This window comes from Kribbella sp. NPDC050241 (genome assembly GCF_044459685.1).
GTDB lineage: Bacteria > Actinomycetota > Actinomycetes > Propionibacteriales > Kribbellaceae > Kribbella.
Map to the genome: position 1 here is coordinate 447,865 of NZ_JBITJE010000002.1, position 56,066 is coordinate 503,930.

The 56,066-nt window shown below is 68.4% G+C and carries 55 protein-coding genes (2 of these 55 only partly in view); 27 read left to right on the forward strand and 28 right to left on the reverse strand.

All coding sequences use genetic code 11. The annotated features are described in order from the left end of the window. The 3 genes from ACIBG5_RS10095 to ACIBG5_RS10105 all read right to left on the reverse strand — a co-directional run. Positions 1–856 carry the 5' portion of a zinc metalloprotease gene (locus ACIBG5_RS10095; RefSeq protein ID WP_396391186.1) on the reverse strand. The gene continues 89 nt to the left of window position 1, outside the view, so only the first 856 of its 945 coding nucleotides appear in the window; its start codon is at positions 854–856; the stop codon falls past the left edge of the window. A 106-nt stretch (positions 857–962) separates the two neighbouring features. After that, a complete protein-coding gene (locus ACIBG5_RS10100; protein WP_396391187.1) occupies positions 963–3,095 on the reverse strand; it encodes a bifunctional polysaccharide deacetylase/glycosyltransferase family 2 protein in 2,133 nt (710 codons plus the stop codon). After that, positions 3,092–3,568: a hypothetical protein gene (locus ACIBG5_RS10105; RefSeq protein WP_396391188.1), complete on the reverse strand. Its 477-nt coding sequence runs from the start codon at positions 3,566–3,568 to the stop codon at positions 3,092–3,094. Before ACIBG5_RS10105 ends, ACIBG5_RS10100 begins: the two co-directional genes overlap by 4 nt. Before the next feature lie 88 nt (positions 3,569–3,656). Here ACIBG5_RS10105 and glgX point away from each other — a divergent pair, with 88 nt between their 5' ends. The 5 genes from glgX to ACIBG5_RS10130 all read left to right on the forward strand — a co-directional run bounded on the left by glgX (position 3,657) and on the right by ACIBG5_RS10130 (position 11,485). Next, the gene (gene glgX, locus ACIBG5_RS10110) at positions 3,657–5,774 is read left to right on the forward strand and encodes a glycogen debranching protein GlgX (protein ID WP_396391189.1); all 2,118 of its coding nucleotides are present in this window, start codon (positions 3,657–3,659) and stop codon (positions 5,772–5,774) included. Then, positions 5,771–8,167 carry a malto-oligosyltrehalose synthase gene (treY, locus tag ACIBG5_RS10115; RefSeq protein WP_396391190.1) on the forward strand — a complete coding sequence of 799 codons (2,397 nt, stop codon included), beginning with the start codon at positions 5,771–5,773 and terminating at the stop codon, positions 8,165–8,167. Before glgX ends, treY begins: the two co-directional genes overlap by 4 nt. Then, positions 8,168–9,895, forward strand: coding sequence for a malto-oligosyltrehalose trehalohydrolase (gene treZ / locus ACIBG5_RS10120; RefSeq protein ID WP_396391191.1), 1,728 nt, complete (start codon positions 8,168–8,170; stop codon positions 9,893–9,895). 157 nt (positions 9,896–10,052) lie between these two features. Continuing rightward, positions 10,053–10,250, forward strand: coding sequence for a hypothetical protein (locus ACIBG5_RS10125; protein ID WP_131361650.1), 198 nt, complete (start codon positions 10,053–10,055; stop codon positions 10,248–10,250). A 416-nt stretch (positions 10,251–10,666) separates the two neighbouring features. Next, on the forward strand, positions 10,667–11,485 hold the full coding sequence (locus ACIBG5_RS10130) for an SAM-dependent methyltransferase (protein WP_396391192.1): 819 nt from the start codon (positions 10,667–10,669) through the stop codon (positions 11,483–11,485). A 90-nt stretch (positions 11,486–11,575) separates the two neighbouring features. On the opposite strand, the gene ACIBG5_RS10135 is transcribed toward ACIBG5_RS10130, so the two are convergent. Next, positions 11,576–14,170, reverse strand: a complete 2,595-nt coding sequence (locus ACIBG5_RS10135) for a GNAT family N-acetyltransferase (RefSeq protein WP_396391193.1) — start codon at positions 14,168–14,170, stop codon at positions 11,576–11,578. A gap of 89 nt (positions 14,171–14,259) precedes the next feature. On the opposite strand from ACIBG5_RS10135, the gene ACIBG5_RS10140 reads away from it, so the two are divergent. Together ACIBG5_RS10140 and ACIBG5_RS10145 are read left to right on the forward strand one after the other, a co-directional pair. Continuing rightward, complete coding sequence (locus ACIBG5_RS10140; RefSeq protein ID WP_396391194.1) at positions 14,260–14,973, forward strand: siderophore-interacting protein; 714 nt, start codon at positions 14,260–14,262, stop codon at positions 14,971–14,973. A 10-nt stretch (positions 14,974–14,983) separates the two neighbouring features. Beyond that, positions 14,984–15,430 (forward strand): GNAT family N-acetyltransferase, encoded by a 447-nt coding sequence (locus ACIBG5_RS10145; RefSeq protein ID WP_396391195.1) that lies wholly within the window; start codon positions 14,984–14,986, stop codon positions 15,428–15,430. Positions 15,431–15,515: 85 nt separating this feature from the next. Here ACIBG5_RS10145 and ACIBG5_RS10150 read toward each other — a convergent pair whose 3' ends face one another. From ACIBG5_RS10150 to ACIBG5_RS10170, 5 genes are read right to left on the reverse strand one after another with little or no spacing between them, the layout of a single operon-like run. Continuing rightward, the gene (locus ACIBG5_RS10150; protein WP_396391196.1) at positions 15,516–16,145 is read right to left on the reverse strand and encodes a TMEM175 family protein; all 630 of its coding nucleotides are present in this window, start codon (positions 16,143–16,145) and stop codon (positions 15,516–15,518) included. Positions 16,146–16,170: 25 nt separating this feature from the next. Continuing rightward, positions 16,171–17,670 carry an alpha-N-arabinofuranosidase gene (locus tag ACIBG5_RS10155; protein ID WP_396391197.1) on the reverse strand — a complete coding sequence of 500 codons (1,500 nt, stop codon included), beginning with the start codon at positions 17,668–17,670 and terminating at the stop codon, positions 16,171–16,173. 28 nt (positions 17,671–17,698) lie between these two features. Then, entirely contained in the window at positions 17,699–18,526 is an 828-nt protein-coding gene (locus ACIBG5_RS10160; protein WP_360442853.1) for a carbohydrate ABC transporter permease, read from the reverse strand. Then, positions 18,523–19,467, reverse strand: coding sequence for a sugar ABC transporter permease (locus ACIBG5_RS10165; protein WP_360442856.1), 945 nt, complete (start codon positions 19,465–19,467; stop codon positions 18,523–18,525). The genes ACIBG5_RS10160 and ACIBG5_RS10165 overlap by 4 nt, the downstream gene beginning before the upstream one ends. A 15-nt stretch (positions 19,468–19,482) precedes the next feature. Then, positions 19,483–20,769, reverse strand: a complete 1,287-nt coding sequence (locus ACIBG5_RS10170; RefSeq protein ID WP_396391198.1) for an extracellular solute-binding protein — start codon at positions 20,767–20,769, stop codon at positions 19,483–19,485. Between the two features lie 216 nt (positions 20,770–20,985). On the opposite strand from ACIBG5_RS10170, the gene ACIBG5_RS10175 reads away from it, so the two are divergent. After that, positions 20,986–21,645, forward strand: coding sequence for a hypothetical protein (locus tag ACIBG5_RS10175; protein WP_396391199.1), 660 nt, complete (start codon positions 20,986–20,988; stop codon positions 21,643–21,645). Then, complete coding sequence (locus tag ACIBG5_RS10180; RefSeq protein ID WP_396391201.1) at positions 21,645–22,277, forward strand: hypothetical protein; 633 nt, start codon at positions 21,645–21,647, stop codon at positions 22,275–22,277. Before ACIBG5_RS10175 ends, ACIBG5_RS10180 begins: the two co-directional genes overlap by 1 nt. Before the next feature lie 11 nt (positions 22,278–22,288). Here the strand turns inward: ACIBG5_RS10180 and ACIBG5_RS10185 are convergent, their stop codons facing one another. Both ACIBG5_RS10185 and ACIBG5_RS10190 read right to left on the reverse strand, forming a co-directional pair. Then, positions 22,289–22,624 carry a hypothetical protein gene (locus tag ACIBG5_RS10185; RefSeq protein ID WP_396391202.1) on the reverse strand — a complete coding sequence of 112 codons (336 nt, stop codon included), beginning with the start codon at positions 22,622–22,624 and terminating at the stop codon, positions 22,289–22,291. Between the two features lie 90 nt (positions 22,625–22,714). Then, the gene (locus ACIBG5_RS10190; protein WP_396391204.1) at positions 22,715–23,086 is read right to left on the reverse strand and encodes a DUF4258 domain-containing protein; all 372 of its coding nucleotides are present in this window, start codon (positions 23,084–23,086) and stop codon (positions 22,715–22,717) included. Positions 23,087–23,252: 166 nt separating this feature from the next. On the opposite strand from ACIBG5_RS10190, the gene ACIBG5_RS10195 reads away from it, so the two are divergent. Beyond that, positions 23,253–25,070 (forward strand): ROK family protein, encoded by a 1,818-nt coding sequence (locus ACIBG5_RS10195; protein WP_396391205.1) that lies wholly within the window; start codon positions 23,253–23,255, stop codon positions 25,068–25,070. A gap of 10 nt (positions 25,071–25,080) precedes the next feature. Here the strand turns inward: ACIBG5_RS10195 and ACIBG5_RS10200 are convergent, their stop codons facing one another. The 4 genes from ACIBG5_RS10200 to ACIBG5_RS10215 form a co-directional block, all read right to left on the reverse strand. Further along, positions 25,081–26,091 (reverse strand): LacI family DNA-binding transcriptional regulator, encoded by a 1,011-nt coding sequence (locus ACIBG5_RS10200; RefSeq protein WP_396391207.1) that lies wholly within the window; start codon positions 26,089–26,091, stop codon positions 25,081–25,083. Positions 26,092–26,153: 62 nt separating this feature from the next. Beyond that, complete coding sequence (locus tag ACIBG5_RS10205) at positions 26,154–26,354, reverse strand: hypothetical protein (RefSeq protein ID WP_396391208.1); 201 nt, start codon at positions 26,352–26,354, stop codon at positions 26,154–26,156. Between the two features lie 55 nt (positions 26,355–26,409). Beyond that, on the reverse strand, positions 26,410–26,616 hold the full coding sequence (locus ACIBG5_RS10210; protein WP_360442868.1) for a hypothetical protein: 207 nt from the start codon (positions 26,614–26,616) through the stop codon (positions 26,410–26,412). 64 nt (positions 26,617–26,680) lie between these two features. Then, complete coding sequence (locus ACIBG5_RS10215; protein WP_396391209.1) at positions 26,681–27,085, reverse strand: VOC family protein; 405 nt, start codon at positions 27,083–27,085, stop codon at positions 26,681–26,683. A gap of 61 nt (positions 27,086–27,146) precedes the next feature. Here ACIBG5_RS10215 and ACIBG5_RS10220 point away from each other — a divergent pair, with 61 nt between their 5' ends. Next, entirely contained in the window at positions 27,147–27,566 is a 420-nt protein-coding gene (locus ACIBG5_RS10220; RefSeq protein ID WP_396391210.1) for a MarR family winged helix-turn-helix transcriptional regulator, read from the forward strand. A 99-nt stretch (positions 27,567–27,665) separates the two neighbouring features. Here ACIBG5_RS10220 and ACIBG5_RS10225 read toward each other — a convergent pair whose 3' ends face one another. Beyond that, a complete protein-coding gene (locus tag ACIBG5_RS10225) occupies positions 27,666–28,709 on the reverse strand; it encodes an aldo/keto reductase (RefSeq protein ID WP_396391211.1) in 1,044 nt (347 codons plus the stop codon). A gap of 110 nt (positions 28,710–28,819) precedes the next feature. Between ACIBG5_RS10225 and ACIBG5_RS10230 the strand changes: the two genes are divergently transcribed. The 3 genes from ACIBG5_RS10230 to ACIBG5_RS10240 all read left to right on the forward strand — a co-directional run bounded on the left by ACIBG5_RS10230 (position 28,820) and on the right by ACIBG5_RS10240 (position 31,609). Continuing rightward, entirely contained in the window at positions 28,820–29,872 is a 1,053-nt protein-coding gene (locus tag ACIBG5_RS10230) for an aminotransferase class V-fold PLP-dependent enzyme (RefSeq protein WP_396391212.1), read from the forward strand. A gap of 34 nt (positions 29,873–29,906) precedes the next feature. Continuing rightward, entirely contained in the window at positions 29,907–30,329 is a 423-nt protein-coding gene (locus ACIBG5_RS10235) for a MerR family transcriptional regulator (protein WP_396391213.1), read from the forward strand. Positions 30,330–30,526: 197 nt separating this feature from the next. Then, positions 30,527–31,609: a TRAP transporter substrate-binding protein gene (locus ACIBG5_RS10240; RefSeq protein ID WP_396391214.1), complete on the forward strand. Its 1,083-nt coding sequence runs from the start codon at positions 30,527–30,529 to the stop codon at positions 31,607–31,609. A 6-nt stretch (positions 31,610–31,615) separates the two neighbouring features. On the opposite strand, the gene ACIBG5_RS10245 is transcribed toward ACIBG5_RS10240, so the two are convergent. Beyond that, the gene (locus tag ACIBG5_RS10245; protein WP_396391215.1) at positions 31,616–32,116 is read right to left on the reverse strand and encodes an SRPBCC family protein; all 501 of its coding nucleotides are present in this window, start codon (positions 32,114–32,116) and stop codon (positions 31,616–31,618) included. A gap of 125 nt (positions 32,117–32,241) precedes the next feature. Between ACIBG5_RS10245 and ACIBG5_RS10250 the strand changes: the two genes are divergently transcribed. From ACIBG5_RS10250 to fdhD, 6 genes are all read left to right on the forward strand, one after another. Then, positions 32,242–32,736 carry an NAD(P)H-dependent oxidoreductase subunit E gene (locus tag ACIBG5_RS10250; RefSeq protein ID WP_396391217.1) on the forward strand — a complete coding sequence of 165 codons (495 nt, stop codon included), beginning with the start codon at positions 32,242–32,244 and terminating at the stop codon, positions 32,734–32,736. Continuing rightward, on the forward strand, positions 32,733–34,271 hold the full coding sequence (locus ACIBG5_RS10255) for a formate dehydrogenase beta subunit (RefSeq protein ID WP_396391218.1): 1,539 nt from the start codon (positions 32,733–32,735) through the stop codon (positions 34,269–34,271). The genes ACIBG5_RS10250 and ACIBG5_RS10255 overlap by 4 nt, the downstream gene beginning before the upstream one ends. Positions 34,272–34,347: 76 nt before the next feature. Continuing rightward, a complete protein-coding gene (gene fdhF, locus ACIBG5_RS10260; RefSeq protein ID WP_396391219.1) occupies positions 34,348–37,170 on the forward strand; it encodes a formate dehydrogenase subunit alpha in 2,823 nt (940 codons plus the stop codon). Then, complete coding sequence (locus tag ACIBG5_RS10265) at positions 37,167–37,385, forward strand: formate dehydrogenase subunit delta (protein ID WP_396391220.1); 219 nt, start codon at positions 37,167–37,169, stop codon at positions 37,383–37,385. The genes fdhF and ACIBG5_RS10265 overlap by 4 nt, the downstream gene beginning before the upstream one ends. A gap of 116 nt (positions 37,386–37,501) precedes the next feature. Continuing rightward, a complete protein-coding gene (locus ACIBG5_RS10270; RefSeq protein ID WP_396391221.1) occupies positions 37,502–38,641 on the forward strand; it encodes a molybdopterin molybdotransferase MoeA in 1,140 nt (379 codons plus the stop codon). Next, positions 38,629–39,480: a formate dehydrogenase accessory sulfurtransferase FdhD gene (gene fdhD / locus ACIBG5_RS10275; RefSeq protein WP_360442900.1), complete on the forward strand. Its 852-nt coding sequence runs from the start codon at positions 38,629–38,631 to the stop codon at positions 39,478–39,480. The genes ACIBG5_RS10270 and fdhD overlap by 13 nt, the downstream gene beginning before the upstream one ends. Here fdhD and ACIBG5_RS10280 read toward each other — a convergent pair. Genes ACIBG5_RS10280 through alr form a run of 3 tightly spaced genes read right to left on the reverse strand, consistent with a single transcriptional unit; the run spans position 39,423 to position 42,180 of the window. Beyond that, positions 39,423–40,085 carry a M15 family metallopeptidase gene (locus tag ACIBG5_RS10280; protein ID WP_396391222.1) on the reverse strand — a complete coding sequence of 221 codons (663 nt, stop codon included), beginning with the start codon at positions 40,083–40,085 and terminating at the stop codon, positions 39,423–39,425. The two genes, fdhD and ACIBG5_RS10280, sit on opposite strands and share 58 nt — an antisense overlap. Then, the gene (locus tag ACIBG5_RS10285) at positions 40,082–41,047 is read right to left on the reverse strand and encodes a D-alanine--D-alanine ligase (protein ID WP_396391223.1); all 966 of its coding nucleotides are present in this window, start codon (positions 41,045–41,047) and stop codon (positions 40,082–40,084) included. The genes ACIBG5_RS10280 and ACIBG5_RS10285 overlap by 4 nt, the downstream gene beginning before the upstream one ends. After that, positions 41,044–42,180, reverse strand: a complete 1,137-nt coding sequence (alr, locus tag ACIBG5_RS10290) for an alanine racemase (protein ID WP_396391224.1) — start codon at positions 42,178–42,180, stop codon at positions 41,044–41,046. Before alr ends, ACIBG5_RS10285 begins: the two co-directional genes overlap by 4 nt. 131 nt (positions 42,181–42,311) lie before the next feature. On the opposite strand from alr, the gene ACIBG5_RS10295 reads away from it, so the two are divergent. After that, a complete protein-coding gene (locus ACIBG5_RS10295) occupies positions 42,312–42,854 on the forward strand; it encodes a CGNR zinc finger domain-containing protein (protein WP_396391225.1) in 543 nt (180 codons plus the stop codon). Here the strand turns inward: ACIBG5_RS10295 and ACIBG5_RS10300 are convergent. The 3 genes from ACIBG5_RS10300 to ACIBG5_RS10310 all read right to left on the reverse strand — a co-directional run bounded on the left by ACIBG5_RS10300 (position 42,798) and on the right by ACIBG5_RS10310 (position 45,464). Then, positions 42,798–43,475 carry a GNAT family N-acetyltransferase gene (locus ACIBG5_RS10300; RefSeq protein ID WP_396391226.1) on the reverse strand — a complete coding sequence of 226 codons (678 nt, stop codon included), beginning with the start codon at positions 43,473–43,475 and terminating at the stop codon, positions 42,798–42,800. The two genes, ACIBG5_RS10295 and ACIBG5_RS10300, sit on opposite strands and share 57 nt — an antisense overlap. A gap of 36 nt (positions 43,476–43,511) precedes the next feature. Then, positions 43,512–44,651: an ROK family protein gene (locus tag ACIBG5_RS10305; protein ID WP_396391227.1), complete on the reverse strand. Its 1,140-nt coding sequence runs from the start codon at positions 44,649–44,651 to the stop codon at positions 43,512–43,514. A 261-nt stretch (positions 44,652–44,912) separates the two neighbouring features. Next, the gene (locus tag ACIBG5_RS10310; protein WP_396391228.1) at positions 44,913–45,464 is read right to left on the reverse strand and encodes a TetR/AcrR family transcriptional regulator; all 552 of its coding nucleotides are present in this window, start codon (positions 45,462–45,464) and stop codon (positions 44,913–44,915) included. Positions 45,465–45,551: 87 nt separating this feature from the next. Here ACIBG5_RS10310 and ACIBG5_RS10315 point away from each other — a divergent pair, with 87 nt between their 5' ends. Then, on the forward strand, positions 45,552–46,382 hold the full coding sequence (locus tag ACIBG5_RS10315; protein ID WP_396391229.1) for an oxidoreductase: 831 nt from the start codon (positions 45,552–45,554) through the stop codon (positions 46,380–46,382). A gap of 2 nt (positions 46,383–46,384) precedes the next feature. Here ACIBG5_RS10315 and ACIBG5_RS10320 read toward each other — a convergent pair whose 3' ends face one another. Continuing rightward, entirely contained in the window at positions 46,385–47,089 is a 705-nt protein-coding gene (locus ACIBG5_RS10320; protein WP_396391230.1) for a GAF and ANTAR domain-containing protein, read from the reverse strand. Between the two features lie 152 nt (positions 47,090–47,241). On the opposite strand from ACIBG5_RS10320, the gene nhaA reads away from it, so the two are divergent. Both nhaA and ACIBG5_RS10330 read left to right on the forward strand, forming a co-directional pair. After that, positions 47,242–49,125 (forward strand): Na+/H+ antiporter NhaA, encoded by a 1,884-nt coding sequence (nhaA, locus tag ACIBG5_RS10325; RefSeq protein ID WP_396391231.1) that lies wholly within the window; start codon positions 47,242–47,244, stop codon positions 49,123–49,125. 94 nt (positions 49,126–49,219) lie between these two features. Then, positions 49,220–49,687, forward strand: coding sequence for a rhodanese-like domain-containing protein (locus ACIBG5_RS10330; protein ID WP_396391232.1), 468 nt, complete (start codon positions 49,220–49,222; stop codon positions 49,685–49,687). A 6-nt stretch (positions 49,688–49,693) separates the two neighbouring features. Here ACIBG5_RS10330 and ACIBG5_RS10335 read toward each other — a convergent pair whose 3' ends face one another. The 3 genes from ACIBG5_RS10335 to ACIBG5_RS10345 are packed head-to-tail and all read right to left on the reverse strand — an operon-like array spanning position 49,694 to position 51,870. Continuing rightward, the gene (locus tag ACIBG5_RS10335) at positions 49,694–50,194 is read right to left on the reverse strand and encodes a tetratricopeptide repeat protein (RefSeq protein ID WP_396391233.1); all 501 of its coding nucleotides are present in this window, start codon (positions 50,192–50,194) and stop codon (positions 49,694–49,696) included. Between the two features lie 28 nt (positions 50,195–50,222). Next, positions 50,223–50,567, reverse strand: coding sequence for a DUF1622 domain-containing protein (locus ACIBG5_RS10340; protein ID WP_396391234.1), 345 nt, complete (start codon positions 50,565–50,567; stop codon positions 50,223–50,225). Positions 50,568–50,583: 16 nt separating this feature from the next. Then, positions 50,584–51,870, reverse strand: coding sequence for an FAD-binding oxidoreductase (locus ACIBG5_RS10345; protein ID WP_396391235.1), 1,287 nt, complete (start codon positions 51,868–51,870; stop codon positions 50,584–50,586). A 74-nt stretch (positions 51,871–51,944) separates the two neighbouring features. On the opposite strand from ACIBG5_RS10345, the gene ACIBG5_RS10350 reads away from it, so the two are divergent. Together ACIBG5_RS10350 and ACIBG5_RS10355 are read left to right on the forward strand one after the other, a co-directional pair. Beyond that, positions 51,945–53,354 carry a PLP-dependent aminotransferase family protein gene (locus ACIBG5_RS10350; protein ID WP_396391236.1) on the forward strand — a complete coding sequence of 470 codons (1,410 nt, stop codon included), beginning with the start codon at positions 51,945–51,947 and terminating at the stop codon, positions 53,352–53,354. 52 nt (positions 53,355–53,406) lie between these two features. Continuing rightward, a complete protein-coding gene (locus ACIBG5_RS10355; RefSeq protein WP_396391237.1) occupies positions 53,407–54,156 on the forward strand; it encodes a GNAT family N-acetyltransferase in 750 nt (249 codons plus the stop codon). Here ACIBG5_RS10355 and ACIBG5_RS10360 read toward each other — a convergent pair. After that, on the reverse strand, positions 54,146–55,072 hold the full coding sequence (locus tag ACIBG5_RS10360) for an MBL fold metallo-hydrolase (protein ID WP_396391238.1): 927 nt from the start codon (positions 55,070–55,072) through the stop codon (positions 54,146–54,148). The two genes, ACIBG5_RS10355 and ACIBG5_RS10360, sit on opposite strands and share 11 nt — an antisense overlap. Before the next feature lie 117 nt (positions 55,073–55,189). Between ACIBG5_RS10360 and ACIBG5_RS10365 the strand changes: the two genes are divergently transcribed. Next, positions 55,190–56,066 carry the 5' portion of a LysR family transcriptional regulator gene (locus ACIBG5_RS10365; protein ID WP_396391239.1) on the forward strand. 5 nt of this gene lie beyond the right edge of the window, so the window shows 877 of its 882 coding nt (coding positions 1–877); it begins with the start codon at positions 55,190–55,192; its stop codon lies beyond the right edge, outside the window.

The window sequence follows — 56,066 nt, forward strand, 5'->3', positions numbered from 1 at the left end:
TGTAGTTGTGGATCGGGTCCAGACCGGGCAGCGAGCAGGAGTCCCGGCCGGTCGGGCAGCCGTTGGTGGGGCTGCTCTGGGCCGGGGTGTCCGCGACCTCGTCGTTCGTCGTCGTACAGCCGCCCTGGAAGGTGTGGTAGAGCCCGAACCAGTGGCCGGCCTCGTGCGTCGCCGTCTCGCCCAGGTTGTAGTTCGTCTCCGAGCCGCCGGGCAGCGAGGTGTACTGCACCCGGATGCCGTCGATCCCGGGCTGGCGTGCGTAGTCCCACGGGAAGGTCGCGATGCCGAGGTAGGCGAAGTCGACCAGCCAGATGTTCAGGGCGTTCGCGCCGCCCTTGCGGGTCTGCTTGCGGTAACTGCTGCTCTGCTTGTCCTGGTGCCACTGGGTGTTGTTGTAGCGGAACGTCCCGGCCAGCGTGAACGTGAAGCCGGTGTTGGCCGCCTGTGACGACTCCTGACCGCCGAACGTCTTGTTCAGGACGGCGATCTGCTGCGAGATCTGGGTGTCGGTCACGTCACCGTTGCCGGCTGCGTCGCGCATCACATTCACGTAGACCGGTACGGTCGCCGCCGCCAGGGCGCCCTTGGGTACGCCGATCCCACGGGCGGCCTTGGCCTTCAGAATCTGCGCGGTCCTGGCCTCGATCGCCTTCTGTTCGGCGGCGGAGATGTCGCGGGTGTCCGGGCCGTGGCCGCCCTTGGCAGCGGCATTCCCGGGCGGCACGAAACAGTCGGACGCCGGTGCATGATCCACCGGAGGTCTGGCCGACGCCTGGCCGCTGAGCGGGCTGAGAAGGAGCGCGGATCCGGCCAGCAGGACGGCGGCGGCGCGGGGACTGGGGATGAAAGATCGCATGGCGCGTTCCTCCGAGGTCGGGCCACTGGGCGGGCGGCCGGTTGCCCGGCATCCTCCGCAACAAAGTCCCTGCTCCGGAAGCGATCGCGGTCGATTCTCCGGCGGTCTAGGGAAAACCTTCGGTGCTCGCGGGGGAGCGCAGGCTTCCGTAGCGTTCCATCCTTTGCCAGCGCAGCCGGGAACCAGCCAGTGCGGTGAAGACGGACTGGATGACCACGAGGTACATCAGTTGCCGGTAGACGAACTGTTGCAACGGCAGCGTCCACAGCGGTCCGGCTCGTTCGCCGTCCAGGTGGAACGCATAGCGGCCCATCGCGAACTGCAGCGCGAGGAACCCCAGCCAGACGAGCCCGACGCGGAGCGGGTCGAGGAACACCAGGCCGTAGATCGCGAAGACGTCGACCACCGGCGCGAGCAGCGGCAGGAGAACCTGGAAGAGCATCAGGTAGGTCAGACCGCGGCGGCCGAGCTTGCCGGCCTGACCGCGCTGGACCCACGCGCCCCGGTGCTTCCACATCGCCTGCAGCGTGCCGTAGCACCAGCGGTATCGCTGCCGCCACAGCGCACCGAGCGACGCAGGGGCCTCGGTCCACGCGACCGCACGCTCCTCGTACACCACTCGCCAGCCGTCGCGGCACAACGCCATCGTGAGGTCGGTGTCTTCGGCGAGTGTCACCTCGCTCAGCCCGCCAATGCGTTCCAGCGCCGTACGCCGGAATCCGCCGACCGCACCCGGGACGGTCGGCATGCACTCGGCCAGGTCGAACAACCGGCGGTCCAGGTTGAACCCCACCACGTACTCGATGTGCTGCCAGCGACCGAGCAGGCCGCGCCGGTTGCCGACCTTCGCGTTGCCCGACACAGCACCGACCGAAGGATCGGCGAACGGCTGCACCAGCATCCGCACGGCGTCGCGTTCGAACACCGTGTCGCCGTCGACCATCACGATCAGGTCGAAGTGCGCGGCCTGCAGGCCGGTGTTGAGTGCCACCGGCTTGCCCGCGTTCCGTTGCCGGATCACCCGCACCCCGGGGATGCCCATCGCCTCGACGATGTCCGCCGTACCGTCGGTCGAGCCGTCGTCCACGACGATCACCTCGATCGGGTGGTCCGAGGCGACCAGCGACCGGATCGCGGCCCCGATGCCCGCGCTCTCGTTGTACGCCGGGATGATCACGCTGACCGGTTCGGTGACCGGCTCGCCCCACGACCAGTCCCGCATCCGGGCATGCCGCCGGGCCGCCCACACCGTGGTGATCGCGCGGAGCACGCTCAGCGCGCCGGCGGCGTACAGGAACCAGGTGAGCAGGGACTGCACGCCGTCGCTCACCCGCATCGCCCAGATCGCGGCGAGCCCGCGGCCGCGCTCCAGCAGGCCGGCGTCGTGCGTCGGCTGCGGGAGGCCGACCGCATCGCTCACGGTGGCGAACTTGAAGCCACGGGCCTTCAGCGTCGGGATGAGTTTGGTGAGCGCCGCGACGGTCTCACTGCGGTCACCACCGGCGTCGTGCATCAGGAGCACCTGGCCCGCGGTGCCGCGCGGCGTCGAGTTCGCGATCACCTTGGCGGTTCCCGGCCGGCGCCAGTCCTCGCTGTCCTGGGTGGTCAGGACGGTCAGGTAGCCGGCCTGCCGGGTCTCCTGGATCGCGGTCCAGTCCGCATCGGTGAGCGCGTCCGGCTCGGACGAGTACGGCGGACGCAGCAGAGGCGTACTGAGGCCGGTAGCGCCGGCCAGGACCAGCTGGCTCTGGCGCAGCTCGAGTGACCGGCGCCAGCCGGGCGCCGTGCTCAGGTTCGCGTGGGTGAACGTGTGCATCCCGATCTGGTGGCCCTCGGCGACTATCCGGCGGGCCAGCGCCGGGTGGGCCGCGACCTCGGTGCCGACGACGAAGAAGGTCGCTTTCACGTGCTGCGCCTTCAGCACGTCGAGGACCTTGGGGGTCCAGACCGGATCCGGCCCGTCGTCGAAGGTCAGTGCGATGGTCCGCTTGGCCGGCCGGACCGAGCGGACTTCTCCTGGCTGGGCGTCGATCACCGGACCCCCACCGGCGATCGCCCGTGGTACGGCGCCGGCCGGGCCGCCCGAGGTGACTGCGCCGTCAGGTTCCGCCCCGAACAGGTGGTGGGTGTATCCGTTCAGGAGCAGCATGCTGGACAGGCAGACGAGCAGCATGCTCAGCACGATCCAGTGGGTCCGGAGCGGGACCTGCTTGGCGCGCCGCGCGACCGCGCGGCTCACGGCTTGGCGGGTGACTTCGTGCGACCAGGTGCTGCGGTCGGCTTGTTGCTGTGGGTCGTGGTCGACTTACCGGGTGGCGTGGTGGGGGAGCCGGAGAGGTGAGTCGTCGGTACGACTGTCGGCGTGGTGGTCGGGATGACAGTCGGCGTCGTCGTTGGGCTCGTGGTGGATGACGGCGTACCGCTCGATCGCACCGGCGTGCCGGTCGGGTTGCCTGAGGTCGGCTTCGCCGACGGATCGATCGTTCGAACGGCTTCTGGGACCGGGGTCAGCTGCGGCTTCGGTCGTGTGACGGCCTCTGGCAGCGGGATCAGTGGGGTGTCCGGACGTGGCCCGCCGAACAGGCTGCTGGCCGTCAGGACGAGGTAGGCGGCCGCGGGCACGGCCAGCACCACCCCGGCACGACGCAGGGTTCGGCGACGGCGCCCGGTCGAGTCCAGAAAGACCGGGCCTCGGGAGGAGGGCGACTTCACAAGCCGGGGAGCATACTAGCTACCCATCGGTCAGGCGAGATCCGCAGGGCAATGTGCCGCCGGCGCCCGAGGTGGCTACTGTCGTCAGGTGCAGAAATGGCCTGGTCGTCCTTACCCTCTCGGTGCCACGTACGACGGTGCCGGGACCAACTTCGCGGTGTTCTCGGAGGTAGCGGAGCGAGTAGACCTGGCCCTGGTCGCCGACGACGGGACCGAGCAACTGGTCCAGCTGACCGAGGTGGACGGGTTCGTCTGGCACGCGTTCCTGCCGGCGGTCCAGCCGGGGCAGCGGTACGGGTTCCGGGTGCACGGCCCGTACAACCCGGCCGAGGGGGACCGGTGCAACCCGTCCAAGCTGCTGCTGGATCCGTACGCGAAGGCCATCGACGGGCAGATCGACGGTGACGAGTCGCTGTTCAGCTACCGGTTCGGCAACCCGGACGAGCTGAACACGATGGACAACCGCGAGCACACGATGCTGTCGGTGGTGACGAACCCGTTCTTCGACTGGGGCAACGACCGGCCACCCGGGCATGCCTACCACCAGACGGTCATCTACGAGGCGCACGTGAAGGGTCTGACCAAGACCCACCCGGCGCTGCCGGAGGACATCCGCGGCACGTACGCCGGGATCGGGCACCCGGCGATCGTCGAGCACCTCAAGGACCTCGGGGTGTCGGCGATCGAGCTGATGCCGATCCACCAGTTCGCCCAGGACGGCCACCTGCAGGAGCTCGGCCTGTCGAACTACTGGGGTTACAACACCATCGGCTTCTTCGCGCCGCACAACGACTACGCGGCCGGCGGCACCCGCGGTCAGCAGGTGACCGAGTTCAAGACGATGGTGAAGGCCCTGCACGAGGCGGACATCGAGGTCATCCTCGACGTGGTCTACAACCACACCGCGGAGGGCAACGAGTTCGGTCCCACCCTGTCGTTCAAGGGCATCGACAACGCGGCGTACTACCGGTTGGTGGACGCCGACAAGCGGCACTACTACGACACCACCGGCACCGGGAACAGCCTGCTGATGCGGCACCCGCACGTGCTGCAGCTGATCATGGACTCGCTGCGCTACTGGGTCACCGAGATGCACGTCGACGGCTTCCGCTTCGACCTGGCGGCCACGCTGGCCCGCCAGTTCCATGAGGTCGACCGGCTGTCGGCGTTCTTCGACCTGGTCCAGCAGGACCCGGTGGTGAGTCAGGTGAAGCTGATCGCCGAGCCGTGGGACGTCGGCGACGGCGGCTACCAGGTGGGCAACTTCCCGCCGCTGTGGACGGAGTGGAACGGGAAGTTCCGCGACACCGTGCGGGACTTCTGGCGCGGCGAGAAGTACACGCTGGCCGAGTTCGCCTCCCGGCTGACCGGCTCGTCGGATCTGTACCAGGACGACAGCCGCCGGCCGCTGGCGAGCATCAACTTCATCACCGCGCACGACGGCTTCACGCTGCGCGACCTGGTCTCCTACAACGACAAGCACAACGAGGCGAACGGCGAGGGCGGCAAGGACGGCGAGAGCCACAACCGCTCGTGGAACTGCGGCGTCGAGGGCGAGACCGAGGATGCCGACGTACTCGAGCTGCGGGGCAGGCAGCAACGCAACTTCCTCACCACGCTGCTGATCTCGCAGGGCGTGCCGATGATCGCCCATGGCGATGAGCTGGGCCGGACGCAGGGCGGCAACAACAACGTCTACTGCCAGGACAACGAGATCGCCTGGGTCGATTGGGAGCTCGCCGATCCGCAGAAGGATCTGCTGGAGTTCACCAGCCTCCTGGTCAAGCTGCGCAACAACCACCCGGTCCTGCGCCGCCGCCGTTTCTTCCACGGCGACACCGGTGTCGACGGACTCGGCGACCTGGTCTGGTTCACCCCGATGGGCACCGAGATGCAGAACGGCGACTGGCAGCGCGACGACGCCCGCGCGATCGCGGTGTTCCTCAACGGCGACGCGATCTCCGAGCCGGACCAGCGCGGTGAGCCGGTGGTGGACGACTCGTTCCTGGTCCTGCTGAACAGCGACTACGAACCGCAGGACTTCCTGCTCCCACCCAAGGAGTACGGCGAGAACTGGACGGTGGTCGTGGACACGACGACCGCGCAGGGCAGCGCGAGCGACGAGCCGCATGCCGCCGGCAGCACAGCGCGACTGGAGGCACGCAGCACGCTCGTCCTGACCCGCCCGAGGCAGGCTGCGGCATGACAGGGGTCCCGCAGGCCACCTACCGCTTGCAGCTGCACGCCGGTTTCGGGTTCGACGACGCCGCCACGGTGGTCCCGTACCTGGACAGCCTCGGGATCTCCCACGCTTACCTGTCCCCGATCCTTCAGGCCGCGCCCGGCTCCACCCACGGGTACGACGTCGTCGACCACAGCCGGCTGTCCGACGCGGCGGGTGGCCGTCCCGCGTTCGACCGGCTGGCCGCACGGCTGCGCGACCATCGCATGGGCGCGGTGGCGGACGTCGTACCGAATCATGTGGCGGTGCCGACGCCTGCGCGGCTCAACAAGGCGTTGTGGTCGGTGCTGCGGGACGGGCCGGGGTCGCCGTACGCCGAGTGGTTCGACGTCGACTGGGGTTCGGGGAACCAGCCGTTGCTGATGGCTGTGCTGGGTCAGCGGATCGGCAGGGTGCTCGCGGACGGCGAGTTGTCGGTCGACGGCGACGTACTGCGGTACTACGAGCATGAGTACCCACTCCGGCCGGGCACCGAGGATCTGCCGATCGCGGAGCTGGTGACGGAGCAGTGGTATCGCCTGGCGCACTGGCGGGTGGCTGACGAGGAGCTGAACTACCGGCGGTTCTTCGACGTGGACACGCTGGCCGCCGTACGCGTGGAGACGCAGGAAGTCTTCGAAGCCACGCACGAGCTGCTGCTGGAGCTGCTGCGCGAGGGCGAGCTCAACGGCTTCCGCATCGACCATCCGGACGGTCTGGCCGACCCGCGCGGATACCTGCGCCGCCTGGCCGAGCGGACCGGTGGTGCGTGGGTCGTGGTGGAGAAGATCCTCGAAGGCGATGAGGAGCTGCCACGCGACTGGCCCTGCGCGGGTACCACCGGGTACGACGCTCTGCTCCGCGTCGGCGGTCTCTTCGTTGACCCCGCGGGTGCAGCGCCGCTGTCTGCCCTCCATTCCGAGCTGACCGGTGAGCCTGCCGACTTCGCACCCGTTGTGGAGCAGGCGAAGCGCGAGATCGTCCAGCACGGGCAGTACGCCGAAGTGCACCGCCTGGTGGAGTTGCTGGCCCGCATCTGCCAGGACGACGTTCGGCTGCGTGACCACACCCGTCGCGCGTTCCATGAAGTGGTCGTCGAACTGCTGGTCCACTTCGACATCTATCGGGCGTACGTCGTCCCAGGGGAGCCACCGTCACCGACGGCGGTGCAGGCGTTGGAGCGGGCGGCCGAGAAGGCGCGGGAGAATCTCGACGACGACCGGCGGGAGACACTGGATGTCGTCCTGCATCTGCTGCTGGGTCGAGAGACGAGCCGGATCGACGAGCATGCGCGGCATGAGCTGATCGTCCGGTTCCAGCAGACCTGCGGCCCGGTGATGGCGAAGGGTGTCGAGGACACCGCGTTCTACCGGTGGTTCCGGCTGACGTCGCTGAACGAGGTCGGTGGGGATCCGGAGCACTTCGGCGTGACGCCGGAGGAGTTCCACGCGTTCGCGGCCAGGCTGAACCAGCACTGGCCCAAGACCATGACCACGCTGTCCACCCACGACACCAAGCGGTCCGAGGACGTACGTGCGCGCCTTGGTGTGCTGTCCGAGCAGCCTGCTGCCTGGTCGGAGGCGGTGCGCGAGTGGCGTCGGCTGTCGGAGGATCACCGGAGCCCGCTGCTCGACGGCAGCACGGAGTACCTGTTCTGGCAGACACTCTTCGGCACCTGGGACGACGGACCGCTGCCCGAGGATCGCGTGCAGGCCTATCTGCTCAAGGCGATCCGCGAAGCGAAGCGCCAGACAACCTGGACTTCACCGGACGAGGAGTACGAGCAGGCCGTCGCCGCCTTCGCCACCGCGATCCTGGCCGACTCCGCAGTACTGGACTCGGTACGACGCTTCGCCGCCAAGCAATCCGGATTCGTCCGGGCGGCGACGCTCGGCCAGAAGCTGGTGCAGTTGACGATGCCCGGCGTACCGGATGTGTACCAAGGCACTGAGTTGGTCGACCTGTCCTTGGTGGACCCGGACAACCGGCGGCCGGTGGACTACGAGGACCGGATCGCCCGGTTGCTGCAGCTGGACGAGGGTGGCAAGCCGGACGACCTGTCGGACGAGAAGCTGCTGGTCACCTCGCGAGCACTCCGCATCCGCCGGCAGTACCCGGAGGCATTCGCGGGCAGCTACACCCCGCTGCCGACGTCCAACGGTCACGCCGTTGCCTTTGCGAGGGGAGACGCGGTGATCACCGTGGCGACCCGGCTCCCGGTCGCTCTGCAGCGCGTGGGTGGTTGGGGCGACAGCACAGTGGTGCTGCCGAGTGGCCGATGGAAGAACGTGTTGACCGGCCGCGAGGTGGGTAGTGGAGCAGCCCGGATTCACGAGTTGCTGGAGGACCTCCCGGTGGCCCTGCTCGTAAGGAGCTGAATGCACACCTTCCGTGTCTGGGCGCCGAACGCGTCGTCGGTCGACCTGGTGTTGCGCGACGGCGTACTGCCACTGCGTTGGCCGGCGGACGGCTGGTGGACGCGGGACGTGGTCGAGGCATATCACGGCACCGACTACGCGTTCTCCGTCGACGGCAGCGAGCCGCTGGCAGATCCGCGGAGCCCGTGGCAACCGGACGGTGTGCACGGCTTCAGCCGAGTCTTCGACGAGGACCGCTTCCGCTGGACCGACGGTGACTGGACCGGCCGAGGCGTGCGCGGCTCAGTGTTCTACGAGCTGCACATCGGCACCTTCACTCTGGAAGGCACGCTGGACGCGGCCGCCGACCATCTGGACTACCTGGTGGCGCTTGGCGTCGAGATGGTCTCGCTGATGCCGGTCGCCGCCTTCCCCGGCCGCCACGGCTGGGGGTACGACGGTGTGGACCTCTACGCCGTCCACGAGCCGTACGGCGGTCCGGAAGCGCTGCAGCGGTTCGTCAACCGGTGTCACGAAGTCGGTCTGGCCGTCTGCCTCGACGTCGTCTACAACCACCTCGGTCCGAGCGGGAACCGCCTGGACATGTTCGGCCCGTACTTCACCGATCGACACGCGACGCCGTGGGGCCGGTCGGTCAACCTGGACGACACCGGGAGCACCGAGGTACGGCGGTGGATCTGCGACAACGCTCTGCGGTGGTTCCGGTCGTTCCACTTCGACGCTGTGCGGCTGGACGCCGTACATGCGCTGACTGACGAGAGTCCGACGCACCTGCTGGCGCAGCTGTCGACGGAGACCGCGGTGCTGTCGCGGGAGCTCGGACGGCCACTCGGGCTGGTGGCGGAGTCGGACCTGAACGACCCGCGGATGGTGGAGCCGGTAGCCGAGGGCGGTCTGGGGATGACCGCGCAGTGGAGCGACGACTTTCACCATGCACTGCACACGCTGCTGACCGGCGAACGAGCCGGGTACTACGTGGACTTCGGTGAGCCGGGTGTGTTCGCGAAGACGCTCACCCAGGTGTTCCTGCACGACGGGTCGTACTCGACGTTCCGTGGCAAGGACTGGGGCCGGCCGGTCGACCCGGCCAAGCATCGCGGCAGTGAATTCCTCGCGTACACGTCGAATCACGACCAGGTCGGCAACCGTGCGCTGGGCGACCGGCCGGCGCTGACCCCCGGCCAGCTCGCGATCGGCGCTGCTCTGGTGATCACGTCGCCGTACACGCCGATGCTGTTCATGGGCGAGGAGTGGGGCGCGTCGACGCCGTGGCGCTACTTCACCGACCACGACGAGCCGGAGCTGGCCGAGGCTGTGCGCAGCGGTCGGCGGCGGGAGTTCGCTGCGCACGGGTGGAACGCCGACGAGGTCCCGGACCCACAGGATCCGGCGACGTGGCGTAGTTCGGTCCTCGACTGGACCGAGGTCGACGAGCCGCCGCACCGCGAGCTGCTGGCCTGGTACCGGGACCTGCTGGCCCTTCGCGCCCGAACGCCGGAGTTGCGCGACGACCGGCTCGCGTCCGTCGGCATCGAGTCCGGCGCCGACGGGGATTGGATCGTGGTCACCCGCGGCCGGTTGCGTGTCGTGGTGAATCTGACCGCGGTCGAGTCCGTGGTCCCGGTCGACGGTGTCCCGACGTACCAGCTGATGGCTTTCCTACCGGCCGAACCGGTCGGCGAGGGTGTCCGGTTGGCGGGTCACGGCGTCGCGATCGTCACGGTCTGAGACTTTCGAACGCTCCTATTTCCGGCGCAATCCAACACAACCCGGCGTTCGAGCCTGTTCGTCGATGGTGATTTCCGGGATCGCTTGCCTCCGGCGCGCTGGAGGCGGACTGTGTAACCGCCAGGGGTGTAGCCGGGGGGTTGACGGGAGGATCTGGATGACAGTCGGAGGCGTCGACACTTACTACGACTACGAAGAGAAGCAGTGGAAGAGCCGGCGGCTGGGAGGCGGACCGATCCGCCGCGGCCCGGTGTGCCCGGCCCCACGAACCGCTGACCATGCGGTGCACGAATCTCCCCGCGAGCGGCATCCGGCCGGTCGCGACCACGAGAAGACCACGACCGCCCTCGCCTGAGAGACCGGACTGACACACCGGTGACAGGGCCCGCCAGATCAGGTCACCGACAGCAGCCGGCAGTCACCACAGCGGCCGTCGTGCCGGAACCCGACGGCCGCTGCGGGCTGACCGAGCTCCCCGCCGGACCAGAGGGCGTGATCGACCGCCCGCGCGATCGGCTCAGTCCTGGCTCGGTGCCCGGCTGGTCGAGGGGATGCGCAAGGCGCAGTCCCAGCGGCTGCGTGCACTGGGCCGGATGCCGTCCACGGACGAGCTGCGTTCGCTGCTGCCGGACGACGTCCTGGTCGCGGCCGAACGCTGAAAAGGTTCGGTAGGACAAGGTTCGGAAAGGACTGGCCGGGGGCGAGAGCGAGGTGGTTCCGGCGTCGCATAGAGTGACTGGGGTCACTACCGGATCGGAAGGACCCGCCGCGATGGCCGATGCAGGCAAGCAGGGGAAGCGCTCGTACGCGGAGTTCGATGTGACCAAGCCGAGCATCGCCCGCACCTACGACTACCTGCTCGGCGGCAAGGACAACTTCGCCGTCGACCGCGCCTTCGGGGACCGGTTCATCAACGAGTTGCCCGGTTCGGCGGTGATCGCCCACGACAACCGCGGGGCGCTGGTCCGGGCGGTCCAGCAGATCATCACCCACACGCCGGTCCGGCAGTTCATCGACCTGGGCAGCGGCCTGCCGACCGCGGACAACGTCCACCAGGTCGCGCAGCGGTACGTGCCCGAGGCGAAGGTCGTGTACGTCGACAACGACCCGATCGTCCTCGCCCACGGCCGCGCCCTCCTGGCCGAGAACGAGCACACCACCGTGATCCAGGCCGACCTGCGCGAGCCGAAGGCGATCTACGAGCACCCGGACACCACCGCGCTGATCGACTTCGCCAAGCCGGTCGGGATCATCTTCAGCGCCACACTGCACCACGTGAACGACGACGAGGACCCGGCCGGTCTGGTCCGGTTCTGGTACGACCGGATCCCGTCCGGCAGCCATGTCTTCATCAGCCACTTCCGCAGCGAGAACGACCCGCGCAGCCAGGAGCTGGAAGAGGTCCTGCAGGGCTCACTCGGCCGCGGCCGCTGGCGCACCGACGAGCAGATCCTCGCGCTGTACGGCGACGGGTTCACCGTCCTCGAGCCCGGCCTGGTCCCGGCGGTCAGGTGGCGCAACCGCGAGCCCGTCGAAGAGCTCACCGACTACCAGCCGCTGATCGCCGCCGTGCTCGCGGTCAAGGACTGATCAGCCCGACTTCCACACGAAGATCGAACAATCGCGCCGCGCCGGCAGCCCGGCGGCGGAAGCCCCGGCGCCGTGACCTGAAGCTGCCGTTCAGCTCAGGAAGCGTTCCGCCGTGAGGAAGCCGAGTTGCGCGGTCTTCGTGGTGCCGTCCGGCAGCGTGATCTTGACCTCTGGGCCGATGGTGAATCCGGACCGGTACAAGCGGTCGACCGCCCGTTCGTTGCGCGTATCAGGCTCGGCGACGAGCCGCGGATGACCGAGGTGGACGAACACGAACCGGCCGAGCGCCCGCAACAGGTTCCCGGTGAACCCCGGCCGCGGATCACCCGGCGCAACCAGCAGATGCGCCCCGATGTCCCCGGCCTGGATCTCGTACGCCGCCCCGACCGGATCGGCCTGTGGATCGTACGTCTGCAGCAGCCCGATCGGCACGCCGTCCAACCGCACGACGTACACGTGATGCGTCGGCACCGAGTCCAGGAACTCGTACGTCGCCGCGACCTCGTCCCGGGACAACTCGCCCATGCCCCAGAAGGTCGCGCGGTCGGCCGTGACCCAGCCGTGGATGAGGTCGAGATCTCGCAACGGATCCGCCTCCACGATCCCGACCGTGCCGAAGCCCTCGATCTCGTGGGTGAAACTCCGGTCCTCCCGCTCGAGCCTGTCCCACTCGGTGACGATCGGCGCGAGCTCACCGCGCAACCACAACGGCAGCTGATCGTGATGATGCGGCTCGCCGAGTACGCCGGACGCACCCAGCGGCACCACCCATCGGCTGGCCGACCGATCCGCGAGATCCCAGGCATAGCGCGCAGCCGAGCCGCGTACGCACACATCGGTCAGGCCTGGCAGGGACGACGTCGACATCACACAGTGATGGTCGCCGGACAGCTCAAGGTCGAACGGCTCCTCGCCCGGCGCGAAGACCGGACCGCGCAACGCGTGCAACGGCGCCAGCTGGTGCGTCTCGCCCCACGGCGGCCGGCGCTTGCGTGCGGCAACTTCTTCCAGCGCCTCGCGCGCCAGCCAGGACACGTTGACGTCCGGGATCAGCTCGGTCGTGAGCAGGTTCTCCACCGCGTACGAAACATGCGTGAGCACGTCCATCCACGGCACGAACAGCTCGGGGACCTGCGCGTCCTCGAGTACGCCGAAGTGGTCGGCCAGCCGCGAGACGAGCGCCTTCCGGATCGCGGCGTACGACGAAGCGGTGCTGCTGGCCGCGTCCATCCGCCGGTCCCAGCCGAGCAGTTCGGTGCGCAAGGCAACGGCTTCCGGCGACAGCTCCTCAAGGCCGGCGAGCAGGGCCAAGAGGTCCGCGGCCGACCCGAGGTAGGTGTCCTTGTGGATCGATGGCATCTCCGCGACCGACCAGCTCGCCTGTGACGACACCAGTTCGCGGATCCGGCGAGACCGATGTGGCGCGGCGAACTCGACGCCGAGTGAGGCCGCGAGCTCCCGTGCGTTCGCCATCACGGCCGGCCCGTCGACGGTTGCCCGCGGCATCGGGTCGTGCCATCCGTCCCACTGGTGGCCGGCTTCCCACGCCGGCACGACGCGCAGCATGTTGTCGCCGTGACGTCGCGGGACCAGCCCGGCGGTGCGATGGAGCAGCCCACCCGCGGTGTCGGCCGAGAGGATCACGTTGACCGGCTCCACCCAGTCGCCGACGGCCGCGTCGATGTCCGCCACGGTGGTTGCCTGGAGCAACTTCGGAAGGACCTCGAAGCCGAGCCGCCCCGTCACTCGCGGCGGGTACCGAAGGCTGATAGTCCGGGTCGAGTCGTTGACGATCACCGGGCCACGCTCGGTCTCGATCACCTCGACCTCGATCGGATCCGCACCGGCCACCTCGACGACCTCGGTGTGGACCTGCGCCGGCTTCCAGCCGTCCGGGCCGAGCGCTTCCAGTCCCGGCCCGGCCGGCCGGAGCTGCTCGGCGTACAGGTCCTGGTAGTCGGCCATCGCGTTGGTGATCGCCCAGGCGACCTCCCCGGTGTGGCCGAAGTGCGCGACGCCAGGGATCCCGGGGACGGCGAGGCCCAGCACGTCGTACTCGGGGCAGGACAACCGGATCTGCTGGTAGACGCCCGGGCTCTCGATGTAGCGGTGCGGGTCGCCGGCGACGATCGCCTGGCCGCTGCTGGACAGCGACCCCGGGATCATCCAGCCGTTGCTGCCCGCCGTCCGCGGTCCCTCCGAGGTGAACAGGTCGAGCTTGTCGTCGCCGAGGGTCCGCGCCACGTGGGTGCGCCACAGCTTGCTCGGGAAACCGGCGAACAGGATGTGCACCGCGAGCCAGATGCCCAGCGGCGCCCACGGCTCCCACTCCTGCAGCGTGAGGCCGGTCTCGGCGAACTCGGGAGCACGGGCTGCTCCACCGGGCAGCGCGTGGTTGACGCCCTCGACGTACGCCGTGATCCACTCGCGGGTCTGCTCGTCGAGCGCCTCGAAGCAGCGCTGCGCGGTGTCGGCGAGCCGGGCCTGCCGCGCGAACACATCCCAGCCCGCCGCCTCGGCGCCCAGGAAAGCCGCGCTGGTGCCGAGGAACCGGCGGCGCTCGAGCTCGAGCTGCCAGGCACGGTCGGCCGCGGCGTTGGTGCCTTGCAGGTACACGAGAGCCAGCGGGTCTCCAGCCCGCAGATGCGGTACGCCGTACGCGTCCCGGAACACCCGAGCATTCACTCCTGGCCTCGTTTCAGTTAGGTTAGGCTGCGCTAACTTACAAGTCAGATTCTTCGGCCGCAATGGCATCGACTCTAGGGGAGGTTCTCGTGGGGCACGGCTGGGAAGGTGTGGTGCTCAAGCTGTTCCGCGGGAAGGACTTCGTCTTCACCGTGACGGGTGCCGAACAGGTCACCGAGCGCTACCGCCGGGTGCACTTCACCGACGGCGGTCTACTCGAAGCCATCGGGGTTCACCCGACGATGTGGGTGCGACTGTGGTTCGACAACGCGGGCAAGGCGCACCAGCGGGCCTACACGCTGGTCGACCCGGATGTCGGGGCCGGGACGTTCAGTCTGGAGTTCGCGTTGCATGACGGCTGTGCGAGCGACTGGTCCCGCAAGGCCCAGCCCGGCGACACGATCGAGGCGACCGTGCAGGGGACCGGGTTCGAGGTGCCGGACCCGCTGCCCGCGCGGATGCTGGTGATCGGGGACCCGGCGTCCCTGCCGGCCATCAACTCGCTGCTCGCGGTCGCGCCGAAGCTGCCGGCCACGATCTGGTTCGAGACCTCGCACGACGCCGACCACTCGCTCCCGTTCCGGATCGACCCCGAGCGGCACGAGCTCCGTGCGATCCCACGGCCGGAACTGGTCGCGAGCGTCAAGGCGGATCTTCCGAAGCTCCTCGGCGAGGCGTCCGGCGCGTACGTCTGGATCGCCTGTGACACCGCCACCACCCGCGCCCTCACGACGTACGTCCTGAAGGACCTCGCCGTACCGAAGCACCGGGTGAACGCATTGGGCTACTGGAAGGCCGCGTAGCCTGACGGGCGTGATCAGCCCTCTCGACCTCAGCGACCGCGCGCTTGCCGAACGGTTGCTGGCGATCCAGCACGCCGCGTACGCCATCGAGGCCGAGCTCATCGGCTTCGACGGCATCCCGCCACTGCAGGAGGACCTCGCCGGTCTGATGTCGTCCACCGAACACTGGCTCGGCCGGTTCGACGGTGACGTCCTGGTCGGCGCGGTGGCGTACGAGTTCCCGGACGACGACACGGTCGAGATCTCCCGCCTGATCGTCGATCCGGCGTACGCCCGCCGCGGTCACGGGCACGCCCTGCTCGACCACCTCGACCAGCAGGAGCCGCGGCCGGCCAGCCTGGTCTCGACCGGCAGCGCGAACACTCCGGCCGTCAACCTCTACAAGTCCCGCGGCTACCACGAGATCGCCCGGATCGAGGTCGCGCCCGGGGTCGAAGTCACTCAGTTCGAGCGGTAGAAACGGTCGAGCCACGATCCATCGCGACGCTGATCGGTGCGCACTCTTCCTGCTCGGGCGAGGCGTACCCCAGTGTGCCGACGGGTCAGGCCACGGCTGACGACCGGGTTCGCAGTTGCTCGAAGCCGTAGTACAGGGCAAGGACGAACTGGACGAGCAAGGTGAGCGGGGCCGAGATGAACGACAGTCCGATACAGGCCGCGTAGAACAACGTGCCGATCGAGTAGCGCAGGACCGACGCGCGCTGCTCGGACGGCGTGAGGTTGTGGTCGACCAGGTGAGACCGCAGCACGTGCCACCAGATCAGGCTGAACGCGATCGCCGCCAGTGTCAGGTTGGTGCTGTAGACCGCGGCCGCGACATGGGCATCGATCGTGTCGTCCCGCAGGTACTCCGCGAACAGGTTCGTCGGGAACGGCAGCAACGCGGTCCACAGCAACAGCAGCAGGTTCAGGAACATCAGTCCGCGATCCGCCCGCCGGATCTGCCGGAACATCGAGTGGTGGTTGACCCACATGATGCCGAGGACCGCGAAGCTGGTCAGGTACGCCGCGAACTGCGGCCACTCCCGCACCAACGCCGGCCAGAGCCGCTCGTCCGGTTCGAGCTCGGGAATGTGCAATTCGAGGACGAGCAGGGTGATCGCGATCGCGAACACGCCGTCGCTGAAGGCCTCGATCCGCGAGGTGTCCGAAAGGTCAGACTGGGTGGCCACGGTCACCCAGTCTGACACCGCGACCTCAGTCGGTCGACAACCTCAGGGCAACCCAGCTGATGGCCGGGAGGCTGACAGTCAGTCGGCCGTCCTGGAGACGGGAATCGGCTGGTTGGGGGGTGATGCGGTCGGGGTGCTCGGCGGAGTTGGTGGCCAGCGGATCGGCGTCGTGCACCATCACGGCTTCCTCGATCGTGGTGACGCCGGAGCGGCTGACGTCGACGGTGACGTCGACCGTGTCCTCGGACGAGCGGTTGACCAGGAAGACCGCCAGTTCGCCCTCGGAGTACGTCGCGACCGCGTCGACGGCCGGGACGTCGCCGTACTTGGCGGTGCTGACGGTCGGCGAGTCGGTCTCCAGCCGCAGCACCTGGCCGGCCGCGAGTCGTGAGGTGATCGCGAACGGGTGGAACGTCGGCTGCCGCCAGGCCGGGCCGTTCGGCTCCGTCATGATCGGCGCGATCACGTTCGCCAGCTGCGCCAGGCAGGCGACGGCGACCCGCTCGCTGTGCCGCAGCAGCGAGATCAGGAGGTTGCCGACGACAACGGCGTCGGTGACGTTGTACTCGTCCTCGATCCGGCGTGGGGCGACCTCCCACTGGTCGTGCGGTCCGTCGGTCCGCCGCGAGCGGTCTTTGTACCAGACGTTCCACTCGTCGAACGAGATGCCGATCTGCTTGCTGCTCTTGAGTTCCGCACCCACGTGGTCCGCGGTTGCCGTGACGGCGTCGATGAAGCGGTCCATGTTCACCGCGGAGGCCAGGAACGACGCCGTGTCGCCGTCGTCGTTGCCGTAGTACGCGTGGCAGGAGATGTGGTCGACGAAGTCGTACGTCTCCCGCAACACCTCACGCTCCCAGGTGCCGAAGGTCGGCATCTGCGACGACGACGAACCGCACGCGACCAGCTCCAGATCGGGCTCGATCATCCGCATCGTCCGTGCCGTCTCGGCCGCGAGCCGTCCGTACTCGGCCGGGGTCTTGTGCCCGATCTGCCACGGCCCGTCCAACTCGTTGCCGAGGCACCACAGTTTGACGCCGTACGGCGACGCGCCGTGTTGCTCCCGCAGATCGGACAGGGCGGTCCCACCTGGGTGGTTCGAGTACTCCTGCAGGTCGAGCGCCTCCTGTACGCCGCGGGTGCCGAGGTTCAGCGCCATCATCGGCTCCACCCCGGCCTTCGCGCACCAGCGGATGAACTCGTCCAGGCCGAACTCGTTCGTCTCGACGCTGTGCCAGGCCAGGTCGAGCCGCCGCGGCCGGCCCTCGCGCGGGCCGACGCCGTCCTCCCAGCGGTAGCCGGAGACGAAGTTGCCGCCGGGGTAGCGGACCACCGACACCCCGAGCTCCCGGGTCAGTTCGAGGACGTCCTTGCGGAAGCCGTCCTCGTCGGCGGTCGCGTGCCCGGGCTCGTAGATGCCGGTGTAGACACAGCGGCCCATGTGCTCGACAAACGTGCCGAAGGTCCGCCGGTTGACCGGGGCAACCGTGAACGCGGGGTCGATGATGATGTGGGCAGAGGTCACCAGGTGGCTCCTGTCGTGAGAGGTGAGGTCATCCCTTGATGCCGGCGTCGCCCACTCCACGCACCACATGGCGCTGGAACAGGGCGTAGACGATCAGCAAGGGAAGTCCGCCCAGCACGGCGGACGCCATGATCTGGGCGTAGCGCAGGCCGTAGGAGCCCTGCACGTTGGCGAGTCCGACCGGGATCGTCATCATCGACGGGTCGGTGGTCACGATGAACGGCCAGAGGAAGTTGTTCCAGGCCCCGATGAACGTGAAGATGCCGACGGCAACGAGAATCGGCCGCGACATCGGCACCATCACGCTCCAGACGATCCGCCACCGGGTCGCGCCGTCCACCCGGGCGGCGTCCTCGTAGTCGCGGGAGATGCCGTCGAAGAACTTCTTCAGCACGAACACCATCACCGGCGCGACCACCTGCGGCAACACGATGCCCCAGTAGGTGTCGACCAGACCGAGCCCGGTCATCTCCTGGAACAGCGGCACGATCAGCACCTGCGGCGGGACCAGGATGCCGGCGATGATCAGGCCGAACAGCACCCGCCGGCCGGGGAACCTGGTCCGGGAGAAGCCGAACGCCGCCAGTACCGAGACGACCAGGGTCAGCCCGGTGACCAGCACCGACACGACCGTGCTGTTGAAGAACCAGCGAATCAGGTCGCCCTGGTCGAGCACGCTGCTGTACGCCGCCATGGTCGGTGCGGCCGGCAACCACGTGATCGGTGACCGGGTCGTCTCCGGTTCCGGCTTGAGCGAGGTGTCGAGGGCCCAGAGCAACGGAACCAGCCAGAGCGCGGCCAGCAATACCGCACCGACGATGGTCGCGACCTTCGGGAAGGTCCACGTCGTCCTCATTGGTCGGCCTCCTTCCGGCCGGAGAACAGTCTGAACTGCAGCACCGCGACCACTACGATGACCGCGAAGAACATGTACGAGATCGCCGACGCGTAGCCGATCCGGTAGTTGGTGAAGCCGTTCTGGTAGATGTACTGGATGATCGGCCGGGTCGCGAAGTTCGGCCCGCCGTTGGTCATCAGGTAGATCTGGTCGAAGATCTTCAACGACGCCACCAGTTGCAGTACGACGATCAGCCCGGTGGTCCGGCTCAGCAGCGGGAGCGTGATCCGGAACAGCTGCTGCCGGCCGTTCGCGCCGTCGATCGCGGCCGCCTCGTACACCTGGGCCGGAATCCCTTGCAGGGCGGCGAGATAGAGCAGGAAGTTGAATCCGACCGTCCACCAGACGGTCGTGATCACCACGGCGAGCATGGCCCGGTTCTCGGTGTTCAGCCAGTCGATCTCGGCGAACCCGCCGGCCGTCAGCAGCCCGTTCACCAGGCCGAACCCGGGCTGGTAGATCCACACCCAGATCAGCGTCACGACTGTCGCCGGCAGGACGAACGGAGCGAAGTACGAGAACCGCAACAGCCAGCCCAGCAGGCCTTTGCGGTTGGCCAGCAGGGCCATCACCAGCGCGATGACGACCAGTGGTGGAGTACTCATCGCGGTGAAGACGAGGGTGTTCTTCAGCGACGACCAGACGGCCGGATCGCCGAACATCTCCCGCCAGTTCTGCAGCCCGAGGAACTCCTGCTTCACCCCGGCGAGACTGGTGTTGAAGAAGCTGTTCCACAGCCCGGAGATGATCGGCCAGATCATGAAGACGGCGAACAGCAGCAGGAACGGCGCGACGAAGAACAGCCCGCCCCAGCGTTCCTTCCAGGGCTGTCCCGTCGCCGGCTTCGCCGCGGTGCGCGGCGTGGTCGTGGTGACCTGAGGTTGTGTCTGTACGGCCATGAGCGTGACCTCCTGTCAGACCGGGGACGGGGTGTCGAGCAACTTCTGGGTGGCGGCCTTGAACTGCGCGAGCGCCGCCTTGGGGGTCGCCTGGCCGGAGAACACTCCGCTGAACGCGGCCCCGGCCTCGTTCTCCAGTTGCGCTCCCGAGCCGCTGAACCAGCCGTCCGGGTCGTAGAGCACGTCCGGCGCGACACCGCGGTACTCCGCCTGTGGCTTGAGGTCCAGGTACTTCTGGCTCTTCGCCACCGGCTGGTACGCCGGGATGTGGCCGCCGGCCGCCCAGTCCGCACTGTGCTTGAGGATCCAGGCGATGTACTCGATCGTCGCCTTGGTGTCGTCCTTGTTCCGGTTGGCCTGGTGCGGCAGCACGAACGTGTGCGAGTCCCCGGCGAAACTCGGTACGTCGTACACGACCGGGAACGGCGCCATACTGAACGGCGTCTTGGCGGTCTGGTACGTCGTCACTTCCCACTCACCGTTGAAGCTCAGGCCCGCGTCGCCGTTGGTGAACTGGGCGACCAGGGCGGCGTAGTTCGAGGACTTGGGAGTGAGTCCGTCAGTGGCGAGTTTCGCCATCAGTTCAAGAGCTTCCAGCGCCTTGGCGTCGTCCAGGACGAGCCGCGTGCCGTCGTCGCTGAAGAACTTGCCTTCCAGTTGGCCGTAGAGAGTCCACCAGATCCGCCACGGGTTCGTGGTCTCGACCGAGGCGGCGTACTTGCCGGTGGTCTCCTTGACCGCCTTGAGCAGGTCGAGGAACTCGGTGACGCCCTTGACCGGCTTGATCTTGCCGTCCGGGCCGAGGAGACCGGCCTTCTTGCAGACGTCGGTGTTGTAGTAGAGGACGAACGGGTGCTGGTCGAGCGGTACGGCGTACAACTTCCCGTCGACGATGCAGCGGTTCCACGTCGCCGGCAGGAAGTCGGACTCGCGGACGCCGGCCTCCTCGAGCAGGTCGACCGGGATCGGATCGAGCATGGTGGTCGGACTGAATCCCTTCAGCCGGGACAGGTGCAGGGTCGCGACCTCGGGCGCGCGGCCGCCGGCCGCGGACATCGCGAGCTTCGTGTAGAACGGCGGACCCCAGGCGAGCGTGTGCGCCTCGAAGTCGACGTCGGGGTGCTCGGCGACGTACTGCTGATGGATCTGCAGCAGGCGGGCGCCGTCACCGCCACCGAACAGATTCCATTCCCGGACCCGCGGCCGGGACCCGAGGCTGCCGCAACCGGTGAGCGCGAGGGCGCCGAGCATGCCACCTAGTACTGCTCTGCGCCGTGGACGAGAAGGGCGGTCGTCAAGCATGCGAGCCTACTTTACATCGGTGTACTACATCGGTGTAGAGATGATGCCCGGGTGCTCTCGGTGCGTCAACAGCTCACAGTCGGTGTCTTTCTGTCACGCCTCCCGGTGTGGCGGCGAACGGACTCGGGGCCGCCTTGTCGACGATTGTCGACGAGCGTAGACAAGCGTGGCCAACGTGGTTATGCTCGTGAAGCTGTCAGGAGTGGAGGAGACGCCGTGAAGACCATCAAGACCCGGGACCTGCGGGGATCAACGCTCGAGCAGCATGCGCGCGACGGCGACCTGGTCGGGCTCACGCGCGACCGCGCGCTGATCGCGGTGGTGATTCCGGCCGGACAAGCCTGGGTGGAGCATCTGGTCGACCGCAACTGGTCCCAGGTCGCGCAAGAGATCACCGAGGGCGAGACAGCGGTCGCCGACACGGGCCCGCTGCCGACGCTCGAGGATGTCGTCACAGGGGCGGGCGATGACGCGTACAGATCCGCGACCCGGGCCCGGCGCGCGAGCGACGAGCTGGCTGAGGAGGTCGGTCTGCCGACTGCCGCGATGCTGCGGCGGCTGGGCGCCCAGCTCGAGGCCGCCTCCCCCGACGGCCGGCAGATCACCAGATCGAGCACCATCCGGGTGGGGGACCTGTCAGCCCGCCGCATCGACGAAGCCGGCGTCGCCGGAGAGCTGCTCGTGCTGACCAACGACGGGTTGCAGGTCGGCATCGTCGTACCGGTCTCGCAGAAGTTCGTCGAGTTCCTGGTCACGCAGAACCTGTCCCGCATCATGTACGACGCGCAGCGCACCGAACTGCAGCGCGAGGGGTTCGCTCCGCTGGACGACGATTCGTCGGCAGCGCAGTCGTCCCCGTCGGTGAGGAGGCCCTGATGGCCGTGAAAGAGCAGGCCTCGACTGCGCCCGCGGCGACCTTCGCTGCGGCGACCGAGACGTTGCGCTCAACCGTCAAATGGTTGCTGGCGGCGTCGGCCGGTGTCGGCGGACTCCTGGTCGCCGGGCTGCAGCTCACCAGTCTGGGCTCGCTGAGTCTGACTGCCTGGCGATTGTGGGTGGCCGTCGGCGGTGTCCTTCTCGCCGTGGGTGGCGTCGCCTACCTGATCCTGCGCACGAGCCAGATCCTGACGAACGAGTGGATCACGCTCGCCCAGCTGAGCGTCGACGACTTCCAGGCGCAGCTCGACGGCCAGACCTCGGACCGCCCGGTGCTCCAGGAGATCGAGGTCTTCAAGCACGAGCTCTATGCCCACGTCGCCGAGGACGTGCAGCAGCTCTACCGGCGACTGATCCAGGCCAATGAGGTGGTCAGGACGGCCGGCGCCGGCGAGCTCGACCTCCGGGGTGCGGCCGAGCTGCGGGCGGCTGCGGAGAACGTCGTGCAGTACGCGAACTACTCCGAGACCCGCACCAGGTTCAAGGCCCTGGGGCAGCAGTTCGCCTACGCGGCGGCTGCCATCGTGGTCGGCGTCCTGCTGTTCGCGTACGCCGCCAACCCGGCGGGCTGATCGGCTCCCGGTCACCGCGGGTGGAAGCCGGACTCCGGTGCCAGCAGGCTCACGACCAGGTAGCCCGACCGGGCGACCTTCCTGTCCTGCTCGCGCCGCAGCCGGTCGAGCTCGTACGCCGTCAGCGGCCGGCAGACGGCCACGATTCCGCCGAGGTGGAGCGGAACGGCGAAGTAGCGCCTGCCCCCGTCCCACAAGGTGAACTCGTGGACGCTCTGGGCGTTCGGGCCGTCCAGCCGCAGGTCCTGGCACAGGCAGTCGGCCAGCGCCGTCCGCTCGGCCTGGCTCCCGAGTGCCAGCACGAACAACTTGGCCGCCGGACTGAGCACGACCTCGTAGCGGATCATGAGCTCTCGCCTACCTCCCGCTCGAACGGTGTAACCGGGTGCGGCCGCCGGGGTGGAACCCGGCGGCCGAGGTCGCCCGAGGGCGAACCGTCATTGCATCCCCCAGCGCCGGCCGGGGCCGGGCCACGAACGCCGCGCGCTGCGGTGGCGGGCCTGCGAGGGATCGCGGCGATAGCCCCGAAGTCCCTCGTTGCGGCCGCGCCAGCGGGGCGGGGTGACCCCGCGCGGAAGGACGGTGATCACCAGCGTCATGGCCCGGTCGAGCACCACGGCCACGCCGTTGCTGCCGAAGACGGTGATGCCCCTGGCATCGACGACCCGGGTGTTCTCGGCCTCGGTCACGGCGGCAACCACCTCAGCGTCGTCGATCTGGCGCTCGGCCATCCGGACGCATGCGTGCTTCGTGAACGTCAGCCCGGCGGCCATGGAGGCCGGCAGGCTCAGAGACGAAGAAGTATCCATAACTCAGAGGTTGCATCTACTGAGTTAACACGTCAAGAGGAATGCCCTCGCCACAAGACTTAAAGTCAAGCTTTATTCAGGGTCAAGCATTTACTTGGACACTTCCCCCAAGTAATAGTAGGATCTCTAACTATTACTTGTAGCCAGTGAAGAAGGTTGATGACCGATGGTGGTGACGTCCGAGCACGCCGGGTTCGAGAAGCACCTGGAAAAGGTGGTCCCCTCGGGCCCGAAGGCCTCCGAGAAGGTCAGCCAGCAGGTACTGGGCGCGGTGCTGCAGGAGCTCGCGATCGCGGCACCCCACGGCTGCCTGCGCAGTGAACTCCTCAACCGGGTCGGCCCGGGCGACGGATCGACGTACTCGGCCGCCACACTGTCGAAAGCCCTGGCTGCTCTGGAGAGGGCCCACCTGATCTCGAAACGCGCGGTGTATACCGGACCGAGCAGTGGCGGGCGGCCACCCGAGCGCTACACGCTCGGAAGCGAGCTGTGGGCCATGGTGGGCGTGCACATCTCGATCAGTCAGAACCGTCATCACACGGTCACGTGCACGATCCGCGATCTCAGTGCTCGACTGATCGACACGAAGGATCTGAGCCTCACCAAGGAACCGGAGTCGGCGCAGATCGCTCAGCAGATCGGCGACTTCGTCCAGCGCATGATCGCCAAGTGGCGGCACGGGCGGGCCGAGGCCAGGATCCTCGGTGTCGGAGTCGAGGTGCCGGGCCATGTCCACCGCGGGAAGGTCATGGATGCCCCGCACTCTGGATGGGAACATGCCGCACCCTTGGCGATCGACCTCGGCAAGGCACTCGGGGGGGAACTGACCGTTGTCCTCGACAACGACGTCAACCTCATCGCGCTCCGGGAGATGTACCGGCCGGATCGACGAACGCGTCCTCAGGACGGGGCGGTCGTGGCCGTCTTCGACGAAGGCGTCGGCGCCGGACTGGTCGTCGGCGGTCGTGTGCACCGGGGTCACAGCGGAGCTGCCGGAGAGCCAGGACACAATCCGGTGTTTATGGGCGCCGGCGATCCGCGGCTTCCGCGCAAGGCCTCCGCCCCGAAGCAGGCCGGGACGTATCCGGCGTTCCGGGATCCCTGTAACTGCGGGAAGCTGCACCACATCGACTGCTACGCGATCCCGGACCGCATCGCGGGTGAGTTGGGTCAGCCGCTGACCGAGTTCACCAGGCTCGCCGGCGAACCGGCGTACGACGGAAACAAGCTCACTGCCACCGGCAAGGCCTTCTGGACCGCAGGCGCCGCTCTTGGTCAGGGGATCGTCTCCCTGATTCACGCTCACAACCCAGGCTGGCTTCTGCTCCTGTTGCCGGCTGCGCTCGCCGAGGCCGAGCCGGGAGTGGCCGAGCTGAAGGACCAGACGGCGGCAGGCCTGTACCGACAGGCGATCGAAACCATCGTCAACGAGCAGGCGTTCTCGTCGACGGCCGACGACGCCCGCCGGGGAGGCAAGTATTTGGAGGTCCGGGCGACCGCGGGTGATCCGGCGGGCGGCGATCTGAAGGGACGGGGTCCGGAGAAGGCGGCCCGCAATGCTGCCGTGCGCGTTCTCGATGACTTCATCGCCCACGCGCTGAAGCAGGACAACTGTGTTCGTGAGCAGCCGGTCGAGGCCGCATCCGTTCGCGCAGTACCTGTGGGACTGGACGAACGGCAGCTGGCCAAGGAACGCCAGCTCGCTCTCACGAAGGAGCTTCGGGAGATCCTCAAGTACCACGACCCCGAGGGCCTGCTCGGCGCCGAACCTCTGGCCGACCAGTACTACACCGAGGAGTACGAGCTCTTGCGGCTGGTCAAGGACGAGCGCCTCGACAGCGATTCCGTCAGTGAGCTCTGGCGTCGCAGTTTCAGCCCGTCGAAGTTGCTGGTCGACGAGAGCAAACGCAGCGAGTTCACCAGAGAGCTCGTCACCCTGCAGGCCCGATGGAGCTCTGGCCGGATCGCTCCGGTGACGCGGTAGAGCGGTCGGCTCAGGTGGTGCCGAGGGTGGATTCGCGGGTGTGGAGCTTGTACGGGGCGACGATCTCCTCGTGTTCGGAGTTGTCGCCCTTCATGCGGCGGACGAGGAGGTCGACTGCGGTGCGGGCGATCTGGGCGCGGCCGGGGTCGACGGTGGTCAGGGTCGGCGTGCTGTATTGAGCCTCGTCGATGTTGTCGAAGCCGGCGACGGCGACGTCGTCCGGGATGCGCAGGCCGTGCTTGGTGAGGGTCCGGATCGCACCGAGGGCGAGGGTGTCGTTGAGGGCGAGGACGGCGTCGAACTTCCGGCCGGAGGCGAGCAGAGCCTGGGTTGCCTCGGCGCCGGTCGAGCGGTGCCACTTGCCCGCGTGGAAGGCGAGCTCCTCCGGCACCGGTACGCCGTGCTCGGTGAGCGCCTCGGCATACGCGTCGTACCGGATGGCGGCGGTGCCGACCTTCTCGCCGGGGTGGACGCCGAGGACGGCGATCCGGCGGCGGCCGAGTTGGAGCAGGTGGTCGACCGCGGCCTTGGTGCCGGCCACGTTGTCGATCATCACGTGGTCGACCGGGCTGTGGAAGATGCGTTCGCCGAGCAGGACCATCGGTGCGGACGTCGTCAGCTGCCCGATGTCTTCCTGCCCGAGGCCGAGCGGGCTGTACAGCAGACCGTCGACCAAGTGACCGCGCGGCCGCTTGATCACGGTCAGCTCGCGGTCGCGGTCTGCGCCGGTCTGCTCGATCATCACGGTCAGGCCGTGCAGCTCCGCGGCCTCGATCACCGCGTCCGCGAGCTCGCCGAAGTACGGCAGGCTGAGCTCGGGCACGGCCAGGCCGATGATGCCGGTCCGGCCGGACTTGAGGTTCCGGGCCGAGATGTTCATCTGGTAGCCGAGCGAATCGATCGCGGCGAGCACCTTGGTCCGGGTCTCCTCACGGATGTACGGGTACCCGTTCATCACGTTGGACACGGTCTTCGGTGACACCCCGGCCTGCCGGGCCACGTCACGCATCGTCACCGCCATGCCGTCACCCCCAACCACTGGTCATGGGCACACACGGTAATGCACGCGACCGCCCGGACCGCTCAGTCGTCAGTCGACGGCGGCACTTCGTGCGGTGGGCGCCGGGGCGGGTTCGGCTGCGGACCGGCCGAGGGACCGCCCGGGTGGTCCGGGATGTCCGGCTCGTGATTGGTCAGTTCGACACCCTCTTCGACCAGATCCTGGTCGATATTCGGGTCCATCTCGTGACCGGAATGCGGCACGCCGGGCCTGTCGAAACTCATGACACCCTCCCTGGGATCGTCCCCGTACCTCCACGGTACGTCGACGGGCCCCGGATCAGGTGCCGTACGGCGGGCGGTTCAGCGGGGTGAGCGTGATACCGGTCTGGAGCGCCTTGCTGAGGATCGCTCCCTCCGGCCGGCCGAGCCGGAGACCGATCACCGAGGGTGGCAGGTTCTCTGCGGCGAGTGCCTTGAGCTTGCTGAGTTCTTGTGCTGTCCAGGGTTCCGCGGCGTTGCGGATGGACTGCGGCAGGGGTGCCATCGACCTCACTCTTTCTTCCGATTACCAAACCCCGGTTCCCGATTTCCAACGATCGAAAAGTGCGTCAGTACGACTGGAGTTCGAGCAGGGTGCCGTCGGGGGCGCGGAGGTGGGCGGTGCGGAGGTTCGGGCCCCACCGCGGGCGGTCCTGGGGCGGTGTCAGAACCACGGCGCCGAGCTTCTCCAGAACCGCGGTCGCCGGGTCCACGGCGTCGACCTTCAGCACCAGCATCGACGCGTCCTGGGACTCCACGTCAGCCGGCAGGGCGGCGGTGCCGATCGTGCTCGCGATCATCGCCCGTCCGAACAGCACCAGACTGGTTTGGCCGTCCAGATCCCAGTTCGCGTACTGCGCCTCGGGGATCACCTTGACCGGCTGAACGCCGTACAGCTCGGCCAGTGCGGGCCGGTAGAAGTCGACGGCGGCCGGGAAGTCGCGGACCAGCAGCCGCGGGTAAAGCGCGTCCATGGGTGAGCATCTCCGATTAGTTGGGCACATCCAACAGTTGGTTCGAGCCTACAATAGCGCGATGGAGACGCTCAGTGGGACGACCACCTTCGTGCTGCACAAGGTGGCGGTGGCCGGCCGGCGCGCGATCGCCGACCGGCTGGCCGAGCGCCCCGGCCTCACGTTGTGGGAGTACGCCGCCCTGGCGGAGCTGGCCGAGCTCGGCCCGTCGGCGCAGAACGCGCTCGCTGCCGCACTCGGGATCGACACCGCCGACATGGTCCGCTTGATGGACACGTTGATCGAGAAGCGGATGGTCCAGCGAGAGCGCGACCCGGCCGACCGCCGCCGCTACCGGATCACCCTCACCGCCAAGGGGAGGACTGCACTCACCACCGCGCGGAAGGCGGTGCGTGAAGTGGAGCAGACGACGCTGCAGCCGCTCACCGCGGCCGAGCGCGCGACCCTGCACGCGCTGGTGACGAAGATCCGTACGCGCTGATGCCCGGACCGCCAGGCCATCACAATGTGCCCGGCGACACCGTGTCGCGCTGGGCACGCCTCCCGGGCCGCGGATTGTGATGGCCTGGCGGTCCGCACCTCACCTGTCCGCGGTCGGCCGGCGGCGCTGCGCGAGATCCGTCAGCGACCGGGGTTGCCAGGCGGCGTCGGCTTCGTAGAGGTCGGTGCCGGGTGGGACGATCTCGTCGATCTGGTCGAGGACGGCGTCGTCAAGGATGAGGTCGGCGGCCTTCAGCAGGCCTTCCAGTTGGTCCATCGTGCGCGGGCCGTTGATCACCGAGGTGACCGCCGGGTGCGTGGTGACGAACGACAGCGCCAGCTCCGGGAGCGTGACTCCGATGCCCTCGGCAACTTCCATCAGCCGCTCGACAGCGTCGTACTTCGCGGCGTTGGCGGGCAGTGACGGGTCGAAACGATGCGGTGCAAGGGCTGCGCGGCCAGTGGTGAGGTCGATCGGCTGGTCCTTGCGGATCTTGCCGGACAGGAAGCCCCACGCCAGCGGGCTGTAGGTGAGCACGCCCATACCCAGCCGTCGGCAGGTGGGCAGCACCGAGCGCTCGATCCCGCGGCTGATCATCGAGTACGGCGGTTGGTCGGTGCGGAAACGCCCGTACCCACGCCGCTCCGACACGTGGTACGCCTCCACCATCTCCTCGGCCGGGAACGCCGAGCACCCGAACGCGCGGATCTTCCCCTGAGAGACGAGATCACTCATCACCCACAGTGTTTCCTCGATGTCCGTGGTGTGATCCGGCCGGTGGACCTGGTACAGATCGATCCAGTCGGTATCGAGCCGGCGCAGGCTGTCCTCGACCGCACGCGTGATCCAGCGCCGCGAGTTCCCGCTCTGGTTGCGGCTCCCGTCGTGCAGCGGGAAGTGCACCTTGGTCGCCAGTACGACGTCGTCCCGGCGCCCCTTCAGGGCTTTGCCGACGATCTCCTCGGACTCGCCGGTGGAGTACATGTCCGCGGTGTCGACGAAGTTGATGCCCTGGTCGAGCGCGGTATGGATGATCCGGACACTGTCCTCGTGGTCGGGGTTGCCGACGGCACCGAACATCATGGTTCCGAGGCAGTGCACACTGACCTCGATCCCGGTCCCACCCAACGTGCGATAACGCATGAACGAACGCCTCCTGTGTCGTGACTCGATGTCCCGGAGGCTAGGAGCTAGACCGCTGTCTAGGTCAAGCCCCGCATAAGGTGGTCGGAGAGCCGAGCTGAGGAGTGCACGTGGGCGGTGTCGACGAGTTCGCGGGGTTGTGGGATCCGGAGCCGGGCTGGCTGAACACGGCCTCCTACGGATTGCCGCCGACGCCGGCCTGGGAGGCGTTGCAGGCCGTGCTGTCCGACTGGCGGGTCGGCGCCACGAGTTGGGAGCCCTGGGACGAGTCCACGACCCGTTCGCGGGAGTCGTTCGCGCGCCTGGTCGGAGCCGACGTACGGGATGTCTTCGTCGGCAGTACGGTCTCGGCGGCGCTGGCCCCGATCGCGGCCGCCCTTCCGGATGGCGCGAAGGTCCTCACCGACGACGTCGAGTTCACGTCGAACGTCTTCCCGTGGAAGGTGCACGAGGACCGTGGCATCGAGGTTGCCGGCGTACCAGGAGACCAGTTGGTCGCGGCGATCCGCCCAGGTGTCGACCTGGTCGCGGTCAGTGCGGTCCAGTCGTCGACCGGTGCCGTCCTCGACCTGCCCGCGGTGGTTGCCGCGAGCAAAGAGGTCGGTGCGCTCGTGGCGATCGACGCGAGCCAGGCGCTCGGCTGGCTGCCGCTGACCGTGGACGGCATCGACGTACTCGTCGCGCACACCTACAAGTGGCTGATGTCGCCGCGCGGTGCGACGCTTGGCTACCTCTCGCCGCGACTCCAGGAGCGGTGCCGCCCGGTGGCCGCCGGGTGGTACGCCGGTCAGGACGTGCACGGCTCGTACTACGGGACCCGGATGGAGCTCGCCGACGGCGCGCGCAGGTTCGACCAGTCGCCGGCCTGGTTCTGCTTCGTCGGTGCCGCACCGGCGCTCGAGTTGGTCGAGGAGATCGGCGTCGAGACGATCAACCGCCACAACGTCGACCTGGCGAACGAGTTCCGCGCCGGCCTCGGTCTGCCGCCGTCGAACAGCGCGATCGTCAGCACCAGAATGCCCGGAGCCGAGGACGCCTTCGCGGCCGCCGGTATCCGTGCCGCCGTCCGCGACGGCAAGCTTCGCGCGTCCTTCCACATCTACTCCACGCAAGCCGACGTACATCAGGCCCTGACAGCTTTGAAGCCCCTGCTTAACAGGTAGTTGTGGGTCTAGCTGCCGGGTTATGGTGCGGCCCATGGGGCTGAGCATCGGGCAGGTGGCGGAGCGGACCGGGCTGAGTGTGCACGCGCTGCGGTTCTACGAACGGGAGGGGCTGCTCGCGGACCCGGTCCGGCGGGAGTCGAACGGCCGGCGCGTCTACACCGAGGACGACGTCGACTGGCTGGACATGTGCATCAAGTTCCGCTCGTCCGGCATGCCGCTCGACACGATCCGCAAGTACACCGACCTGGTGCGTCAAGGGCCGGGCAACGAGCAGGACCGCCTGGCGTTGCTCCGCAGCCACCAGGACTACGTCAGCGCGCAGATCCAGGAACTCAACGAGTGCTTGAACGTGATCACCCACAAGGTCGACATCTACACCGAGAGTCTCGACGAGGGCACCGCCGACTGCCTCTGGGTAGCCCCCGGACCCACCGACGCCTCAGCTGCCTCCTGAGCCCCGGCAAGGCCGTTCCCTGACGGCCGGAGGTGGTGGAGGGGTCTGAGTCGTGCGACTGTGGAGAGTGACGGCCGGCGTAGCTCAGCGCCGCCGCGACCGGCCCGCAGGGCGGGCCGATGTGACGGTGGGTATCGACAGCGCATCGGAAATGCGCGGCCGAGTGCGGCCAAGCCTCCGTCGGGGGTGGGGGAGTCATGAATCCGCGACGACGCCTGGGGATTTTCGCGCTGGTGCTGGCGTTGCTGGGAGCGGCGGTGGCCTGCGGCAACGACGCACCTGCGACCACGGCCGAGGCCGATGCGGGCCCGGTGACCATCCAGATCGGGACGGCCGACGACGATCCGGACTCGCCCGGCGGGATCGCGATCATGAAGCTGGTCGAACTGGTCCGAGTCGGCTCCGGCGGGGAAGTGCTCATCTATCCGGTCTGGCAGGCGTCCGGGCAGGAATCCGTCGAGTGGGACCAGAAGATCGCCCGGATGGTCAAGGAGAAGCAACTCGGAATGGGGATGGTCCCGGCCAGAGCCTGGGACACCGAAGGCGTGACCTCGTTCCGTGCGCTCAACGCTCCGTTCCTGGTCACGTCGGACGCGCTGGCCGACAAGATCGTCACCAGTTCCGACCTCTCCACCGAGTTGATGTCGGGCCTCGAAGCGGCCGGCGTCACGGGTCTGACGCTGCTGCCGGAGAGCCCGCGCCACACCTTCGGTTTCCGGCACGCTCTGGTGCGGGTTGAGGACTACAACCTCCAGACCATCCGGACACCTCATTCCGTGCTCAACGAGGCGACCTTCCGGGCGCTCGGCGGGAAGCCGGTCGACCTCACCGACAGCAGCTTCGTCCAGGGCGTCCAGGACGGGTCGATGGCAGGCGTCGAGTCGGGATTCCTCTTGGCCCGCGGACTTCCGGCGCCGTCCACCGCGGCCGGGAACGTCACCCTCAACGAGAAGGTGAACACCCTCGTCATCAACCCCGAGGTGTACGCCGAGTTGTCGGAGGACAACCGGACGGTCCTGCAGACCGCAGTGAAGGACCTGCAGGAATGGGTGCTCGCGAACCGGACCACCGAGACTGCCAACGCCGTGGCGTTCTGCAACCTCGGGGGAAAGATCGTCACGGCCAGCGCCGCGGATCTCGCAGCACTGACCAAGGCGGTCCAGCCCGTGTACGCCGAACTGGCGAAGGATGCGAAGACCCAGGCGCAGATCGAGCGCATCCGCACCCTGAAGCAGTCCATCCAGGTCCCCGCGGAGGACCTGGCAAATCCGTGTCCGTGACGGGGATCAGGAAGGAAGGAGGGCAGTTTCCATCGCGGTAAGGGTTCTGCGCATGTTGCCGGCGAGCTGATCGAGCCGGCCCTGGATGACGTGCGCCGCGTGGGTGGGGTCGTTGCGGACGCCCACCCGCAGGCCGCTCTCGCCGGGACCGTGGGTGAAGGTCTGGTGCACCAGGGTCTGCGAGCCGTGCGGTCGCAGGTCGTACTCCCAGTGGGCGAACGGCTCGTCCTCGTCGCCGTACACGTCCCAGCCGAACCTGGTCAGCTCGTCGGCCACTGTGACCACGCACGTCACGTACGTCTCGAACCCGTCCGCGAATCTGTTCCGCGCCTCGAACCGTGCCCCGGCGACGAGCCGGTTGTCGTCGAGCCAGGCGCCGTAGTAACACTCCGGACTCCACTCGCCGTACCGATCGACGGCCGTGATTCCCGCCCACACCTGCTCGACGGGAACCCTCAACACCACCTGGACCTCGGTGCTCGCACCGGTCACTCCGTAGTCGTTCATGCCCCGGACGTCGTACCCACCCGAGCGGCCTCGACATTTCGCCGGCGGTCTTCATAGACGCTGCCTATCGACTGATAGGCAGCATTGCTTTGACCCTGCGATGCTGGCGACGGAATGTTGTATACATGACGAGTGAGGTCGTGGCCGCAGCCCCCGTCCCGGTCCCCGGGCGTGCCCAGCGAGTACGCGAGATAGCCACCGAACTGCGTGGGCTCCGGGGGGCGCTGATCCCGATCCTGCACGCTGTCCAGGAGGAGTTGGAGTACGTCGACCAGACCGACATCCCGGTCGTCGCCGACGTCCTCAACATCGCCGTCGCCGAGGTGCACGGCGTGGTCACCTTCTACAAGGACTTCCGCCGGGCACCGGCCGGGCGGACGACGGTCGCGATCTGCCAGGCGGAGGCTTGCCGATCAGTCGGTGCCGCTGATCTGGCCGAGCACGCCAAGCGCAGCATCGGCTGCGGTTTCGGTGAGACGACGTACGACGGCCGGATCACCCTCGACGAGATCTTCTGCTTCGGCAACTGCGCCCTCGGACCCGCGGTCCAGGTCGGCGAGAAGTTGCACGGTCGCGTGACACCGGCACGGCTCGACGCCCTTCTCGGGGAGGCCCGATGACGATCCGTGTCTACGTCCCGCGCGACGCGGCCGCACGCTCCGTCGGAGCGGACGAGGTCGCCGAGCGGATCGCCGCGGCGGCCGCGGCGCACGGTCAGGACGTGCAGGTCGTGCGCAACGGTTCGCGCGGCATGCTCTGGCTCGAGCCGCTGGTCGAGGTCGAGACCGCCGAAGGCCGGGTCGGCTACGGCCCGGTCGCGCCCGAGGATGTCGATGGCCTGCTCGCGGCCGGGATGCTGAGCGGCGACGGACGCGACATCGGCGCCCACCTCGGCGTCGTTGACGAACTGCCGTGGATGAAGAGGCAGCAACGACTCACCTTCGGCCGGGTCGGGGTGACCGATCCACTCTCCGCCGAGGAGTACACGTCGTACGGCGGGATGCGCGGACTGCGGGCGGCGCTGGCAAGGACGCCGGCCGAGGTGGTGGAGACGGTGGTGGACTCCGGGCTGCGCGGCCGTGGCGGCGCCGGGTTCCCGACCGGCATCAAGTGGCGGACCGTGCTCGGCGCCGAGTCCGACCTCAAGTTCGTCTGCTGCAACGCCGACGAGGGCGACTCCGGGACGTTCGCGGACCGGATGCTGATCGAGGGCGATCCGTTCACGCTGATCGAGGGGATGACGATCGCGGCGTACGCCGTCGGGGCCTCGGAAGGATACGTGTACCTGCGGTCCGAGTACCCCGACGCGGTGGCGACGCTCAGGGCCGCGATCGAGATCGCCCGGTCGGAGGGCTGGCTCGGGGACGACGTCCTCGGCTCGGGGTTCGCCTTCGATCTGCACGTCCGCGTCGGTGCGGGCGCGTACATCTGTGGTGAAGAGACCTCGATGCTGGAGAGCCTCGAGGGCAAGCGTGGACAGGTCCGGGCCAAGCCCCCGATCCCTGCCCTGGAAGGGCTTTTCGGCCGGCCGACCGTGGTGAACAACGTGTTGTCGCTGGCAACTGTCCCGGTGATCCTGGCCGAGGGTGCCGAAGCCTACGCGGCGTACGGGACCGGCCGGTCGCTCGGCACGAGCGTGTTCCAGCTCGGTGGGAACGTGGCCCGCGGCGGGATCGTCGAGACCGCGTTCGGCATCACTCTCGGCGAGCTGGTCAACGACTTTGGCGGCGGTACGTCGTCGGGCCGCCCGGTGCGGGCCGTCCAGGTGGGCGGCCCGCTCGGGGCGTACCTCCCGGTCGAGCAGTTCGAGCTGCCGATGGACTACGAGGCGTTCGCGGCGGCCGGTGCGATGGTCGGGCACGGCGGGATCGTGGTGTTCGACGAGACCGTCGACATGGCCTCGATGGCGCGGTTCGCGTTCGAGTTCTGCGCGGCCGAGTCGTGCGGCAAGTGCACCCCGTGCCGGGTCGGCGCCGTCCGCGGCGTCGAGACGATCGACCGGATCGTGGCCGGTGAGGACCGGCAGAAGAACCTCGTCCTGCTCGACGACCTGTGTGAACTGATGACCGACGGCTCGCTCTGCGCGATGGGCGGGCTGACACCCATGCCGGTACAAAGTGCCGTCCGTCACTTCCGAAAGGACTTCGGCGCATGAACGAGCGAAGCGAGTTCATCATCAAATACAGCCCCCTTTGTGCCTCATCCGCGCCCGGAGCGAAGCGAGGACGCGGATGAGCCTGCTCAAGGAACCCGACTTCGGTACGCCGGCCCGCCCCGGTGATGCCACCGTCGAACTGACCATCGACGGAATCGCGGTGACCGTCCCACCCGGGACCTCGGTCATGCGTGCGGCCAAGCAGGCCGGGGTCGACGTCCCGAAGCTGTGCGCCACCGACAACCTGGAGGCGTTCGGCTCCTGCCGGCTGTGCGTGGTCGAGATCGACGGAGTCCGCGGTACGCCGGCCTCCTGCACGACACCGGTGGCACCCGGCATGTCCGTGCGAACCCAGAACGAACGGCTCGGCAAACTCCGCCGGGGCGTGATGGAGCTCTACATCTCCGACCATCCGCTGGACTGCCTGACCTGTTCGGCCAACGGCGACTGCGAACTGCAGGACATGGCCGGCGTCACCGGCCTGCGCGAGGTCCGTTATGGCTCCGGGGTCGAGGCCGGCGCGAACCACCTGGACCTGCCGACCGACTCCTCCAACCCGTACTTCGACTTCGAGGCGTCCAAGTGCATCGCGTGTTCGCGGTGCGTCCGCGCCTGTGACGAAGTACAGGGAACTCTCGCGCTGACGATCGAGGGCCGCGGGTTCGACTCGAAGGTCGCGGCCGGTGCGGGCGTCTCGTTCATGGAGTCCGACTGCGTGTCATGCGGCGCGTGCGTGCAGGCGTGCCCGACCGCGACTCTGCAAGAGAAGTCCGTCGTCGAGCTGGGTATGCCGACGCGGTCCGTCATCACCACCTGTGCGTACTGCGGTGTCGGCTGCTCGTTCAAGGCCGAGATGCGCGGCGACGAGTTGGTGCGGATGGTGCCGTACAAGAACGGCGGCGCGAACGAGGGCCACTCCTGCGTGAAGGGCCGGTTCGCGTTCGGGTACGCCAGCCATCCGGACCGGGTGCTGGAGCCGATGGTGCGCGACACGATCGCGGACGAGTGGCGGAAGGTCTCCTGGGACGAGGCGATCTCGTTCACCGCACGGCGGTTGCGCGAGCTCCAGGCGCAGTACGGGCCGGGCTCGATCGGGGCGATCACCTCGTCGCGGACGACCAACGAAGAGGTCTACGCCGTACAGAAGATGGTTCGCGCGGTCTTCGGCAACAACAACGTGGACACCTGCGCGCGGGTCTGCCACTCGCCGACCGGGTACGGCCTGAAGCAGACGTTCGGCGAGTCGGCCGGCACCCAGGACTTCAAGTCGGTCGAGGAGGCCGACGTGATCCTGGTGATCGGCGCGAACCCGACCGACGCCCACCCGGTCTTCGCGTCCCGGATGAAGAAGCGGCTGCGGCAAGGCGCCAAGCTGATCGTGATCGACCCACGGCGGATCGACCTGGTCCGCTCACCGCACATCGAGGCCGCGCACCACCTGCGGCTCGCGCCCGGCACGAACGTGGCGATCATCAACGCGATCGCGCACGTCGTGGTCACCGAGAACCTGGTCGACCGCGCGTTCGTGGCGGACCGGTGCGAGGACTTCGAGACGTGGGAGTCGTTCATCGCGCAGCCCGAGCACAGTCCCGAGGCGGTCGCCGACATCAGCGGCGTACCGGCCGAGGAGATCCGCGCGGCGGCCCGCTTGTACGCGACCGGCGGCAACGGCGCGATCTACTACGGGCTCGGCGTCACCGAGCACAGCCAAGGCTCCACCATGGTGATGGGGATGGCGAACCTCGCGATGGCGACCGGCAACATCGGCCGCCGCGGCGTCGGGGTGAACCCCTTGCGCGGGCAGAACAACGTGCAGGGTTCGTGCGACATGGGTTCGTTCCCGCACGAGTTGCCGGGCTACCGGCACGTGTCCGACGACGGCGTCCGCGAGGTCTACGAGAAGCTCTGGGGTACGCCGCTGCTGAACGAGCCGGGCCTGCGGATCCCGAACATGTTCGACGCCTCGATCGAGGGATCGTTCCGGGGTCTGTTCGTCCAGGGTGAGGACATCGCGCAGTCCGACCCGAACACGCAGCACGTGTTCGCGGCGCTCGGTGCTCTGGATCTGCTCGTCGTCCAGGACCTGTTCGTCAACGAGACCGCGAAGTTCGCGCACGTGCTGTTGCCGGGGACATCGTTCCTGGAGAAGGACGGCACGTTCACCAACGCCGAGCGGCGGATCAACCGGGTTCGCCCGATCATGGCCCCGGAGACCGGCAAGCAGGAATGGGAGATCGTCTGCGAGATCGCCCAGGCGATGGGCTACCCGATGCACTACGACTCGGCGAGCCAGATCATGGACGAGATCGCGCAGACCACGCCGACGTTCATGGGCGTCTCGTTCAAGAAGCTGGACGAGGTCGGCTCGATCCAGTGGCCGTGCAACGTGGACTTCCCGGACGGGATGCCGATCATGCACGAGGAGGAGTTCACCCGCGGCAAGGGGCGGTTCATGGAGACCGTGTACGTGCCGACCACCGAGCGGTCGACGCGGAAGTTCCCGCTGATCCTCACCACCGGGCGGATCCTGTCGCAATACAATGTCGGCGCCCAGACCCGTCGTACGGCGAATGTCGCCTGGCACCCGGAGGACATCCTGGAAATGCATCCGCACGACGCCGAGGTCCGCGGGATCGAGGACGGCGACCAGGTCGCGCTGTCGAGCCGGGTCGGACGGACCGAGCTGCGGGCCAAGCTGTCCGACCGGATGCCGGTCGGGGTCTGCTACACGACGTTCCACCACCCGGTCACCGGGGCGAACGTGATCACCACCGACAACTCCGACTGGGCCACGAACTGCCCGGAGTACAAGGTGACCGCGGTCCAGGTCGACCTGCTGCCCGACCAGGTGGCCACCCGGGCCGAACGCGAGCCCGTCGTTGCCGGCGGCAACCGATGAGCGCCGGACTGCCCCCGCACGTCCGGCTGGCGAACGAGATCGCCGCCCAGTTCGCCCACCGCCCACCCACGGACGCCGCCACCGCGGTCGCCACCCACATGAACGCCGTCTGGGACCCGCGCATGAAGGCAGCCCTGATAGCCCACGTCCAATCCGGAGCCGAGGACCTGGACCCCGTCGCCGCCCTGGCAGCCCAACAGCTGGCCACCAAGTGACCACAGACCACGACCCAGCCCTCCAGCAGGTGGAGGAGGCCGGGGCTGAGGTTTCGGATCCCGGCCGTGAGCTTCGGGCGCGGCGGGCTGAGGTTTCGTGGGATTTTGCTCGGCAGGTGGCTCATGCTGCGGGGACGCCACTGGGGGCGGTCTCGCGGAGTTTGAGTGACGCGGATGGGCTCACGCTGGCCGCGCCGCTGGTGTCCACCGTGGCTGTCCCGCCGGTGGATCGCTCGGCCATGGATGGCTTTGCGGTGCGGGGCACCGGACCCTGGCGCGTGGTCGGACACGTGGGGATCAGATGCGCCGACCTCGTGATGTTGGAGGAGGGCGAGGCCTGCGGCATTGTGACGGGAGCCGCGGTGCCGGCGGACGCGACCTCGGTGATGCGGTCCGAGGACAGCGTGTTGCTCGGCGACGACCGCCTCGACGGCCCAAGCGAAGAAGGCAAGCACATCAGGCGGGCCGGAGAGGAATGCAAAGCCGGTGAACAACTCCTGCCGGCCGGCGTCACAGTGGATCCGGCCGTCCTCGGCCTAGCCGCAACCGTCGGACTCAACCGCCTGACCGTCATCCCGAAACCACGCGTAGCCGCCCTCGTCACCGGCGACGAACTCGTCCACCGCGGCCCGTCCGGACCGGGCCGGGTCCGCGACGCCATCGGCCCGATGCTCCCCGGCCTGATCACCCGCGCCGGCGCCGTACCCGCACCCGTGAGGCACCTCCCCGACTCCGGCGCCGACCTGATCAACGCCCTCGACACAACAGACGCCGAGCTCATCCTCGTCTCCGGCTCGTCCGCCTCCGGCCCAGCCGACCACCTCCGCCCGGCGCTGTCCGCCCTCGGTGCCGAGCTGATCGTCGACGGCGTCGCCTGCCGCCCCGGCCACCCCCAAGCCCTTGCCCAGCTGCCCGACGGCCGCCTGGTCATCGGCCTCCCCGGCAACCCCTTCGCCGCCCTGGTCGCGTTCCTCACCCTCGGCGTCTCGGCCCTTCTCCGCATGCGCGGTCTCCCGCTCCCGAGCCTCACGCTCACCCCCATTCCCGGCGGCCTCCAGTGCCACCCCCGCAGCACCCGCCTCGTCCCGGTCCGCCTCGAGCCGTACGGCGCCGTACCGGTTGGGCATGGCGGATCCGCGATGCTCCGTGGCCCAGCCGCAGCCGACGCACTTGCCGTCGTCGACCCCGGCCCAGCCGAAGCGATCGCCGCAAGACTGCTGCCACTCGATCCAGGAGCACGCCCATGGGCCGTGTGATCGCTCGCCGTCCAGTACTGCGTCTCGGCCCGGGAGGTGAACGGAAGCGCCCGGACTCGATCGCCGTCGAGGAACCGCTGGAGATCCGCGTCGACGGCAAACCTCTCGCCGTCACCATGCGAACCCCCGGACACGATGTCGAGCTGGCTCATGGATTCCTGCACACCGAAGGCGTGATCGGCAGCGTCGACGACATCCGCGAAGCGCGGTACTGCGACTCCTTCGACGACGAAGGCCGCAACACCTACAACGTCCTCGACCTCGGCCTCGCACCCGGCGTACCGCCGCCCCTCGCCGGTGTAGAGCGCAACTTCTACACCACGTCCTCCTGCGGCGTCTGCGGCAAGGCGTCCCTGGACGCAGTCCGGGTGAAGACGCGGTTCTCCCCGGCAGACGATCCGATGACCGTGCCATTCGACGTACTCGCCGGACTGCCCGACGCGTTGCGGGCCAAGCAGCAGGTGTTCGACCGGACCGGCGGCCTGCACGCGGCCGGCCTCTTCACGGCGACCGGCGAACTACTCGTCGTACGCGAGGACGTCGGCCGTCACAACGCCGTCGACAAGGTCGTCGGCTGGGCCGTCCTTGGAGGCATGATCCCGGCCGCCGGCTGCATCCTGGTCGTCTCCGGGCGTACGTCGTTCGAACTCGCGCAGAAGACCGTGATGGCGGGCATCCCGGTCCTCGCCGCCGTCTCCGCGCCGTCCTCCCTCGCGGTCGATCTGGCGGAGGAGGCCGGGATCACCCTGGCCGGCTTCATCCGCAACGGCAGCATGAACGTCTACACCCGCCCGGACCGCATCACGACCGCGGCCGAAAGGCTCACCTCACCGGCGTGAGCCGGTCCGTAGAGCGCCTCCCCACGCTCTTCGAGAAAGGCCCAGTAGCGGTCGCCGAAGGACCAGTGCCACCACTCGGTCGGGTAGTTCACCAGCCCGGCCGCGGACAGTACGTCGGCCAGCAACGCCCGGTTGGTCCGTGCCTCCCTGCTGATGTTGGTCGCGTCGAAGAAGCACGCGCCGTTGCTCTGCTCGGGCGTCGCGTCGATCGGCGTACCCAGGTCGAGCGGGCTGTGTGCGCCGATCAGCGTGAGGTCGACCGCGGCGCCGGCGACGTGCGGCGCCACCTCGACCGGGGACACGAACCGGCTCGCGAGCACGTGGACATCGTGATCGGAGATGCCCGGGTGCAGCTCCTCGAGCTCGGCCCGGTAGCCGTCGTAGATCTCCTGCTGGCTCTCGATCGGCCGGAGCCCTTCCACCACGTGCAGTTGAATCCCCGCCGGTAGGAAGGTGTCCGCCACCGCCAGCCGGTCGGCCACGCTCTCGCGGGCGAACTGCTGGTTCGGCGTCGAGATGCCACGGGTGTAGAGGTCGACCAGCGGCTCGCCGGTCTCCACCACAGGGATGGTGATGATCCGCTCGTCACTCAGGAGGACGGTCATCCGTTCGCCACCGCCGTCCGCAGCAGGGTGTCGACCACGTCGGCGTAGCTCATCCCGGCCGCCGCCCACATCCGCGGGAACTGCGACGCCGGAGTGAACCCGGGGAACGTGTTGATCTCGTTGACCACCGGCTCGCCGGCGGCCCGGATGAAGAAGTCCACCCGGGCCAGCCCTTCACAACCCAGTACCTCGAACACCTCGATCGCCGTACGCCGCAGCCGCTCGGCCAACGCAGCATCCAGCGGCGCCGGTACGACGAAACGCGTGGTGCTGCTGTCGTATTTGGCTGTCGCGTTGAAGAACGGCTGGGACGGATCACTGTGGATCTCCAGCGCGGGCGCGGTGTCGACCCGACCGTCGGGGAACTGCAGCACGGCCAGGTCGATCTCCCGGCCGACCATCTCCCGTTCGACCAGTACGCGCGGATCGACGTCGGCGGCGTCCGCGATCGCCTGCGCCAGCGAGACCAGATCTGTCGCCCGAGTCACACCGTAGCTGGAGCCGCCGTTGCCCGGCTTCACGAAAACCGGGAAGTCGAGGCCGGCCGCCTTGATCGTCTGCATCGCGGCCTCGGTGTCGGTGAGATCCGGTCCGCTGAGTGTCACGCCCGGAGTGACCGCGATGCCGTGGGCTTTGAGGACCGCCTTGGTGAGGTGCTTGTCCAGACCGACCGCGCTCGCCGCGACGCCGCTGCCGACGTACGGGACCTTCAGTTGGTTGAGGAATCCCTGCAGGGTGCCGTCCTCGCCGCCCTCGCCGTGCAGGGCCGGGACGGTGATGTCGCAGGCCTGCAGGATCTCGATCGCCTCGTGCTGCCCGTCGACCCAGTTGCCCTCGACATCGATCACCAGCGGGATCGCTGTGTGGCCGAGGATCTCGACCGCCTTGGCGATCCCTCTGCCGCTCGCCAGTGAGACCTGGTGTTCGGGGCTCGCACCGCCCATCACTACCGCGACCTTCATCGGTTGCCTTCCTCGTAACGTCGGGGCACCCGGGATCCGATGCCGCAGTAGATCTCGTGCGGGATGGTGCCGGCCCACCCGGCCCAGTCCCTGGCGGTCGGCTCACCCTGGGAGCCGTCGCCGAAGACGGTCACCGGTTCGCCCGGCTCGAGTGCCAGGTCACCGGCGTCGACGACGACCTGGTCCATCGCGATCCGCCCGATCACGGGCATCCGGACGCCCCGGCAGAGAACGCTCGCCTGGCCGGCCGCGACCCGCGGGATGCCGTCGGCGTACCCGAGTGGGACCAGCGCGACGGTGGTGTCCCGCGGCGCGATGTAGTCGTGGCCGTACGAAACCCCTTCACCGGCGTGGATCCGGCGTACCTGGGCCAGCTTGCTCATCAGCCGCATCGCGGGCCGCAGGCCGATGCCTGTCTCGTCGATGCCGTACAGACCGGCGCCGATCCGGACCAGGTCGCAGTCCGACGCGTCCAGCGTGATCGCACCGGCCGAGTTGGCCAGGTGTACGACGCTCGGCCGCAGACCGGCCCGTCGCGCGAGACTCACCCCGGTCCGCAGGAGCTGGAGCTGCCTCTTGCTTTGCACGGCGTCGGCGGAGTCGCCGTGCGAGAGGTGGGACCAGATCCCGCGGACCGTGACGGCGCCGAGCGCCTCGTAGTGCGCCGCCGCACGGGTGAGCTCGATCCACTGGTCAGGTGCGCTGCCGGCCCGGTGCAGTCCGGTGTCCAACTTGAGGTGCACGCAGTGGACGGACGGGATCGAAGCGACGCGCTGGAGTTCCGCGATCGTCGAGACGCTCACATCCACGTCGACGTCACCGAGCAGCATCAGCTCCGCGGCGTCGTACAGCCAGGTGAGAATCGGAGTGGTCAGTCCGCCCGCGCGCAACTGCAGCGCCTCGTCGGCGCGGGCCACACCGATCCAGGTCGCCCCGGCCTCGACCGCAGCCCGGGCCACCGGTACGGTGCCGTGGCCGAAGGCATCCGCCTTGACCACCGCCATCACGTCCTGCGGGACGAGCCGCCGGAAGGCCCGGACGTTGTCGCGGACAGCCGAGAGGTCGACGACCGCCTCGGAAAGCCCGGCAATCCCACGTGTCGCCGGGCGGTGGCGAGACTGAACCAGGTTCATGACCGCCATTGTTGTTTCTGGCAACCATCAGGATCATCGGAGTAAGGAAGGATGTTGCCCGGGCCGGGCGTACGACTCTGGTAGTACGCGTCGGCATGCCCTGGGCTGATCTGCCTCGTCATAATGGATGAGTGGAGGCCACCGATCACCTGAAGGCATCGCTCCTCGCGGCGATCGCGCTGGCGAACACTTTCGGCTCCGCCTGGCGTCAGGGACGGCCCGCGACAACGCCCTCTACGGAAGCCGTTGGCAGTGTGCTGCGGCTGACCACCAACCGCGTCGGCTCACCGGACCCCGCGGAGTACGCCTCCGGCGGGAAGACCTTGTACGACGCCCTCAGTCGGCTGCCAGAGGTCGATCCGGCGGTCGAGCTGGTGAACGACTTACTCCGGGTAACCAAGGCCGCGCCGCAGCTCGTCCGGGACGAGGGCGCACCGTGGCACCTGCACTTCGCCGGTCCGGACGCGTCCGAGGCGACCGGTTGGCTGGCAGAGTTCGCCACCGCCGTCGCGATGCTGCTTGGCAGTGACGACGTCCATCGCCTTCGCCGGTGCGAGGCGGAGCGGTGCGACGACCTCTTCCTGGACGCGACCAAGAACCGCACGCAGCGGTTCTGTTCAACGGCCTGCCAGAACCGCACCAAGGTCGCCGCCCACCGGGCCCGCACCGCCTGACCCGGTCGCTGTCACCATCGTTGCTTCCGGCAACCAGCCCAGCTTCGTGTAGAGGTGAACGCCTTCGGTGGTGGCCATCAGCAGACCGGTCCGTGCGCCGCGGGCGATTGCTCGTCGGCTGAGGGCGCCCATCACCACGCTGCCGAGTCCGCGCCGCCGATGGGCCGGATCGGTGTGGATGTCATGCATCACCGCATCATTGTCGACAATCGCCGCCATGCCGCGCGCCGCGACCTCACCGTGGTGCAGCAGCCGCAGGTGCTCCAGTGATCCGTCGGTCTCCGTCGTCAGTTCGTACGACGTCGGTGGGTCCGGCTGCGGGTGATCGGCGAGATCGATCGACATCAAGACCTTCTGCTCGGCGAATGTCTGCAATCCGGCAGCGCGAAGCCGGCGCGCGATCTCGTCGCCGTGCTGGGTGGTGACAGTCAGCCAGACATCCTCGGCCGCTTGCGCCACCAGCTGGTCGACGACCGCTGGGTCGTCCGCGCGGGCGAACAGTTCCCGGTCGCGTCCGGGCAACCGCAGTACGACGGCGAACGCATCGTCGTACTCGATCGCCGGCTCGAGCCCACGGCATCGCCGCCAGCCGTCCACCCACCGCCTGAGGAGATCGTCCATGCGGAGGAGTGTAACTGTTTATCGCATGATAGTCAGTTACTCGGGTCCGAGCACGAAGGTCTGGATGGCGACCACCGCGCCGCCGCGAGCCCACTCGCTGAAGTCGGCCGGCTGGAGCACCATCGGCAGTTCCGCGCTGGACGGGTGCCGGTCGGCGTGGAGCCCGGCGAGCAGGTCGTCGTGCGCGACGTCGGCCAGACGGACGCCCTCGCCGCCGAGGACGACGAGTTCGGGCAGGGTGAAGTTCGCGGCCGCCGCGATCAGCCGGCCCAGCGCGCGGCCGGCGCGACTGATCACCTGGCTCGCGGCCGGATCGCCTTTGGCTGCGAGGTCGAGGCATTCCTCGTAGTCGACTGGCCGGCCGAGCGCAGTACCGACCTGTTCGGTGATGGCGCTGACTGACAGCAGGCTGATCGCGCAGCCGCGGTGCCCGCGATCGCAGCGGGGTCCGTCCGGTAGCAGGGGGTAGTGACCGATGGTGCCGATGCTCGTGTCCGGGCTGTCCACGATCCGATTGTGGACAATCAGCCCGTATCCGACCCCGGCCCCGATCGTCAGCAGCACGAAGCGGTCGATGCCGCGGCCCGCGCCGAACCAGTGGGTCGCCTCGGTCAACGCGACCAGGTCGTTCGCGATCACGACCGGCGTACTGGTGTGGGCGGCGAGGATCTCGCCGAACGGTACGTCGACCCAGTTCAGGTACGGCCCCCAACGGACCTCGGAACTGTTCGCCACCCGGCCGCCGAGGGCCACGCCGAGCCCGGTGATCGGTCCCGGCGCCTGGACCGCGAGGTCGTCGGTGAGCTCGAGAACGAGCGCGGCCACCGCGGATGGCGTCGGATCGGTCAATGGCCGCTCGGCACTCGCGATCACCTCGGCCCGCAAGGTCGTGAGTACGCCGATCGCCGTGTCGCCAGTGAGTTTGATGCCGACGAAGTGGTGGGCGCCAGGGTCGAGATCGAGCGGCTGCGACGGCCGGCCGACACGGGCGTCCGTCGGTCCTCCGGCGACCTCGACCAGCAGACCGGACTCCACCATCGGCTTGGTCAGCCGGGTCAGACTGCCCGGCGACAAGCCCACGCGGCGTGACAACTCGGCGCGCGACAGCGGGCCGTCGAGCAGGATCTCCAACGCCACCTGCCGCGACGGTCCGGTCAGCGGACGCCACTCACCCATTTCGACAGGGTAGCCGCGCATGCTGGGGCTGGACGCCGGGACGTGACCCGGTCCGCGGTTCTGGCCGCACAAGCCCCGGCGTCGAGATCAACCCAACGTCGTGTAGGTGTCCACACCCCTCGAAATGGTGAACGCACCGACGGCGCCGTACCCAATTCTTTACGAAGTATGCCCCCACCCGGCCGGAAAAGATCGGGGACAACGCTGTCAGAAAAGTAACCCCGGCCAGCGCCCGCAGGACGGATAAAAACGTCGGGCGGATCAGCGGCCGCGGGTTGTCAGGCCGGGGAGGACCAGAGTCAGCCACCGGGATCGCACCGCCGGAGGCTGGTCGGTGGGGGCTGTGTTGATCAGCAGATAGAAGTCCTGGACCGTCACATCGGCGTGCAGATCTCCGTCGTCCTTGGCGGCCTGGATCAGTTCCGCGAAGGCCGTGCCGGTGCGATCGTCGACGAGTTCGTCGGTCGGATAAGCGCCGAGCAGGCGGGCCGCCGCCTTCACCGCGTGGTCCGTGGCGGATGCCTCCAGCACGCGCTCGACGAGTCCGAGGATCTCGTCCATCGCCTTGGCGCCGCCGGCCGTCCGCTCGCGGGCCGCCTCGATGTCGTCCGCAACGCGATCCAGATGCTCCGTGAGGACTGCGCTGACCAGGTCGGTCTTGTTCGGGAAGTGCCGGTACAGCGTGCCGACAGCCACCTCGGCGGCCGCGGCGATCTGGTCCATCCCGGCGTCCGGTCCGTGCCGGGTGATCTGTTCCCGGGCGGCGTCCAGAATCTTCGTCCGGTTGCGGACCGCGTCGGCGCGCGGGCTCATAGGCCTCCTCGGCTGGGCGTTGCAATATCGTGAACGCTGGTTCATGATAAGCGTGAACCAGCGTTCAGCTTATCCCCTGGGAGTGCCATGACAGCCAGGATCGCCCTCGTCACCGGCGCCTCGTCCGGCATCGGCGAGGCCACCGCGCGGAAACTGCACGCGCTCGGGTACGTCGTGTACGGCGCCGCCCGCCGCGTCGACCGGATGGAGAAGCTGGCCGCCGACGGCATCCGCACGATCGCCATGGACGTCACCGACGACGATTCGCTGCGCGCCGGGGTCGACCGCATCCTCAGTGAGACGGGGCGGATCGACGTACTGGTGAACAACGCCGGCTACGGGTCGTACGGCGCCGTGGAGGACGTACCGCTGGATGAGGCGCGGTACCAGTTCGAGGTGAATGTGTTCGGTGCCGCCCGGCTGATCCAGTTGGTGCTGCCCGGGATGCGGGCGCAGCGGAGCGGCACGATCGTGAACATCAGCTCGATGGGCGGCAGGATCTACACTCCGCTCGGAGGTTGGTACCACGGCACGAAGTTCGCGCTGGAAGCACTCAGTGACTGCCTGCGCCTGGAGACCAAGCCCTTCGGCATCGACGTGGTCGTGATCGAGCCGGGCAGCATCCAGACCGAGTGGGGTGACATTGCCGCGAGCAACCTCCGCAAGGTCTCCGCCGACGGTCCTTATGCCGAACGAGCGGACGCCATGGCTGCTTCGATGAGCTCCGAAGCCAACGCCCGCCGGAACTCCCCGCCCACAGTCATCGCCGATGCCATCGGCAAAGCCGTCACCGCCCGCCGTCCCCGAACCCGCTACACCGCCGGCTTCGCCGCCAAACCCCTGATCACGCTTCGCCGCGTCCTCCCGGACCGCGCCTTCGACGCGCTGATCAGCCGGCTGACCGGCACCGCGGTGTAGCGCTACCGCGGGAGCTTGCGGGTGTCGATCAACTGCTGGGCGACGTCGCGGAGTTTGGTGTTGGTGTCCTGGGAGTAGCGCTTGAGGATGGCGAAGGCCCGGTCGCCGTCGACATCGAAGCGTTCCATCAGGATGCCCATCGCCTGGCCGACGAGCTTGCGGGCGTCGACCGCCTGCGCCATCGATTCCTCGTGCCGGGCAGACGCGAGGGCAACGGAGGCATGCCGCGCAAGGATGTGGGCGATCGCCTCGTCGTCCTCCGTGAACGCATCCGGGATCGGGCTGTAGAGCCCAAGCACACCGACGGTCGCACGAGCCGCGCCACCAGTGGCCAGCGGTACGTCGAGCACGCTACGCACCCCGAGAGCAGCAACCTTCGCAGCCCACTCAGGCCAGCGGTCGTCGGCGGTGGTGGTGTCGCGGATCAGGACCGTGGACCGGTCCCGCAACGCGGTGACCAACGGACCGTTCTGGGTACTGAGCTGCAGGTCGTACACGTCCCTGACGACCGGATCGGTGACCGCGGCGATCTCCGCCTGTGATCCACGGGAGTACAGCGCGACCCCGGCGTAAGTGCAGTTGAGCGCCTGGAGGGCGAACTGAACGACGGCATCGACCGTCTCGTCCACCCCCGGGGCGTCGTGCAGCTCGATCGCCAGACGCGCGAACGCGTCCGCCGACGTCGCGGCGAGATCCTGATCGGTCATCACAGGGACTCCAGTCGTGCTCGAGCCATCGGGCACCCCGTGGCTGGAGTGATCCTCAGGAGACATGATGCAGCCCCCTGGCCGGAAAATGTTAGCCGGGCCGCCCACCGAATTTTCTGGGTCGCTGGACCCAGAACGCTACAGTGAAGCCCATGACGGACTTCTCCGCTCTGCTGAGCGGCCAGACCAGCTGGCGGCGGGAGTTCGCGGCACCGATGCGTGCCTTCCTGCGGACCGAAGCGGGCAGTTCCGGCGTCCTCGCCGCGGCCATCGTGGTCGCGCTGCTGTGGGCCAATGTCGCCCCCGAGCTGTACGACGATTTCTGGCGGACAGAACTGTCCGTCGGCCTCGGAAACAACGTCCTGAGTCTCGACCTGCGGGAGTGGATCAACAGCGGTCTGATGACGCTGTTCTTCCTCGTCGTCGGTTTGGAGGCGCGCCGCGAATTCGACCTTGGTGACCTGCGCGAGCGCAGCCGGTTCGTCCTGCCGCTGCTGGCCGGCGTCGCCGGCATGATCGTGCCGGTCCTGATCTATCTCGCCTTCAACCTGGGCGGCGACGGCGCGCACGGCTGGGGTGTCGCGATGTCGACCGACACCGCACTGGCGCTCGGGTTGCTGGCCCTGGTCGGCCGCGGCGTACCCGATCGGATCCGGATCTTCCTGCTGACGGTGTTCGTCGTCGACGACCTCCTCGCGCTGGTCGTGATCGGCGTCGTCTACAGCGAGAACGTCGACCTGATGATGCTGGCGGCGGCGATCGTCGCGTTCGCCATCGTCCTGACGCTCGCCATCTACCGGGTCCGCATCGCCTGGCTGTACGTCGTACTCGGAGTGGTCATGTGGGCCGCATTGCTCACGAGTGGCGTCGACCCCGTCGTCGCCGGACTCGCGATCGGCCTGACGGCAACGGCGTACACACCGGGGCGTGAGGAACTCGAGCAGGCGACCGGGCTGGTCCGCCTGTTCCGCGAGCAGCCGACGCCCGAACTGGCGCGGTCCGCGACGGTCGGACTGACCGCGACGATCTCGCCGAACGAGCGCCTGCAGTTCCTGTACCACCCGTGGACCAGCTACCTGATCGTCCCGCTGTTCGGCCTGGCCAACGCCGGCATCCCGATCGACCTGGACTTCCTCGGCCGGGCGTACACCGCGCCCATCACGCTCGGCATCCTGATCGGGTACGTCGTGGGCAAGCCGGTCGCGGTGATCGGGGTGTCCTGGCTGCTGGACCGCGCCACCGGCGGCCGTTTCCGCCCGCAGGTCGGCTGGGCCGGCGTGATCGGCAGCGGCACCATCGCCGGCATCGGCTTCACCGTGTCGTTGCTGATAGCAACGATTGCCTTCGAGGGGCAGGAGTTGGTGGAGGCCAAGCTCGGCCTGCTGTCGGCGGTCGTGGTGGCGTCCGTCCTGACCTGGCTGGTGTTCCGGACCGCGAAGCTGCTGTCACCACCGAAGAAGGCGCTGGCGCTCCTCGGCGACGCGGAGCAGTTGGTCGACCTGATCGACCCGGTCGATCCCGAACGCGACCACATCCGCGGTCCGCAGGACGCGTCGGTGACGCTGGTCGAGTACGGCGACTTCGAGTGCCCGTACTGCGGAATGGCGGAGCCCATCGTCCGCGACCTGCTCCTGGATGACGACCTGCGGTACGTCTGGCGCCACCTGCCTCTGAGCGACGTGCATGCGCGGGCGCAGATCGCGGCCGAGGTCTCGGAGGCGGCGGACGCCCAGGGTGCCTTCTGGGAGATGCACGACCTGCTGCTCGCGAACCAGGACAAGCTGCAGCCGGCCGACCTGCTCGGGTACGCCGGTCAGCTCGGACTCGACACGGACCGGCTGCACGACGAGGTGAAGCGGCACGTGGCCGCGGCCCGGGTCGCACAGGACGTGGAGTCGGCCGATCTGAGCGGTGTCTCCGGGACGCCGACGTTCTTCGTCAACGGGCAGCGGCACTACGGCGCGTACGACGTCGACACGCTGAAGGCGGCGATCCATGTGGCCCGGGCGCGGGCGAAGATCAGTCGCCGGGACTGACTGGATCTTGTGGTACTAGGGCATTTCTGCCACTGTCGCGAGGTCGCGCGGATGCCTGACGCTGGTGTCTCCCATGAGCGTTAAGGAGCCCGCCATGACCGTTCTGACCTCGGTTGTTCTGCAGACGCCCGCTGCCGGGCGCGACGACGCCGTCGCGCACTTCGCCGGCCGGTTGTCGTTCGAGGCCGACGTTTCCGACGTGGCCGCGGACATTGGTGCCGGGGCCCCAGGCTGGGTACTGATCGACAGCCGCAGCCAGGAGAGCTGGGACCAGGGTCACGTGCCCGGCGCGGTCCACCTGCCGACCCGCGAGATCGCTACCCGCGCGGCGTCCGTCGTACCCGACGGTGTGACGGTGGTGACGTATTGCTGGGGGCCAGGATGCAACGGGGCGACCAAGGCGGCGCTGGAGTTCGCCAGGCTCGGGTATCCGGTGAAGGAGATGATCGGCGGGTTCGAGTACTGGACCCGGGAGGGGTTGCCGGTCGAGACGGCCGACGGCATCGAACGCCGGGCGACCGATCCGCTCACCGCGCCGCTCGGGATCGCCTGCGCCTGCTGACCGGGCTCAGAGACCGGCCAGGTAGTCCGCGTTGCCGCGGATGGCGGCCTCGTAGCGTTTGATCTCCGCGCTGTCCACGCGGTCGGCGATGACGAGCAGCAAGGACGCCAGTGCCTTGTCCTTCTGTCCGGCCGCGTGGAGGGTGAGTGCCTTGAACACCCGCAGCGAGTCCGACTCGGGGAACTCCGCACAGGCCTTCTTGAACACGTCCAGCGAGTCGTCGAACCGGTCGAGGTTGCGCAGCGTGCTGCCGTACTGCAGCAGGCACTTGCGTCGCGTCTCCCCGCTCAACCCGGGCAGCGCGCGCTCGTAGTATTCGATCGCCTTCGCTTCCTGCCCGTCGGTGTCGTACGACCCGCCGACCTCGTACAGCACGTACGGGTTGTTCGGATGCTCGGTCAGCAATTGCTCGAAGAAGTCGATCGTCGGCTGCATGTTCGACCGGTCCCGCCGGCCGAACGCTTCCTCGATCGTCGCGGCCAACTCCGGCGTCAGTTCTGTTGTCACCACTCCATCATGCCGCGTCCGGCCGGACCTACGGCGTGCGGCGTTGCTGCCAGGGCCACGACCCGGAGATCTCGACCTCCAGAGCGAAGCTGAGGACGGTGCGGATGACGACGATCAGGCCCAGGATGAGGACGGATTGGGCCGAGGTGTCGACGATGATCGAGCGGATGATGTCGCCGACGATCAGGATCTCCAGGCCGAGGAGGATGACCCGGCCGAGGTTGACGCGCAGGCGCTGGTAGGTGTTCGTGCCGTGGTGCAGTACGTCGTACACGTAGCGGACCAGGACGACCGCGAGGCCGATCGCCATGATGAACACGCCGGCGCCCTCGATCACCCGCGCCACGTCGGCGAACACGGCCTCGAAGTCCACCGTCCACAAGTACCAGTCAGGCGGCCGCCGTGGTGGCTGCCTCGCCGGGCCGGATGTTCTGGTTCAGGTGGAAGACGTTGTCCGGGTCGTACGCCGTCTTGAGCGCGACCAGCCGGGCCAGCTTCGCCGGCGGGAACGCTCGGTTGATCGGGTCGCCGTTGAGCGTGTTCACGTAGGCCCCGTTCGCGTACGGCGCCAGCGTCGCGGCGTACTCACGCAACTGGGCGATCCGTGCCTCGTCCTCCGCCGGGTCCTCCCACCGCGTCGCGGTGACGAACTCGAACAGCGTGTCCCGGTGGCTGAACGCAGCATCGTCATCCGGTACGTCGGCGATCGCACCGCCGTACGCCTGCAGGCTCGCAGCCACACCAGGTGTCCGCAGCAACGCACGGATCGCGTCATCCGGCAACGCCTTGAAGTAGTGACCCTTCCAGTAGCGGCGGTAGCGGTGTCCCTGCACGCTGTCGTCCCGACTCTGCAAGGTCAAGTACGGCATCTCCTCGATGGACTCATCCAGCACAGGACCCAGCGCACGGAACGACGGCAGCAGGTTGTAGCCGCCTTTTCCGACCCACACGTACCCGACGGTGACGGTGTCCGCCTTGATCGTCGCGGTGAACGTCGCCTCCCGCGGTGCGTTCGCGTTGAGTTCCCGCCAGCCCCGCAGTACATGGAAACCTGCCGACGCCGGATAGGTGAACTCGGCAACCAACGCCCGCGTCCCGACCTGGTGCAGGCGGAATTCGAACGACGTGACGATCCCGAAGTTCCCGCCACCACCGCGCAGTCCCCAGAACAGCTCCGGGTTCTCCTCGGCACTCGCGCGAACCACCTCGCCGTCCGCCGTGACCACCTCGTACGACGCCACGTTGTCGCAGGCGAGACCGAACTGCCGGGCCAGCCAGCCCATCCCACCGCCGAGGGTCAGGCCGCCGACGCCGGTGTGCGAGACGTTGCCCGCGGTCGTCGCCAGACCGTGTTCCTGCGCGGCCCGGTCGAGCTCGCCCAGCAAAGCGCCACCCTGGATCCAGGCCAGTTGCCGGTCCGGATCGACCCGGACCGCGTTCATCGGCGTGAGGTCGATCATCAGGCCGCCGTCCGGTACGGCGAGACCGGCGATGTTGTGGCCGCCGCAGCGGACCCCGATCTCGAGTCCGGCCGTCCGCGCGAAGCGGACCGCTGCCACCACGTCGCCGGTGTCGTGACACCGGGCGATCACGGCGGGGCGACGGTCGACCATCGCGTTCCAGACGGTGCGGGCCTCGTCGTAGCCGGCGTCGCCGGCGCGTAGCAGGGTGGTCATCGTTCTGGCTCCTTCGCAGCGGGTTGTGTCCACCACCCTGACAGCGAAGCGGTACTCCGATAAGGTCCAGTTTCGTGAGCCGAATCAGGACCAGTTCAGGCGCCGGTGAGTTGTTGGTCGAGCTCCGCCGGGACGCCGGAGTGCCGCTGCATCAGCAGCTCGAAGGCGGGATCCGGGCTCGCATCCGCGAGGGCCTGCTGCGCGCCGACACCGTGATGCCATCGACCCGCGCGCTGGCGGACGACCTCGGGTTGTCGCGTGGCGTCGTGGTCGAGGCCTATCAGCAGTTGGTTGCGGAGGGCTATCTGGTCAGCCGGGGTGGTGGCTACACGCAGGTCGCGCCGGTGGAGATCGTCGAGCCGGACGTCGCGGTCGCGAAGCCGGCCGGGGAGCCGCGGATCGACTTCCGCTACAGCCGTCCGGACGTCTCGCAGTTCCCGCGCGCCGCGTGGCTTCGCTCGATCCGGCGGGTCCTGAACGAGACGCCGTACCAGAGCCTCGCCTATCTCGACGGGCGCGGCACGATCGAGCTGCGTACGGCGCTCGCCGACTACCTCAATCGAGTCCGCGGTACGGCGGCCCGCCCGGAACACATGATGATCTGCAACGGCTTCGCGCAGGGATCGCGGTTGCTCCTGCAGGTCCTTGCCGAGCAGGGCTATCGCTGTCTGGCGGTCGAGGATCCGTCCGACAACGATCTGCGCGAGGTGGCCCGAGCGGCCGGTCTCGAGGCGGTCGGCGTACCGGTGCTGGAGTCGGGGATCGATGTCGACGCGCTCGAGCGGTCGGGGGCGGACGTCGTACTGGTGACGGCCGCTCACCAGTTCCCGACCGGCGCGGTCGCGTCGGCGGAGACGCGGGCGGCGCTGGTGGCGTGGGCCGCCGAGGGTGATCGGCTGGTCATCGAGGACGACTACGACGCGGAGTACCGCTACGACCGCGAGCCGATCGGTGCGATGCAGGGCCTCGCGCCGGACCGGGTCGCGTACGCCGGCACGGCGAGCAAGACGCTGGCGCCGGGGTTGCGGCTGGGCTGGCTGATCCTGCCGACCAGGCTGGTCGAGCCGATGTCGCGGGCGAAGCTGATGGACGACCGCGGGTCGCCGGTGTTCGACCAGTTGGCGTTCGCGGACTTCGTGGCTCGCGGTGAGTTCGATCGGCATCTGCGCCGGATGCGGCCGCGGTACCGGCTGCTGCGGGACACGCTGGTCGACCGGCTCGCGGCGCGACTGCCCGAGCTGGTGCCGGTCGGGATCTCGGCCGGCCTGCATGTGATGACGTTGCTGCCACCGGATCTGACCGAGGCCGACGTCCAGGCGGCGGCGCTCGAACGCGGTCTCGGCGTCTACGGACTGACGCCGTACTGGGTCGCGTCGCCGGGGCCGGCCGGACTGGTCTTCGGGTACGGCGGGCTGACCCAGAAGGCTGTTGTCGAGGGCATCGACCTGCTCGCGGACGCGATCGGGTCCTTCCGCAGTCGATGAATAAACTTCCAGTCTCTTGCAATTTGATCCGAATGGTTCTAGGCTCGGACGGGTGATAACCGCTGCTTGCATCGACAATCTGATGAACCAGGGCTGGCCCGCCGCGCACAGCACCGAGCTCGACGGCTGGCTGGTTCGACGCAACGACGGTGTCACCCTCCGAGCCAACTCGGTGCTGCCCGCGGGTGCGCCGTTCGACCTCGGAAAAGCCTTGGACTACGTGGAAAACCTGTACCAGGCGCACGGCATCACGCCGTCGTTCCAGATCAGCCCGGCGGCCCAGCCGACCGACCTGGACGCTCAGCTCGAGGCCCGCGGCTACGAGGTCCGCAACCCGACGCTGGTGCAGTGCGCCGAGATCGCCGACGTCCTCGCCAAGCTCCCCGAGTCGGACGCCGACGTGAATATTTCCTCGGTGCCCAGCGATCGCTGGATGAAGTGCTGGTGGGCTGTCGACGGTCGCGGCGGCGGTCCGGCCGAGCAGGCGTCCGCCCAGCAGATCCTCGAGCGCGGCCGTGCGCTCTACGCCGTCCTGCCAGGTGCGGCCGAGGACGCCAAGGCGATCGGCCGGCTCGCGCTCGTCGACGACTGGGCCGGCCTCTACTGCCTGGCCGTCGACGAAGGCTTCCGGCGGCAGGGCCTGGCCCGAACCGTCATTCGCGCCTTGTTGCAGGAGGCAACGAACCGGGGTGTCGAGCGCGTCTTCCTGTGCGTCGTCGAGGCCAACACCCCGGCCCGTGCCCTCTATGACCGCCTCGGTTTCCGGACGGTCTCGCGGTACCACTACCGCGTCAGAGCGTGACCTTCGCCAGCAACTCCAGTACGACGAACTTCGCCCCCGTGCGCTCGACCGAGGAGCGCAGCGGGGTGAGGTCGGTCCACGGCACGGCCGGCTGATCGATCGGCTTGCCGAAGTCGTCCCAGTGTGTCGCCAGCACCGTGCGCACCGGCTTGATCGTCCGGAGCAGTCGGTCGGTGATGCCGGGCTCGCCGCCTGGTGCGGCGAGGACCACATCGACCTCGAGATCGCGCAGTGCGTTCGGGTCGAAGTTCGCCGTACTCAGACTGAGGATGCGCAGGCCGCCGATCGTGATCACGTACGCGAGCGTGCCGCCCTCGACCAGGTCCTCGATCACCCGCGGCCGGGGCGGTACGGCGTCGAGGCGGTAGCCCGCGAAGGCGTAGTCGTGCCGCTTCCCGCCACAGGAGTGCAGTGAGGGGAAGACCTCGATGGTGAAGCCGTCGAACGCCAGGTACTCGCCGCCGCGCACAGGTGACAGCAGGTCGTTCGGCGTCCGCATCGCCCGCAGCAGGTTGACGTGCGACTGGGTGCCGAGGACCGTCGCCTGTGTCTTCTGCGCGACGTACGGTACGTCGGCCATGTGGTCGTAGTGCCCGTGGTGCACGAGGATCGCGTCGGCCGCGGTGAGGTGGCGATCGATCACGGCCTCGTCGATCACCAGTCTGGTCTTGGGGTTCACGCCGTCGGTTGTGAACGTCCCGGTCTCGAAGCGGGTCAGCCACGGATCGGTCAGCACGATGTGCTCGCCGCACCGGATCTGCCACGCGTGGGTGCCGAGCCAGGTGAACTCGACCGCCGTCCGGTCGGTGGGTGCGCTCGCTGTCGGTGCCGCTTCGCTGCGGGTGCCCATTGCGATGACTCCGGTGGCTCCGGCCGCGGCTGCGCCGGTCAGCATGCCTCGACGACTCACCTTCACGCTGTCTCCTCTCGTCGTACTGGGGCTTCAGTCAAGGCGAGGGGGTTGGACGCTGTCGAATATGCTCTTGCGCATGAATCGATTGTCTGGAGATATCGCCGCAGGTCAGCCGCGTCAATGCTGACCGAACGGCATCTGCAGATCTTCATCGCGCTGGCCGAGGAGCACCACTTCGGCGACGCCGCCCGGGTGGTCGGCATCACCCAGCCGCCGCTGTCGCAGGGGCTGCGCCGGCTGGAGGCGCTGGTCGGCGCCAAGCTGTTCGAGCGCGGGCAGGGCCGGGTCGAACTGACTCCGGCCGGCGCTGCGTTACTGCCATACGCCCGTCGCGCGCTGACCTCGATCGAGGAACTGCGTCAGGCCGCGGTGTCGCGTGATCCAGAAGGACCCGAGATCCGGCTCGGGCTGGCGCCGGAGGTCCCGCCGTCGGCCGGTGCGGCAGTGGCCGCGGCTTGTGGTGCCGCGATTCCGGGGAGCCGGGTGACTGTGGTTTCTGCGCCGACCAGTTCGCTCGTAGGTCAGGTGTCCGCGGGCCGGTTGACGTTGGCCGCCGTACTGCATCCCGCCGTACTCGATGGGCTCGAGGCTGGGCCGGTGACGTTGCTGCCGACGTGGGCACTCGCACCGAAGGCACTCGGTGCGAACGACGGGGACGAGGTCGCCCTCCGGCGGTTGACCGGCGTGCCGATCGCTGTCCGGCCGCGGGCCGAGGCGCCGGCGGCTCGGGATCTGTTCCTGGACACGCTCGCGCTGCATCGTCCGAACGGCGGCACGGTCGTGGTCACGGACGAGCGGGCCGGGCTCGCGATGGCGGCTGCGGGCCAGGCGATCGTGGTGACCGCGGATCCTTCGCTGACGGCGCCTGGAGTCGGCAGGCATCGCATTGTCGACAATCCACTGCCGGTGCGACTGCGCCTGGTGTGGTCCCGGACGCGTACGCCGTTCCTCCGCCCGGCGGATGTGATGGCTCAGTTGACCGATGCGATGGTGGCGT

Coding starts and splice junctions, on each gene's coding strand:
- ACIBG5_RS10160 (WP_360442853.1), bottom strand. CDS start 18,526: ATGAGGACGACGTGGACCTTCCCGAAGGTCGCGACCATCGTCGGTGCG.
- ACIBG5_RS10285 (WP_396391223.1), bottom strand. CDS start 41,047: ATGAAGGTCGCGGTAGTGATGGGCGGTGCGAGCCCCGAACACCAGGTC.
- fdhD (WP_360442900.1), top strand. CDS start 38,629: ATGGGCCGTGTGATCGCTCGCCGTCCAGTACTGCGTCTCGGCCCGGGA.
- ACIBG5_RS10165 (WP_360442856.1), bottom strand. CDS start 19,467: ATGGCCGTACAGACACAACCTCAGGTCACCACGACCACGCCGCGCACC.
- treY (WP_396391190.1), top strand. CDS start 5,771: ATGACAGGGGTCCCGCAGGCCACCTACCGCTTGCAGCTGCACGCCGGT.
- ACIBG5_RS10240 (WP_396391214.1), top strand. CDS start 30,527: ATGAATCCGCGACGACGCCTGGGGATTTTCGCGCTGGTGCTGGCGTTG.
- ACIBG5_RS10185 (WP_396391202.1), bottom strand. CDS start 22,624: ATGATCCGCTACGAGGTCGTGCTCAGTCCGGCGGCCAAGTTGTTCGTG.
- ACIBG5_RS10170 (WP_396391198.1), bottom strand. CDS start 20,769: ATGCTTGACGACCGCCCTTCTCGTCCACGGCGCAGAGCAGTACTAGGT.
- ACIBG5_RS10315 (WP_396391229.1), top strand. CDS start 45,552: ATGACAGCCAGGATCGCCCTCGTCACCGGCGCCTCGTCCGGCATCGGC.
- ACIBG5_RS10245 (WP_396391215.1), bottom strand. CDS start 32,116: ATGAACGACTACGGAGTGACCGGTGCGAGCACCGAGGTCCAGGTGGTG.
- ACIBG5_RS10200 (WP_396391207.1), bottom strand. CDS start 26,091: ATGGCGGTGACGATGCGTGACGTGGCCCGGCAGGCCGGGGTGTCACCG.
- ACIBG5_RS10255 (WP_396391218.1), top strand. CDS start 32,733: ATGACGATCCGTGTCTACGTCCCGCGCGACGCGGCCGCACGCTCCGTC.
- ACIBG5_RS10190 (WP_396391204.1), bottom strand. CDS start 23,086: ATGGATACTTCTTCGTCTCTGAGCCTGCCGGCCTCCATGGCCGCCGGG.
- ACIBG5_RS10330 (WP_396391232.1), top strand. CDS start 49,220: ATGACCGTTCTGACCTCGGTTGTTCTGCAGACGCCCGCTGCCGGGCGC.
- ACIBG5_RS10205 (WP_396391208.1), bottom strand. CDS start 26,354: ATGAGTTTCGACAGGCCCGGCGTGCCGCATTCCGGTCACGAGATGGAC.
- ACIBG5_RS10320 (WP_396391230.1), bottom strand. CDS start 47,089: ATGACCGATCAGGATCTCGCCGCGACGTCGGCGGACGCGTTCGCGCGT.
- ACIBG5_RS10195 (WP_396391205.1), top strand. CDS start 23,253: ATGGTGGTGACGTCCGAGCACGCCGGGTTCGAGAAGCACCTGGAAAAG.
- nhaA (WP_396391231.1), top strand. CDS start 47,242: ATGACGGACTTCTCCGCTCTGCTGAGCGGCCAGACCAGCTGGCGGCGG.
- treZ (WP_396391191.1), top strand. CDS start 8,168: ATGCACACCTTCCGTGTCTGGGCGCCGAACGCGTCGTCGGTCGACCTG.
- ACIBG5_RS10280 (WP_396391222.1), bottom strand. CDS start 40,085: ATGACCGTCCTCCTGAGTGACGAGCGGATCATCACCATCCCTGTGGTG.
- ACIBG5_RS10250 (WP_396391217.1), top strand. CDS start 32,242: ATGACGAGTGAGGTCGTGGCCGCAGCCCCCGTCCCGGTCCCCGGGCGT.
- ACIBG5_RS10215 (WP_396391209.1), bottom strand. CDS start 27,085: ATGGACGCGCTTTACCCGCGGCTGCTGGTCCGCGACTTCCCGGCCGCC.
- ACIBG5_RS10235 (WP_396391213.1), top strand. CDS start 29,907: ATGGGGCTGAGCATCGGGCAGGTGGCGGAGCGGACCGGGCTGAGTGTG.
- ACIBG5_RS10210 (WP_360442868.1), bottom strand. CDS start 26,616: ATGGCACCCCTGCCGCAGTCCATCCGCAACGCCGCGGAACCCTGGACA.
- ACIBG5_RS10180 (WP_396391201.1), top strand. CDS start 21,645: ATGGCCGTGAAAGAGCAGGCCTCGACTGCGCCCGCGGCGACCTTCGCT.
- ACIBG5_RS10265 (WP_396391220.1), top strand. CDS start 37,167: ATGAGCGCCGGACTGCCCCCGCACGTCCGGCTGGCGAACGAGATCGCC.
- ACIBG5_RS10310 (WP_396391228.1), bottom strand. CDS start 45,464: ATGAGCCCGCGCGCCGACGCGGTCCGCAACCGGACGAAGATTCTGGAC.
- alr (WP_396391224.1), bottom strand. CDS start 42,180: ATGAACCTGGTTCAGTCTCGCCACCGCCCGGCGACACGTGGGATTGCC.
- ACIBG5_RS10225 (WP_396391211.1), bottom strand. CDS start 28,709: ATGCGTTATCGCACGTTGGGTGGGACCGGGATCGAGGTCAGTGTGCAC.
- ACIBG5_RS10345 (WP_396391235.1), bottom strand. CDS start 51,870: ATGACCACCCTGCTACGCGCCGGCGACGCCGGCTACGACGAGGCCCGC.
- ACIBG5_RS10220 (WP_396391210.1), top strand. CDS start 27,147: ATGGAGACGCTCAGTGGGACGACCACCTTCGTGCTGCACAAGGTGGCG.
- ACIBG5_RS10125 (WP_131361650.1), top strand. CDS start 10,053: ATGACAGTCGGAGGCGTCGACACTTACTACGACTACGAAGAGAAGCAG.
- fdhF (WP_396391219.1), top strand. CDS start 34,348: ATGAGCCTGCTCAAGGAACCCGACTTCGGTACGCCGGCCCGCCCCGGT.
- ACIBG5_RS10300 (WP_396391226.1), bottom strand. CDS start 43,475: ATGGACGATCTCCTCAGGCGGTGGGTGGACGGCTGGCGGCGATGCCGT.
- ACIBG5_RS10305 (WP_396391227.1), bottom strand. CDS start 44,651: ATGGGTGAGTGGCGTCCGCTGACCGGACCGTCGCGGCAGGTGGCGTTG.
- ACIBG5_RS10130 (WP_396391192.1), top strand. CDS start 10,667: ATGGCCGATGCAGGCAAGCAGGGGAAGCGCTCGTACGCGGAGTTCGAT.